General features: G+C 67.8%; 44 protein-coding genes and 1 pseudogene (1 of these 45 running past the window's edge). 28 read left to right on the forward strand and 17 right to left on the reverse strand.

The window, feature by feature from the left end:
• Nucleotides 1–404: pseudogene (locus QHF83_RS32710) on the reverse strand (hypothetical protein); the annotation flags it as partial.
• Here QHF83_RS32710 and QHF83_RS32715 point away from each other — a divergent pair.
• Nucleotides 403–1,272, forward strand: a complete 870-nt coding sequence (locus QHF83_RS32715) for a hypothetical protein (protein ID WP_282421924.1) — start codon at nucleotides 403–405, stop codon at nucleotides 1,270–1,272. The pseudogene QHF83_RS32710 and the gene QHF83_RS32715 overlap by 2 nt on opposite strands.
• A gap of 2 nt (nucleotides 1,273–1,274) precedes the next feature.
• On the opposite strand, the gene QHF83_RS32720 is transcribed toward QHF83_RS32715, so the two are convergent.
• A complete protein-coding gene (locus QHF83_RS32720; RefSeq protein ID WP_282421925.1) occupies nucleotides 1,275–1,997 on the reverse strand; it encodes a polyprenol monophosphomannose synthase in 723 nt (240 codons plus the stop codon).
• Between the two features lie 172 nt (nucleotides 1,998–2,169).
• On the opposite strand from QHF83_RS32720, the gene trxA reads away from it, so the two are divergent.
• Together trxA and QHF83_RS32730 are read left to right on the forward strand one after the other, a co-directional pair.
• Nucleotides 2,170–2,493 (forward strand): thioredoxin, encoded by a 324-nt coding sequence (trxA, locus tag QHF83_RS32725; RefSeq protein ID WP_282421926.1) that lies wholly within the window; start codon nucleotides 2,170–2,172, stop codon nucleotides 2,491–2,493.
• Between the two features lie 108 nt (nucleotides 2,494–2,601).
• Nucleotides 2,602–4,551 carry a serine/threonine-protein kinase gene (locus QHF83_RS32730; protein WP_282421927.1) on the forward strand — a complete coding sequence of 650 codons (1,950 nt, stop codon included), beginning with the start codon at nucleotides 2,602–2,604 and terminating at the stop codon, nucleotides 4,549–4,551.
• A 51-nt stretch (nucleotides 4,552–4,602) separates the two neighbouring features.
• On the opposite strand, the gene QHF83_RS32735 is transcribed toward QHF83_RS32730, so the two are convergent.
• A complete protein-coding gene (locus tag QHF83_RS32735) occupies nucleotides 4,603–6,441 on the reverse strand; it encodes an FG-GAP-like repeat-containing protein (RefSeq protein WP_282421928.1) in 1,839 nt (612 codons plus the stop codon).
• A 3-nt stretch (nucleotides 6,442–6,444) separates the two neighbouring features.
• A complete protein-coding gene (locus QHF83_RS32740) occupies nucleotides 6,445–7,218 on the reverse strand; it encodes a hypothetical protein (protein WP_282421929.1) in 774 nt (257 codons plus the stop codon).
• A 605-nt stretch (nucleotides 7,219–7,823) separates the two neighbouring features.
• Here QHF83_RS32740 and QHF83_RS32745 point away from each other — a divergent pair.
• The 7 genes from QHF83_RS32745 to QHF83_RS32775 all read left to right on the forward strand — a co-directional run bounded on the left by QHF83_RS32745 (nucleotide 7,824) and on the right by QHF83_RS32775 (nucleotide 15,685).
• Nucleotides 7,824–9,911 carry a hypothetical protein gene (locus QHF83_RS32745; RefSeq protein WP_282421930.1) on the forward strand — a complete coding sequence of 696 codons (2,088 nt, stop codon included), beginning with the start codon at nucleotides 7,824–7,826 and terminating at the stop codon, nucleotides 9,909–9,911.
• 301 nt (nucleotides 9,912–10,212) lie between these two features.
• Nucleotides 10,213–11,235, forward strand: a complete 1,023-nt coding sequence (gene gap, locus QHF83_RS32750; protein ID WP_282421931.1) for a type I glyceraldehyde-3-phosphate dehydrogenase — start codon at nucleotides 10,213–10,215, stop codon at nucleotides 11,233–11,235.
• A 4-nt stretch (nucleotides 11,236–11,239) separates the two neighbouring features.
• Nucleotides 11,240–12,472, forward strand: coding sequence for a phosphoglycerate kinase (locus QHF83_RS32755; RefSeq protein WP_282421932.1), 1,233 nt, complete (start codon nucleotides 11,240–11,242; stop codon nucleotides 12,470–12,472).
• A 2-nt stretch (nucleotides 12,473–12,474) separates the two neighbouring features.
• A complete protein-coding gene (tpiA, locus tag QHF83_RS32760) occupies nucleotides 12,475–13,260 on the forward strand; it encodes a triose-phosphate isomerase (protein WP_348980493.1) in 786 nt (261 codons plus the stop codon).
• 17 nt (nucleotides 13,261–13,277) lie between these two features.
• A complete protein-coding gene (gene secG, locus QHF83_RS32765) occupies nucleotides 13,278–13,547 on the forward strand; it encodes a preprotein translocase subunit SecG (protein ID WP_282421934.1) in 270 nt (89 codons plus the stop codon).
• Nucleotides 13,548–13,579: 32 nt separating this feature from the next.
• Nucleotides 13,580–15,040: a glycosyltransferase family 39 protein gene (locus QHF83_RS32770; protein WP_282421935.1), complete on the forward strand. Its 1,461-nt coding sequence runs from the start codon at nucleotides 13,580–13,582 to the stop codon at nucleotides 15,038–15,040.
• Nucleotides 15,041–15,043: 3 nt separating this feature from the next.
• The gene (locus QHF83_RS32775; protein ID WP_348980492.1) at nucleotides 15,044–15,685 is read left to right on the forward strand and encodes an acyltransferase; all 642 of its coding nucleotides are present in this window, start codon (nucleotides 15,044–15,046) and stop codon (nucleotides 15,683–15,685) included.
• Between the two features lie 21 nt (nucleotides 15,686–15,706).
• Here QHF83_RS32775 and QHF83_RS32780 read toward each other — a convergent pair whose 3' ends face one another.
• Together QHF83_RS32780 and QHF83_RS32785 are read right to left on the reverse strand one after the other, a co-directional pair.
• Entirely contained in the window at nucleotides 15,707–16,060 is a 354-nt protein-coding gene (locus tag QHF83_RS32780) for a hypothetical protein (protein WP_282421937.1), read from the reverse strand.
• A 126-nt stretch (nucleotides 16,061–16,186) separates the two neighbouring features.
• Nucleotides 16,187–17,617: a hypothetical protein gene (locus tag QHF83_RS32785; protein WP_282421938.1), complete on the reverse strand. Its 1,431-nt coding sequence runs from the start codon at nucleotides 17,615–17,617 to the stop codon at nucleotides 16,187–16,189.
• A gap of 180 nt (nucleotides 17,618–17,797) precedes the next feature.
• Here QHF83_RS32785 and QHF83_RS32790 point away from each other — a divergent pair, with 180 nt between their 5' ends.
• Nucleotides 17,798–20,329 carry an O-antigen ligase family protein gene (locus tag QHF83_RS32790; RefSeq protein ID WP_282421939.1) on the forward strand — a complete coding sequence of 844 codons (2,532 nt, stop codon included), beginning with the start codon at nucleotides 17,798–17,800 and terminating at the stop codon, nucleotides 20,327–20,329.
• 20 nt (nucleotides 20,330–20,349) lie between these two features.
• Here the strand turns inward: QHF83_RS32790 and QHF83_RS32795 are convergent, their stop codons facing one another.
• Nucleotides 20,350–21,072 (reverse strand): class I SAM-dependent methyltransferase, encoded by a 723-nt coding sequence (locus QHF83_RS32795; RefSeq protein ID WP_282421940.1) that lies wholly within the window; start codon nucleotides 21,070–21,072, stop codon nucleotides 20,350–20,352.
• Between the two features lie 199 nt (nucleotides 21,073–21,271).
• Nucleotides 21,272–22,018 carry a DNA-binding protein gene (locus QHF83_RS32800; RefSeq protein ID WP_282421941.1) on the reverse strand — a complete coding sequence of 249 codons (747 nt, stop codon included), beginning with the start codon at nucleotides 22,016–22,018 and terminating at the stop codon, nucleotides 21,272–21,274.
• Between the two features lie 261 nt (nucleotides 22,019–22,279).
• On the opposite strand from QHF83_RS32800, the gene QHF83_RS32805 reads away from it, so the two are divergent.
• The 6 genes from QHF83_RS32805 to QHF83_RS32830 all read left to right on the forward strand — a co-directional run bounded on the left by QHF83_RS32805 (nucleotide 22,280) and on the right by QHF83_RS32830 (nucleotide 29,423).
• Nucleotides 22,280–22,897: a hypothetical protein gene (locus QHF83_RS32805; protein WP_282421942.1), complete on the forward strand. Its 618-nt coding sequence runs from the start codon at nucleotides 22,280–22,282 to the stop codon at nucleotides 22,895–22,897.
• An 8-nt stretch (nucleotides 22,898–22,905) separates the two neighbouring features.
• Entirely contained in the window at nucleotides 22,906–24,618 is a 1,713-nt protein-coding gene (locus QHF83_RS32810; RefSeq protein WP_282421943.1) for a VCBS repeat-containing protein, read from the forward strand.
• Between the two features lie 315 nt (nucleotides 24,619–24,933).
• Nucleotides 24,934–25,167, forward strand: coding sequence for a hypothetical protein (locus QHF83_RS32815; RefSeq protein WP_282421944.1), 234 nt, complete (start codon nucleotides 24,934–24,936; stop codon nucleotides 25,165–25,167).
• A 617-nt stretch (nucleotides 25,168–25,784) separates the two neighbouring features.
• Nucleotides 25,785–27,155, forward strand: a complete 1,371-nt coding sequence (locus QHF83_RS32820) for a hypothetical protein (RefSeq protein ID WP_282421945.1) — start codon at nucleotides 25,785–25,787, stop codon at nucleotides 27,153–27,155.
• Between the two features lie 350 nt (nucleotides 27,156–27,505).
• Nucleotides 27,506–28,741 carry a hypothetical protein gene (locus tag QHF83_RS32825; RefSeq protein WP_282421946.1) on the forward strand — a complete coding sequence of 412 codons (1,236 nt, stop codon included), beginning with the start codon at nucleotides 27,506–27,508 and terminating at the stop codon, nucleotides 28,739–28,741.
• Nucleotides 28,713–29,423, forward strand: a complete 711-nt coding sequence (locus QHF83_RS32830) for a hypothetical protein (RefSeq protein ID WP_282421947.1) — start codon at nucleotides 28,713–28,715, stop codon at nucleotides 29,421–29,423. Before QHF83_RS32825 ends, QHF83_RS32830 begins: the two co-directional genes overlap by 29 nt.
• Before the next feature lie 88 nt (nucleotides 29,424–29,511).
• Here QHF83_RS32830 and ycaC read toward each other — a convergent pair whose 3' ends face one another.
• Nucleotides 29,512–30,138, reverse strand: a complete 627-nt coding sequence (gene ycaC / locus QHF83_RS32835) for an isochorismate family cysteine hydrolase YcaC (protein ID WP_282421948.1) — start codon at nucleotides 30,136–30,138, stop codon at nucleotides 29,512–29,514.
• Nucleotides 30,139–30,162: 24 nt separating this feature from the next.
• Nucleotides 30,163–30,381, reverse strand: coding sequence for a hypothetical protein (locus QHF83_RS32840; RefSeq protein ID WP_282421949.1), 219 nt, complete (start codon nucleotides 30,379–30,381; stop codon nucleotides 30,163–30,165).
• Nucleotides 30,382–30,476: 95 nt separating this feature from the next.
• Between QHF83_RS32840 and QHF83_RS32845 the strand changes: the two genes are divergently transcribed.
• The 3 genes from QHF83_RS32845 (at nucleotide 30,477) to QHF83_RS32855 (ending at nucleotide 32,473) form a co-directional block, all read left to right on the forward strand.
• Nucleotides 30,477–30,815: a DUF6209 family protein gene (locus QHF83_RS32845; protein ID WP_282421950.1), complete on the forward strand. Its 339-nt coding sequence runs from the start codon at nucleotides 30,477–30,479 to the stop codon at nucleotides 30,813–30,815.
• A gap of 499 nt (nucleotides 30,816–31,314) precedes the next feature.
• Nucleotides 31,315–31,506 carry a hypothetical protein gene (locus QHF83_RS32850; protein ID WP_282421951.1) on the forward strand — a complete coding sequence of 64 codons (192 nt, stop codon included), beginning with the start codon at nucleotides 31,315–31,317 and terminating at the stop codon, nucleotides 31,504–31,506.
• Nucleotides 31,507–31,651: 145 nt separating this feature from the next.
• Entirely contained in the window at nucleotides 31,652–32,473 is an 822-nt protein-coding gene (locus QHF83_RS32855) for an alpha/beta hydrolase (RefSeq protein WP_282421952.1), read from the forward strand.
• Nucleotides 32,474–32,495: 22 nt separating this feature from the next.
• Here QHF83_RS32855 and QHF83_RS32860 read toward each other — a convergent pair whose 3' ends face one another.
• Together QHF83_RS32860 and QHF83_RS32865 are read right to left on the reverse strand one after the other, a co-directional pair.
• On the reverse strand, nucleotides 32,496–32,945 hold the full coding sequence (locus QHF83_RS32860) for a hypothetical protein (RefSeq protein WP_282421953.1): 450 nt from the start codon (nucleotides 32,943–32,945) through the stop codon (nucleotides 32,496–32,498).
• 67 nt (nucleotides 32,946–33,012) lie between these two features.
• On the reverse strand, nucleotides 33,013–37,662 hold the full coding sequence (locus QHF83_RS32865; protein WP_282421954.1) for a protein kinase: 4,650 nt from the start codon (nucleotides 37,660–37,662) through the stop codon (nucleotides 33,013–33,015).
• Between the two features lie 534 nt (nucleotides 37,663–38,196).
• Between QHF83_RS32865 and QHF83_RS32870 the strand changes: the two genes are divergently transcribed.
• The 6 genes from QHF83_RS32870 to lanM all read left to right on the forward strand — a co-directional run bounded on the left by QHF83_RS32870 (nucleotide 38,197) and on the right by lanM (nucleotide 47,637).
• Nucleotides 38,197–38,631: an ester cyclase gene (locus tag QHF83_RS32870; protein ID WP_282421955.1), complete on the forward strand. Its 435-nt coding sequence runs from the start codon at nucleotides 38,197–38,199 to the stop codon at nucleotides 38,629–38,631.
• Nucleotides 38,632–38,724: 93 nt separating this feature from the next.
• Nucleotides 38,725–39,099 (forward strand): hypothetical protein, encoded by a 375-nt coding sequence (locus QHF83_RS32875; RefSeq protein ID WP_282421956.1) that lies wholly within the window; start codon nucleotides 38,725–38,727, stop codon nucleotides 39,097–39,099.
• Between the two features lie 64 nt (nucleotides 39,100–39,163).
• Nucleotides 39,164–41,524 carry a TOMM precursor leader peptide-binding protein gene (locus tag QHF83_RS32880; RefSeq protein ID WP_282421957.1) on the forward strand — a complete coding sequence of 787 codons (2,361 nt, stop codon included), beginning with the start codon at nucleotides 39,164–39,166 and terminating at the stop codon, nucleotides 41,522–41,524.
• A gap of 12 nt (nucleotides 41,525–41,536) precedes the next feature.
• A complete protein-coding gene (locus QHF83_RS32885; RefSeq protein ID WP_282421958.1) occupies nucleotides 41,537–43,039 on the forward strand; it encodes a SagB family peptide dehydrogenase in 1,503 nt (500 codons plus the stop codon).
• A 25-nt stretch (nucleotides 43,040–43,064) separates the two neighbouring features.
• A complete protein-coding gene (locus tag QHF83_RS32890) occupies nucleotides 43,065–44,483 on the forward strand; it encodes a radical SAM family RiPP maturation amino acid epimerase (RefSeq protein ID WP_282421959.1) in 1,419 nt (472 codons plus the stop codon).
• Nucleotide 44,484: 1 nt separating this feature from the next.
• Nucleotides 44,485–47,637: a type 2 lanthipeptide synthetase LanM gene (gene lanM / locus QHF83_RS32895; RefSeq protein WP_282421960.1), complete on the forward strand. Its 3,153-nt coding sequence runs from the start codon at nucleotides 44,485–44,487 to the stop codon at nucleotides 47,635–47,637.
• Between the two features lie 606 nt (nucleotides 47,638–48,243).
• On the opposite strand, the gene QHF83_RS32900 is transcribed toward lanM, so the two are convergent.
• A complete protein-coding gene (locus QHF83_RS32900; protein ID WP_282421961.1) occupies nucleotides 48,244–50,325 on the reverse strand; it encodes a radical SAM protein in 2,082 nt (693 codons plus the stop codon).
• A gap of 189 nt (nucleotides 50,326–50,514) precedes the next feature.
• A complete protein-coding gene (locus tag QHF83_RS32905; RefSeq protein ID WP_282421962.1) occupies nucleotides 50,515–52,299 on the reverse strand; it encodes an ABC transporter transmembrane domain-containing protein in 1,785 nt (594 codons plus the stop codon).
• Nucleotides 52,300–52,789: 490 nt separating this feature from the next.
• Between QHF83_RS32905 and QHF83_RS32910 the strand changes: the two genes are divergently transcribed.
• Nucleotides 52,790–53,059 (forward strand): hypothetical protein, encoded by a 270-nt coding sequence (locus QHF83_RS32910; RefSeq protein ID WP_282421963.1) that lies wholly within the window; start codon nucleotides 52,790–52,792, stop codon nucleotides 53,057–53,059.
• Nucleotides 53,060–53,130: 71 nt separating this feature from the next.
• Here QHF83_RS32910 and QHF83_RS32915 read toward each other — a convergent pair whose 3' ends face one another.
• Complete coding sequence (locus QHF83_RS32915; protein ID WP_282421964.1) at nucleotides 53,131–54,486, reverse strand: ADP-ribosylation family protein; 1,356 nt, start codon at nucleotides 54,484–54,486, stop codon at nucleotides 53,131–53,133.
• A gap of 314 nt (nucleotides 54,487–54,800) precedes the next feature.
• On the opposite strand from QHF83_RS32915, the gene QHF83_RS32920 reads away from it, so the two are divergent.
• On the forward strand, nucleotides 54,801–55,469 hold the full coding sequence (locus QHF83_RS32920; RefSeq protein WP_282421965.1) for a hypothetical protein: 669 nt from the start codon (nucleotides 54,801–54,803) through the stop codon (nucleotides 55,467–55,469).
• A gap of 326 nt (nucleotides 55,470–55,795) precedes the next feature.
• On the opposite strand, the gene QHF83_RS32925 is transcribed toward QHF83_RS32920, so the two are convergent.
• Together QHF83_RS32925 and QHF83_RS32930 are read right to left on the reverse strand one after the other, a co-directional pair.
• Nucleotides 55,796–56,575, reverse strand: a complete 780-nt coding sequence (locus tag QHF83_RS32925; protein WP_282421966.1) for an SIMPL domain-containing protein — start codon at nucleotides 56,573–56,575, stop codon at nucleotides 55,796–55,798.
• Nucleotides 56,576–56,823: 248 nt separating this feature from the next.
• On the reverse strand, nucleotides 56,824–57,671 hold the 3' portion of the coding sequence (locus QHF83_RS32930) for a DMT family transporter (RefSeq protein WP_282421967.1). The gene runs 22 nt beyond the window's last position; the window shows 848 of its 870 coding nt (coding positions 23–870); its start codon lies beyond the right edge, outside the window — the gene reads right to left on this strand; the stop codon is at nucleotides 56,824–56,826.

Consider the following 57,671-nt stretch of genomic DNA (forward strand, 5'->3'; position numbering starts at 1 on the left):
GCCGCCGCGCCGTCCCAGCCGCCGCCCGCGACGCCGTTCACGCCCGCCGCGCAGCCGTCCGCGCCGCCTCCGCCTCCGCCCGCGCGTGTCCCGCAGGCCGCGCCCTCGCCGAGCCCCTCACCGCTCGATAGCCCCTGGGCAAACCCGTCCGCGCGTACAGGCGGAGGCGAGAACATCTCGGCGCCGACCGTCGGCAGCATGGCCGCGGGTTTGTCTCCGCCGAGCCCGATCGCCCCCACGGCGACCGCGATGGCCGCCGCGGGCCTCGCCGGCGCGGCTGCCGTCGCTGCGTTCTCCAGCGCCTCGCAGGCCGCGCCCCCGCCGCCCGTCGCCGTCGCGAACGCCGCGACCGTCGGCGCCGCCGCGGCCTCGAACGCGGCCGCCGCCGCGGGCCAGTGGTCCATGCCGAGCGACGGCGCGTCCTCGCCCTCGCCGGCCGTCTCGCCGCGGCCTTACACGCATCGTGGCCCCTCGCGCGACGTCGTCGACCTCATCTGGTACGACCCGAAGGCCGCGCCGAAGATGCGCGAGCACCCGAGCTGGAAGCTCCTGCTCGACAAGAAACCCGAGCCGCGCGACCTCGACTTCGACGACGAGCCGCCGCCCGAGGAGCCGCCCGACGTGCGTGATCGCAAGGACGTCTTCGCCGTGCTCACGCGGGGCGTGACGACCGACGCCGAGGGCATTCAGGAGGCCATCGCCGACGCCGTCGCCGACGACGGCACCTTCACGCCGCCGCTCGTGCTCGTCTCGGCCGAGCTCACCTTCCCCTTCGACGAGCTCGAGACGCTGAAAGCCACGGTCACCGCCGTCTCGCCGCTCATCGCGGGTGACAAGAAGCTCAAGGAGACCGTCGACACGGTGAACGAGCTCTTGAAGACGCCGTGGCTGTCCTCCTCGAGCGGCGTGGCCGAGCGGCTCACGCAGCAGGTGAAGGACGCCTTCGCGCAAGGCAACCGCATGCTGCCGCCGAGCTACCTCGACTCGCACACCGAGCGGATGCTGCTCGAGCAGCGGCACTACCAGAAACGCACGGTCTTCGGCGAGCCCTGGATCCGCAGCGTCCTCGTGCCCGCGGGCTCCCCGTCGGCGATGCCCGCGTACCTGCCCGAGAACCTCACGAAGAAGCTGCCGATGTTCCAGCGCTTCAAGGCGCGCATCGTGGCCGAGGCGCACATGCAGCAGGACGAGTACGAGAACCACCCGGCCGCGCTCAAGGTCGTCGCTCTCGGCCGCGTCGTCAGCTTGCAACGACGTGGCTTCATGCGCTGACGTCAGAGCTTTCCGATCATCGCGTCGAAGCGGAGCCGCCAGACCTCCACGACGGCCTCGGCGAAGATGCTGCGGCTCATCTTGGAGTGGCCCGCGCGCCGATCGACGAACACGATCGGCACCTCGGTCACGCGCAGGTTTTTCCGCAGCGCGCGGTACGTCGTCTCGATCTGAAACGAGTAGCCGTTCGAGCGCAGCGTCTCGATGTCGATCGCGAGCAATGCGCGACGCGTAAAAGCCTTGAAACCCGTGGTCAGGTCGCGGATCGGCACGCCGAGGATGCTCCGCGCGTAGAGCGAACCGCCCTTCGAGAGCACGTGCCGCCCCGGACCCCAGCCGACGACGCCGCCGCCGGGCACGTTGCGCGAGCCGAGCACGACGTCCGCGCCCGCCTCGATCGCCTGGAGAAACGCGGGCAGGTACTTCGGATCGTGCGAGAGGTCGGCGTCCATCTCGACGACGACGTCGTAGCCGAGCTCGAGCGCGCGCCGGAATGCGTCCACATAGGCCGTCCCGAGCCCGAGCTTGCCCGGCCGATGCAGCACGGTCGTGCGAGGGTCCTCGGCGGCGAGCGTGTCGGCGACGGCGCCCGTACCATCGGGCGAGGCGTCGTCCACGACGAGAACGTGCGCATCGGGGACGACCTCGAGCACGGAGCGCACGAAGCGCGGGAGGTTGTCACGCTCGTTGTAGGTCGGCGTGACGACGAGGATCCGCGGGGCCATTCGAGCTCGTGTGCTCCCCGACGCACGGAGAGGCGTGGGGTCATGTAGCAGAAAGGGAGCGTCAGCAGGAAGCCTTGTCGGCTCCAAATCTCGAAGTTACGTTTCGTTGCCCTACCGGATCGTGCGGGCACCGGCGACAGGCGCCAACGGCCCGGCGGAGTAACGAGGCACCATGGCTAGCAAGAACGTCCTCACCTTCACTGAAGCAAATTTCGAGTCCGAGGTCCTGAAGTCCGACGTCCCGGTGCTCGTGGATTTCACCGCCACCTGGTGCGGCCCCTGCAAGGCGCTCGCCCCCATCGTCGACAAGCTCGCCGACGAGTACCAGGGCAAGGTCAAGGTCGGGAAGCTCGACATCGACGAGAACCCGAAGGTCACGGCGAACTACGGCGTCCGCAGCGTGCCCACCGTGATCGTCTTCAAAGGGGGCGCGAAGGCGGGCTCGCACGCGGGGCTGACGAGCAAGGAGAAGCTCGTCGCGCTGCTCGGCGTGTAAGACGAGCCACCGAAACCTGACGAACGTACGAGCGCGGCCCCTCGGAGCACGAGGGGTTCGCGCTCGCGTCTTTTCGCGGCTCCATTTTCCTCGTAGAGCTTGGCTCTCGTGGACGCCGAACTCCGACAAAGCCTGATCGGCCGGGTGCTTTCTGGCGCCCAGGGCGTCCGTTACGAGATCGGCGAGCTCGTCGGCGAAGGTCGAGCCGGCTGGGTCTTCAAGACCACGAGCGAGCACCTCGGCGCGCCGGCCGCCGTGAAGGTGTTTCGGCCCGAGCTCGTGGACGGAGCGGCGTCGATCACGCGGTTCGCCCGCGAGGCGACCTTCCTCCACCGCGCGCTCGCCTCGCTCTCGGATCGCCCGGGGCTCGCGCACGTGCTCGATCACGGCACGATCGACAGCCCTCGCGGCGCGCTGCCGTGTCTCATCCGCGAGTACCTGCCGGGGCAAAACCTCGCGCGCGTGATCGCCGCGCACGGCGGCTTCGGGCTGCCCGCGGCGCGCGCGCGGCGAATCATGGGGCACGTGGCCCGGGGGCTCTTCGCCTCGCACGAGGCGGGCTGCGTGCATCGGGATCTCAAGCCCTCGCACGTGCTCATCGCGCAGGAGCGCGGCCAGGAGACGGCCCGCATCACGGACGGGTTCGTCACGCATCTCGGTCCCCAGGATCCGATGGATCCGCCGAACTTCCTGTACGGCGCGCCCGAGAGCTTCGGGCAGGTGCAGGGGCCGTTCGGGCCCGAGGTGGACGTGTATTCGTTCGCGGCCGTGCTGTACGAGCTCCTCTGCGGGACCGCGGCGTTCGCGCCGAAGTCGGGCGAGCCGAAGCCGAAGGCGATCCTGCGCCTCGTGACGGGCGACCGGCCGCAGCTCGGCCGCGTGCGCGCGACGCTGCCGGCGGAGCTGCGGGACCGGCCGGATCTCGTGGTCGCGCTCGACCGGGAGATCGGCCGCGCGACGAGCACGAATCCGAACCAGCGGCATGGTTCGATCCGCGAGCTCTGGCTCGCGCTGGAGCCGCTCCTGCGAGAAGCGGTGCGGCCGACCGCGAGCGGCGGGAGCACGCCGGACGAGCCCGTGAGCTTCGACTCGGTCTTCCCGCGATCCACCGAGGGCGCGCGCCTCGCCGCCGCGATGCCCGTGCCGCCGCCCTCGGCCGTGCCCGTCGCTGCGCCGATGCCCGCGTGGGAGATGCTCGGCCCCGCGATCGCGGGCGAGCGGCTGCGCGCGGCGATGGTCGTCGAGGAGGGACGCGCGATCGTGGCGCTCGGAACGCGAGGCCTTTATCGGCTCGCGCACGGCGCGTGGTCTCTGGCGCCGCTGCCCGCGGGGATCGACGTGCGGGCCGTGCGAGGTCTGTCGCGGCTCCCCTCGGGCGAGCTTCTTCTCTTCGGAGACGCCGGGCTCGCTGCGGCCCTCTCGCCGCGCGGCGGTCTGCGGCGGATCCCGCTCCCGGAGCGCGAGATCACGCTGCTCGCGGCGCACGCGGACGAGCGGGGGATCGTGCTCGTCGGCGAGCGCGCCTCGCGGCCGGGCGGCGTGGTGATGTTCTTGCCGACCGAAGGCGCGTCGGCGACGCTCGCCGCGCCGGAGAGCGCGCGCTTCGCGGGCGTGACGCGCACGAGCAGCGGACACGTGATCGCGGTCGGCACGCAAGGCACGCTCGTGGAGATCAGCGAGCGCGGCGCGCGTGACGTGCCGTGGGGGCGAACGGGGCACCTTTACGCCGTCTCGGCGGGACCGGGCGGCGTCGCGTACGCGGTGGGCAGCGGGGGACATGCGCTCCGCGTCGAGCCGGGGCACGGCGGCGCGGTGGCGACGCTCGAGAGCGTGCAGACGACGCGGGATCTCGTGGGCGTCGCGGTCGATCCTTCGACGGGCGGCGCGTGGGCCGTGGGCGCGGACGCGCGCTTGCTCGAACGGCAGGAGGGCGGGTGGATCCGTGTCCCGCTCGATCCGTCGGTGACGAGTGGGCTTTTGCTGGTCTGGCCTCGCGCGCCGCGGATCCTCGTGGTCGCCGAGGATGGGTCGGCGTTCTGCTGCTACGCGAGGGGCTGAGCTGAGCGGAGGCGCTCGTCGGAAAGGGAGCCTCTTGTCAAGGGGCTTTCGCTATCGGCAGAGGTTCGTCGTCCAGACCGCCTTGCGGAAGTCGAACGCGACGAAGTCCGCCTTGCCGTCGCCGTCCACGTCGCCCGCGGCGCCGAAGGCCTGGTCCTGGAAGGAGGGGAACCAGATCCCCTGGCCGAGGCCGCCGGCGGCTCCGTAACCTTCCGCGAAGCTCGTCCCGGTCGAGAGGTTGACGTACCAGGCGGCGATCCACTGAAGATAACGAATCGCGTCGGCCTTGCCGTCCTTGTCGATGTCCGCGAAGATCATATCGACGTCTTTGGCCCTGCCTTGCCGTTCGAACCACAACGTGGGCGGCTCGAACGAGCTCCCGGTCGAGCGCGCCACGTGCAAGAAATAGCTCGGATTGAACTCCTCGTTGCCCGAGAAGCTGATGGCGTCGGCCTTGCCGTCGCCGTCCACGTCGGCGAGGAATTGGCCCGCCGAACCTGCGCCGAATCCTTCGATCCAGGGCACGGGCGTCGAAAAGGAGGTCCCTGTCGACAGCGCCACGGACCATCGCCCCGTCTCGTCGTCGAACGACACGGCGTCGGTTTTGCCATCGCCGTTTACATCGGCGGCGAGCGGCCGTCTGTATGGGAACCCGCCCGGGAGTTGCTCGATCCAGATCGAAGGCTCGGCGAACGACGTCCCCGTCGAGCGCGCCACGGACCAGGTGCCCTCCTCCGTGACGGCAATGGCGTCCGCTTTCCCGTCTCCATCCACGTCCCCGACCGCGCCGTCCGCGGCGACGCCGTGGTCCGCGCTCCATACCGAGCCTTCCTCGAACGAGGTGCCGTTCGAGAGCGCGACCTCCCAGGCGACGGGCGCCGCGTCGACGTAATGGAGGACGGCGTCGGCCTTCTTGTCGCCGTCCACGTCGGCGATGTGCCAGCTCTTGTAGCCGCCATCGAAGCTATAGGACCCATCCCAGTCCTTTCCGAAGCCCTCGGCCCACCGGTTTTCGCACCGCGCGCCCGGGTGCATCTTCTCGACGTCGCACCGCATGAGGACCGCCTGTCCGGCGGAGAAGTGGCTCCGGCATCCCTGAAAATAGGACATGAAGTTGCGGACGTCGGGCGTCGATCCGTCGGCGCAATCCACGGCACACGAATTCGCGTCCATCGTACACTGACCTGGAAGCGCGCCGCCCGCGCACGAGAGGAGCGAGTCGCCGACGGGCCCCGGATCGTACGGCGTGTCCGCGACGAGGTCCCCGTTGAGCTTCGGCTCTTCGGGGTAATCGGCGTTCTCATAGCACTCATGCGTGTGGCTCAGGCCGAGGACGTGGCCGATCTCGTGCGTCAGCGTCTCCGGGGCCGAGAAGTCGCCGTTGAGATCGCCGAACATCGCATAGGAGGTGTATACGGTCATCATTGCGCCGCAATGATTCCCTTTGCCGCCATACTTGTTGCCGTTCCCGAAGTCGATCGTGTTCACATAGAGGATCGGGATCGCGTCGTCGGAGAGCGAACGCAGATCGCCCCCGCAGAGGGGGCTCGCGCCATACGGGATGTCGTAGAGCGCGTCGTCCGGGGGGAGCTTCTCCACGTCCACCAGCAGGAACTGAATGTTGGCCGACGCGAAATGCGCATTGAGGATGACCATGTCGAACATGGGCCGGGACGTCGGGACGGCCAGCTCCCCCGCGGCGTTGGTGGCGATCCGCGCGCGGACGCGTAACGTCTTCGGTCCTGCGGACTGGTCCCCGAGGGCATCACGCACCGCGGGGTTCCCGCAGTCGTCGGGCAGGGGCTTCGGAGGATCGGGGAAGGCGTCGGATCCACACGCGGCGACGAGGACCAGCGCGGAACCAAAGAGAAGGAGCGTGCGTGCGAGCATGATTCAGGCCTCTTGTCCTTCCGGACCCGTCTCCTCCTCGCTCGCCGGCTCCTCCGGCTCCGCCACCCGACCCGGACGCCGCCCCGACGGACGCACCTGCCGCGCCAGCGTGTCCTCCTCCACCAGCCGCAAAAGCCCCGACAGGCAACCCGCCGATCGCGCGAACACGTCGTCGTTGTGGGCCATCGCCGTGGCTTTCGCGTCGCTCGCCGCCTGCGCCTCGCGCGCCTCGCGCGCTACGTCCGTAAGGGCTTGCTCGAGTCCCGCGATGGGCCCCGTCAGGTCGGCGATCCATGCAGCCGGGTCGAGCGTCACCCCCTTTCGCCGCGGCTTGGGCCAAGCGCTCGCGGGCCGCCCGAGTTCGTCGACGAGCCGCTTCGCCTTCGCCAGGATCGCCTTCGGCTCGACCTCGGTCTTGCCATCGAGCCCGAGCTCCCGCAGCACCGCCGGGCCGTAAGCCGCTTCGAGGGTGCCGCGAATCTCCACGATCTCGCTCGTCAACCTCGCCGCCGCCTCGTCGCGCCGTTCACGCGGGCCCGCGTCGTCCGAGAGCTCCTTGTCATACGCGTCGCTCTTCTCGACGAGCGCCGCATTCGCCGCGCCGAGCCGCCTTCCAATGAGGTTCGCGACGAGCCCGACGTCGGGCATCACCTCCCCCGGCTTCAAATGCGCCGCGAAGATGGCCTGGAACCTCTGCTGCAACCGCACCGCGTGCGTGTCCGCCGCCGACGCGACGAGCGCGACAGCGCCTTGTCGATCCGTCACCTGCTTTGCCATGCGGCCAGTCCGCACGGGAAGGAGCGCACTGTCAAGAGCGAAGCCGCCGCGCTGGGGCGTTGCCCCAGGCCCCACCAGGGGCTATCCGCCCCTGGACCCGGACCAGCCAGGGGCTGGACCCAGGGTCGATGAACTGCGCGATGCGCAGTTCATCGAACAGGTCGAGGCAAGACCAGGTACGACCCTGCCAATCGAGACCGCCATGATTGGCAACGCTGTCCCTGGTCTTGCCACCGGCCGTTGGAAGAACTGCGCATCGCGCAGTTCTTCCACCACGAGTCCAGCGCTTGCGCTGGTCCGGGTCGAGGGGCGGATAGCCCCCGCGGGGTCCGGGGCGGCGCCCCGGCGAAACGCCTCCTTCTGCCCTGGGAACACGCCCTCCGACATGCGAGAGTGCGGTTATGGTCTGCTCCGAACGACTCCATGCGCGCGCGCTTCTCGCGGGGATGCTCCTGATGGCGCCTGCCTCGTGCGCCTCTTCTCCCGGACCTGTCGTCCTATTGAGTGTCACGCATCCTGGAACGCCGCCGGAACCGTGCAAGGACAACACGGAGAACGCCTTTACGCTCCGCCCTGTCGACGGCCCGGGTATGGATACGTGGGTGATGCCACGCGTCACCCTGGGCGGGGACCACGTCAAACTCCTCGCCGTGGGCGGTGACGACCGCATCACGCCTGGCATCGGCTACTTTGCGACGCGTGACGGCAAGCGCATGTTCACCTTAGGCCACGGGCTATTCGTGTGGGATGTGGCCGACTTGACGCTCCGTCGCGTGATTGATCTCCCGCCGTATGCCGAACTGAGTCCCCTCATGATCACGCCGGACGGGCGCACGGGGATCTTCAAAATAAAGACAGGGTTTCGCCGCGTCGACCTCATGAGCGGAGAAGGAACCGACGAAGACAAAGACGCGGTGTGGACGCTGCCGCTCATTAATGATAAGCTTTCCAATTATCCGCAGCCACCGATCACCAAATTCCCTCGCCCCGCGCTCGATGGATATGTGAGTTACGAGTGGAACTTCACGAGCGTCTTCCGATTCGCCGAGGTGCACCCCAAGGCGCTGACCAAGGTCCTGAACTCTCAAAAACCTCCGGCGCCGCGAGCGTGGCTTTTCCCCGATGGGGAGCGGTGGCTCAGCCTGCAAGGATTCAACTATTCCCCCGAGGTCGAGGTCGATCGCGTTTGGGCGAAGACGACCTGGGTTGCCGACCGCTGGGAGCTCTCCGTGAATCCTCTCTCAACCGATGCTTCCACCGGACCCATCCGGCTGGTCGTGAACGGGAGATCGGCGCTCCTCGACGTGGCGCCAAGTGCGAATGGTCGCGCTCTCGCGGCCCTGACCACGGGCGTCCGCGTGTGGTCCACGGACACGGGCGAGCTTTTGGGCGAAGTCGCCGACGTGGGAGGTGCGGACAAGGTCGCGCTCTCCCCGGACGGAAGCGCCGCCGTGACATGGTTTTCCCGGCATTTCGAAGAAGCTTTGTCCCGTGGGCTGCCGAGCGACCTCAAATACAAAGCGTCCGCCGGTTTCGTTACCGTCTGGGATGTGCGCTCCGGAAAGCAGCGCTGGCGGAAGAACCAGGGCTTCTTTCGTGACATGGAATTCACGGGGTCCGGGCGTTATCTCTTCCAGACGATTGAACAGAACATTGCCATTGTCGACGCGAGCACAGGTCGCGAAAAATTCAGGCCGGATGTCCTCATCCATAGTGTTCTTCCGGGCTCGGATATTCTCGTGACGAGGGCCGACGCCAGAGAACGCCTTGGCTTGTTGTCCATCGACACGCAGTCCTACTTGACGAGCGCTCCCGGGGGCGAGGTTTTTGCCCTGCTTCCAGGGGCCACGCACTTCGTCGCGACACACAGCAAGGGCAACGGCACAAGAATGCTCGGCGATGGGAAATGCGTAAAGCTGAGGGTTCCAGAGAACGCCCCAATAACTTTCGTGAAACATTGGACGGGCAACGAATCACTCTCGGCCGAGATTAAAATCGGAGAATTTACGATGAACTCGTGGGGGAGGAAACCCAGCTCCCTCGCGGTCTGGCGGGCAAACGATGGTGTCTTGACGACCCTGCTGAGAACCGCAGGCGGAGGCAAGTTCTTCTATAACCATTCAAATGATATTCCCCCAGAATTCGAGTACCGTTCATCCCAAAAGCCGGGGGGCTACTTCCCGATGGATCCCATCACCGGAGGAGTAGGCCCCTTTCGCCATGCCGAGGAGAAAAATTACGCCGCCGAACACACGACCAAGGTAAGCGTGAAGCTCGAGGATGCAGGCCCTCCCGTGCCGATGGAAGCGTTGACGAGCTCCGTGACCAAGACGCGGAGGGGTACCCTCGCCCTGATAAGGGGATCATCCGACCAGTTCTGGGTATTGAATCAGTCCGATGGGCATGCGGTGAAACTCTCCGGGCACTGGCCTCGTTTCGGATGGTTCTGGAAGACGCAGTTTTCGCCCAGCGGCAATCTCATAGCTGTCGTGCCCACGTTTCCCTGGGAAGAGAGCCAGAGGTTGCTCATTTACGATACGCGGACAGGTGCGTTGCTCGCCGAAATGGACTTCGGCCCGCGTTTCGATCAAGCGGAGATGATCGCGTTCGCCGATCCAGCTCGCGAGCTTCTCGTTTACACGCAGCGGGGCGCTCTCTTTCGCTTTTCCCTCGACGAGTCGTTTCCGCCTTGACATCGGAGAAGCCCCTCGCCCCTCTCCTCCCCGAGAAGATCCCCCCTCGCCGCGGGAAACACCCTTCCACCTCACAGGATCCCACCCCCCGCCCGCGCCCCCTCCCTTCCCTCTCGCGCCCGACACCCCCTCGCCCCGCCCGCCTCGGCTGCCACTCGCTCTCCGAGCCCCCTTGCCCTCCTGAGCTCCCCTCCCGCCCCCTCACGTCCGACCGTAACGTTCGCCACACTACTGTCGCTTGACCCTGCGAAGCCCTCTGACTACGTATCGCGCCGTTCAACACTTTTTCCAGGAGTCTCCGATGGCGACGAGGATTGCAATCAACGGGTTCGGCCGGATCGGTCGCTGCATCGTGCGCGCGCTCGTCGAGCGCGGCGAGAAGGATCTCGAGATCGTGGCGATCAACGATCTCACGGACGCCGGCACGCTCGCGCACCTCTTGCGCTTCGACTCCATCCATCGCGAGTTCCGCGCCGCGAAGGTGAGCCATGGCGACGGCTACATCGCGCTCGACGACAAGCGCATCCAGGTCCTCGCGAAGAAGGACCCTGCGGAGCTGCCGTGGAAGGACCTCGGCGTCGACGTCGTCCTCGAGTGCACGGGCCTCTTCACCGACAAGTCGAAGGCCATCGCGCACCAGAACGCGGGCGCCAAGCGCGTCATCATCAGCGCGCCTGCCAAGGGCCACGACCTCACCGTCGTCATGGGCGTCAACGAGGACAAGTACGATCCGGCCAAGCACAGCGTCATCTCGTGCGGCTCGTGCACGACGAACTGCCTCGCGCCGGTCGCGAAGGTCATCCTCGACAACTTCGGGATCGTGCGTGGCCTCATGACCACGATCCACTCGTACACGAACGACCAGCACATCCTCGATCTCCCGCACCGCAAGGGTGATCTGCGACGCGCGCGCGCGGCGGCGGTGAACATGGTGCCCTCGTCGACGGGCGCGGCGAAGGCGCTGAGCGAGGTCATCCCGGAGCTCAAGGGCAAGTTCGACGGCCAGGCGATCCGCGTCCCGACGGTCGACGTCTCGCTCGTGGATCTCACGGTCGAGACGGAGAAGCCGCTCTCGAAGGACGCGATCCACGACGCGATGAAGCGCGCGGCCGAGGGCCCGATGAAGGGCATCCTCGAGTACACCGAGCTCCAGCTCGTCTCGGGCGACTACATCGGCAACCCGCACTCGAGCATCTTCGACGCCACGCTCACGCAGCACATCGGCGACAGGTTCGCGAAGATCTTCTCCTGGTACGACAACGAGTGGGGCTTCTCGAACCGCATGATCGACTTGGCCAAGCTCATGGCCAAGAAGGGCGTGTGAGGCCATGAAGCTCACCGGCATCCGCTCGATCGAGGACCTCGCCAAGGATTCCGGACTCGCGAACAAGCGCGTCTTCATCCGCGTCGACTTCAACGTCCCGCTCGACAAGAAGACGGGCGCGATCACCGACGACGCGCGCATCCGCGAGTCGATCCCGACGATCAAGCTCGCCGTCGACGCGGGCGCGAAGGTCATCCTCGCCTCGCACCTCGGCCGTCCGAAGCCGGGCAAGCACGAGGGCTGTTCCCTCGAGCCCGCCGGCGCGCGCCTCGCGGAGCTCACGGGGTACGAGGTGCACCTGACCGACGACTGCGTCGGCGACGGCCCGAAGAAGGTCACGCACGACCTGCGCGCCGGCCAGGTCTGCCTGCTCGAGAATCTCCGCTTCCACGAGGAAGAGGAGAAGGACGACGAGAACTTCGCGCGTCAGCTCGCCGAGCTCTGCGACGTCTACGTCGACGACGCGTTCGGCGCGGCGCACCGCGCCCACGCCTCCGTGCACGCGCTGCCTCGCATGATCCGCGATCGCGCCGCGGGCCTGCTCATGTTGAAGGAGCTGCGCTCGCTCGCTCGGCTGCTCGATCGTCCCGAGAAGCCGTACGTCGCGGTGCTCGGCGGCGCGAAGGTCTCGGACAAGATCGCCGTCGTCGAGTCGCTGCTCAACGTCGTCGACACGCTCTGCATCGGCGGCGCCATGGCGAACACGTTCCTCGCGGCGCAAGGCAAGAAGGTCGCGGCGAGCAAGATCGAGGACGACAAACTCCCGCTCGCCCGCACGATCCTGCACAAGGCGCGTGAGCGCGGCGCCACGGTGCTTTTGCCCGTCGACGTCGTCGTGGCCAAGAGCCTCGACGCGGCGAGCGGCACGGCCGTGAGCGTGGACGCGATCCCCGACGGCACCATGGCGCTCGACATCGGCCCGAAGACGGTCGAGCTCTTCGGGAACGCCATCCAGCGCGCGAAGACCGTCTTCTGGAACGGCCCGATGGGCCTCTTCGAGTCGAAGGCGTTCTCGAGCGGCACCTTCGAGCTCGCCCGCATCATGAGCCGCGCCGAGGGCTTCACCGTCGTCGGCGGCGGCGACAGCGCGGCGGCCGTTCGTGCGGCGGGCGAGGAGATCGCGAAGGGCATGGATCACATCTCGACCGGCGGCGGCGCAGCGCTCGAGCTCATCGAGGGCCGCAAGCTGCCGGGCGTCGAGGCGCTTCGTTCGGCCGTGGCGGAGGAAGCGTCGTGAACATCGCGCGCCGCCCCCTCATCGCGGGCAACTGGAAGATGAACGCCGGCGGCCAGGATGCATGCAGCCTGGCCACCGGCGTGGTCGAGGCGGCGCGTCGCTCGGCCCGCGTCGACGTCGTGATCTGCCCGCCGTTCACGGCGCTCGCCGCGGCCGCGCACGAGCTCTGGGAGGCGAAGAGCGCGGTCATGCTCGGCGCGCAGAACATGCACCCCGAGCCCGCCGGCGCCTTCACCGGCGAGATCAGCGCGCCGATGCTCAAGGACTCCGGAGCGACCTGGGTCATCCTCGGGCACAGCGAGCGCCGGCAGCTCTTCGGCGAGACGGACGAGTTCATCGCGCGAAAAATCGCCGCCGCGATCCGCGCCGAGCTCCACCCGATCGCCTGCGTGGGCGAGACCCTGGAGGAGCGCGAGGCTGGAAAGACGCTCGAGGTCGTCGAGCGCCAGACGCGCGCCTTCCTCGAGGAGCTCGGCAAGCGCCCTGGCTTCGGGGTCATCGCTTACGAGCCGGTCTGGGCGATCGGAACGGGCAAGGTCGCCCGTCCCGAGGACGCGCAGGAGGTCCACGCGAAGATCCGCGAACTCTGCGCCAGCTTCTCGGAGGAGCTCGCCACCTCCACGCGCATCCTCTACGGCGGCAGCGTGAAGGCTGACAATGCCGAGGGCCTCCTCGGCCAGGCGGACGTCGACGGTGCCCTCGTCGGCGGCGCCTCCCTCGATGCGTCTGGCTTCGGCAAGATCATCGACAGCGCCGAGCGGCTGGCGGAAGCCGCTGAACGAGGGTAGAACGTCGCCGTGCGCCGATGCTGACCACTCTGCTCAACGTCATCCACGTCATCGTCTGTATCTTCCTGATCCTCGTGGTGCTCCTGCAGCAGGGCCGCGGCGGAGGCCTCGGCTCGTCGTTCGGCGGCGGCGCGCAGGTCTTCGGCGGCCGCGGCGCGGGCAACTTCATGACGCGCCTCACCGCGATCTGCGCCGCGATCTTCATGCTCACCAGCATGTCCCTCGCGTATCTGTCCTCGGCGGGTGATCGCGAGCTCAAGCAGTTCGAGAGCACGCAGCAGAAGTAATTCCGCGCCCGAGGCGGATCCACTTGCCCGCGTTGCTAGAGAGGCGCGATCTCGGCCTCGTTGCGCTCGTCAAGGTGATCGCGGCGGCGATCGTGATCGCCACGGGCTTCCGCGCCGTCAGCGACGACGACTTCGCGCGGGTCGTCATCGCGCAAGACTTCGCCCACACGCCGAAGCTCGATCCGACCGGCACGAGCTGGCTGCCCTTCCCGTTCTGGATCACGGGCGCCGCCATGCTCGGCGCGGGACGTACGCTCCTCGTCGCGCGCGTCACGGCGTTCGTCCTCGGCGTCCTCTCGGCGGTGCTCGTCGCGCTCGCGGCCGAGCGCCTCACGAAGAACAGAACCGCCGCCCTCCTCGGCGCCGTCCTCGCGGCTGTCTTCCCGTGGAGCGCGCGCCTCGGCGTCGCCACCGTCCCCGAGCTCCCCACCGCCGCGCTCGCCCTCTTCGCGATGGCTTCCCTCGTCGGCCCACGCGAACCTCGCGCGCGCCTCTTCGGCGGCCTCGCGCTCCTCGGCGCCACCCTCTCTCGTTACGACGTCTGGCCCATCGCGGCCGCGTTTGCCGCGCTCACCGGCCTCGACGCTCTCCGTGATCGCGAACGCTCCGGCAAACACCGCGCCCTCTTCATCCTCGCGGCGGCCCTCGCGCTCCTCGGCCCTCTGCTCTGGGTCCTCTGGAACCACGTCGCCCGCGGCAGCGCCCTCGACTTCCTCGATCGCGTCGCCGCCTATCGCCGCGCCCTCGGCGGCGAGGACGACGCTCCTCTCGCGCGCCTCTTCGCCTACCCGCTCGCGATGGCCCGCCACGAGCCCGAGCTCTTCAGCGCGCTCGCCGTTCTCCTCGCCCTCGCCGCGCTCCCCTCGCTCCGCGCGCCGGCCCGCGAAGCCCTCCGCCCGTATGCGCGCCCGCTCGCCCTTGCTCTCTTCCAGCTCGTCACCCTCTCGGCGGCGCTCGTCAAGGACGGCGCCCCGACCCATCACCCCGAGCGTGCCCTCCTCGTCGGCCTCCTCCTCTGCGCGCTCCTCGTCGGTGACCTCGCGGCCACGTTGCTCCCGCGCGCCAGCCGCGACGCTCGCCTCGGCGCCGGCGCTGCGGCCATCGCGCTCCTCGTCTTCAGCCTCGTCATCGTCCGCCGCTGGTTCCGCGGCGAGGACTTCATCCCGCGCACGGACGAGGTCGCCATCGGCGCCGCCGCGCGCGCCCTCGTCCCCCCGGGCGAGCGTATCCTCGTCGAGGTCCGCGATTATGGCCATTTCGCCATCACCGCCGCCCTCGGCCGCCCCGAGGACGTCGTCCTCGATCGCGACCTCGACCCTCGCAAACCCGCCTCCGTCTCCACCTTCGACGCCCCCGACGGCCTGCCGCGCCGCCTCGCCGAAGCCCACGCGCGCTTCCTCCTCGGGCGCATGGAAAGCCCTGCGGCGGCCGTCCTCGGCCCGCCGCGCGCCGTGCACGGCCCGTTCGGGCTCTGGGAGCAAGGGAGCCGCTGATTGATGCAAGCTCCTTTCGTGCACCCCTCCTCCTATGTCGACGAGCCTTCCTCCATTGGCGAAGGCACGCGCATCTGGCATTTCTGCCACATCATGCCGGGCGCCCGGATTGGCAAGCGCTGCGTGCTCGGCCAGGGTGTCTTCGTCGCGAGCGGCGTCATCGTCGGGGACGACGTGCGGATCCAGAACAACGTCTCCCTGTACGAGGGCACGATCGTCGAGGATTCGGTCTTCCTCGGCCCCTCGTGCGTCCTGACGAACGTCACGAACCCCCGCGCCGAGATCGATCGCCGCGGCCTCTATGAAAAGACCTTGATCCGCCGCGGCGCGACGATCGGCGCGAATGCGACGATCCTGTGCGGCACCACCATCGGCCGTCATGCCTTCGTCGGCGCGGGCGCGCTCGTCACGCGCGACGTCCCCGATTATGCGCTCATGACGGGCGTCCCTGCGCGACGCACGGGGAGCATGAGCCGGCACGGGCAGAAGCTCGGGCGCCCTGGGCCCGATGGGATCATGGTTTGTCCGGAGAGCGGATATCGATACCGGATCGAGGAGGGGCTCGTCCGTTGCCTGGATCTTCCCGAGGATGCGCCGCTGCCGTCGGGCGGGCGCGACCTCGGGAAGCCTTACGTGCGATCGTGAGGGGGTGAGGGCGTCTCGGGGCTATTTGCTGCCGCCGCCGAGGCCCTTGCCGAGACCTTTGAAGAAATCGTCCACGACGTTCTGGAAGCCCTTCATGCCGGCGCCTGCGACGCAGCCCATGGCTTCGCCGCAGGTCTTGGCCTCGTCGACGCACTCGATGCCCTTGTCGACCGGCTCGTCGCCGGCGACCTTGCGCCACTGCTCCACATCCTCGACGCACCGGTCGAGGTCGTCCTTCGTCCCGTTCTTTTCGCCGCAGAGATCGGCGATACGCACGCAGGCAGCGCGCTCGGGCTTCTTCATGTAGGCGAACGCCGCCACGCCGGCGCCGCCGCAAACACCAAGTGCGAGAACGACCGCGAGAGTTTTGCTCATTTGGTTCTCCGGGAGAGCAGGGTCTTTTTGCGCACGGTCCTGGTAGACGTCAAGCGGACGGGGACCGATTTTCCTTCGATTGCGACTTCCATCTCGGCAGGAAAACTCTACCTTGACAAGACGATTTCAATTGGGCTCGAAGAACCCGAGGTACCGCAGATCCGCGCACTCCTGGGCGCCGGACGTGTTGCCGAGGACGTAGAATGGGTTGTTCGTCGGGACGGGGGGCTGCGCCGGCCCCGAGAAGGTGCCGCCCCCGGACACGCGCAGCCATTGTTCGGTCGCCGAATGAATCGCCTCGACCTCGATCACCTGCTCCCGCGTCCACGTGAGCGCCGCGGAGTCGAGCTCGATCTTGTTGATGCGAAACACGATTTTCCCGTCCGTGAGCCGGAAATACAGGCGGTTGTCGCCATTGATGTACAGCAGGTCGTGCTCGTTCTCCGCGTTCTCGGAGGTCGCATAGTTCGGGGCGAATCGAATCCGGACATGGAAGTAGCCTCCCGGCGCGACCACCGGCGGGGCGATGACCGAGAGCACATCGGCGTCCCGGGTCCGCTCCGTGGCCTGCGTCGGGATGTAACTCGACGGGTACTTCGGGCCCTTGTCGTTCCCCAGGGTCTCCTGCTGCGCGCCGTAGGCCAGGGTCTTGGTCTGCGCGCTGATCGCCGGCGGCATCCCTTCGGGGCCCACGCGCGTCTCGAGGAGGAAATACCCCGAGGATGCGCCGACCTCGTACCGCTTCCAGTTCGCGCCGTCGTCGACCGTGACCCAGTTCCACTTCGCGTCCCCCACGACGAAATTCGAGAACGGCCCCGAGTCTCCCACGCCCTTCAACCAGGCGGTCGCATACCCTGCCGGCGGGCTCGCATAATACGATTGCTGGCTCCCCGCCGAGGTGAACTCGGACGCGGCAATCCCGCCGGCAGGATCGAGTTGCGCCGGCAGGTGCGCCATCGCCGCCGCGGGGACGGACCACCCGCCGCCAACGATCGCGCTCCACGAGTCGCTGTTCCTGATCTTGTTCTTTCGCACGCTCTCCACGCTGAGCCCCCAGCCTGGCCCTACGTTCCTCGGACGCGCGGCGTCCGCAAGGTAGGGGCGCTTCAGGCTGTGCGGCCCCACCTGCGAGGTCCTGTCGCCCGTGCCGCACTGAATTTTGAGCCAATCGCTCGGCAATGTGTAAACCGGCACAATGCCCGCCGGAGGCGCCGTCGCCTCCCATTCTTTGATGGCAATCGGCCCCCCGCCGCCCATTCCACCGACGCCGCCCATTCCGCCGACGCCGCCCATTCCACCGACCTCGACGCCGCCCGTCCCACCGACGCCGCCCATTCCGCCGACGCTCCCCGTCCCACCGACGCCGCCGACGCCCCCCGTCCCGTCGCCTCCGCTCCCGCTCGTCGACGAGCTCGAGCTCGACGGCCCTTGCCCCGGCGGCAGGGACCCCAGCTGATCGAGACACCCGCCGAGCAAGGCGCCCGTCACGAGCGCAGCGATGCCGGAAATCCCAAGAGAAGCAAGGCCGCGACGCCCGCGGCAAGACGCACGTTCCATGACCCGTGATCCTCGGCGGAACACGGCCCGGCGTCAACGAACGCGCGGCGACATCTCGCGCCCCGGCTCCCGATCGTTCTGCGATACACTGGCGCCACTCCCGCACGCCCGGATCACGAACCTCGGATGCCTCCCACGTCCCGATCCAGCCCGAGCCGAGATCGCGGAGGGCCAGGCTCCGTGCGCCCCCTCGCCGCCCTCGTCGCCTTCACCGTCGCGAGCTCCGCGCTCGCGCTCGGCGGCGTCCACGTCCGCGTCGTCGCCCTCCTCGCGCCCTTCGCCTTCGTCGCCGCCGCGCTCGCGCTGCGCCGCGAGCAAGAACGCAAAGGATCGATCTCCCTCGCGTTGCCCGCGATCCTCGCGATCGCCCTCGCCGCGTACACGCTCCTGCAAGCCGTGCCCTTGCCCATGGCCGTGCTCGAGCGCATCGCGCCGGGCAACGCCGACGTCTGGTCGCGCGCGCTCCTGCCCTTCGGCGAGGCCGGCCCACGCTTCGCGAGCCTCTCGCTCGATCCGGGCAGCACGATCGTCGAGGCCCTGAAGTGGTCCTCCTACGCCGCGATCTTCACCGCCTCTGCGGCCGTCTCCGCGCGGCGCGGCGCGGCCACCGGCGTCACGACCGTCTTCGCCTCGGCCGTCGCCGTCGCGCTCGTCACGGTCGTGCACGGCCTCGCGGGCATGACCAAGGTCTACGGCTTTTATGCGCCGTCGGTCTCGCTGCCGCCGTGGCACGTCGGACCGCTCATCAACCCGAACACCCTCGCGGGTTACCTGAACCTCGGCGCGCTCGCGGGCATGGGCCTCGTCCTCATGCACGAGCCCGTTCTGCCGCGCTGGCTCGTCGCTTCGGGCGTCGCGTTCCTCGTCGCCGTCGACGTCACCTCCGCCTCGCGCGGCGGCGTGATCGCCTTGATCCTCGGCGTCCTCCTGCTCGCGCTCCTGCTCCGCGTCCGCGCCGCGCGCCGCGGCGGCAGCGCAGGCGTCACCGACCCCTCGCTTCGTTTTCTCCTCGGCGGCGCGCTCGTCGGCGGCGCTGCGCTCGCGCTGCTCGGCGGCACGCGCGACACGTGGTTCGAGCTCTACGACAAGAACATCGACAAACTCCAGATGGTGCTCTGGGCGCTGCCCGTCCTGCGCGAGCACCCGATCTTCGGCATCGGCCGCGGCGCCTTCGAGAGCGTCTTCCCCGCGTACCGCGAGAGCTCGGGCCACGTCGTCTTCGCGTACGTCGAGAACTTCCCGGCGCAGTGGCTCGTCGAGTGGGGCGCGCCCGTCGCGCTCGTCGCGCTCGCTCTGTTTGCCTGGGCGCTCGCCCCCTCGCGCCTCGGCGCCTTGCGCAGCCGGCTCGCGGCGTCCGCGTTCACGGGCGTCGTCGTGGTCCTGCTCCAGAACCTCGCCGACCTCTCGCTGGAGATCCCCGCCGTCTGCTTCGCGCTCGCGACGGTGCTCGGCTCGTTGTGGGGCGATCGCGCGCGCTCGCGCCCGTCCCGCGGCCTCGCCGCGAAGGCCCCGGGCAAGCTCGCGCGCCTCGCGCCGACCCTCACGCTCCTCGTCGGCCTCGCGCTCGCCGCAGCTTCCTTCGGGTTCGGACATCCCGACGTCGGCGCCGAGCGCGACGCGATCCGGAAGACCTACGACGCGACGAACCCCGCGGATCCGGCCGCGCACGACGCGCTGAAAGGCGCGCTCCGCGTGGCGATGCGCCGCCATCCGGCCGAGCCTTATTTCCCGCTCATCGGCGCGCTCGCGGCCTACCAGGGCAAACGCGAGAGCGCACTGCCGTGGCTGCAACGCACGCTCGAACGAGGCCACGTCAACGGCCGCGCGCACCTCTTGCTCGCGCAGGTCCTCGCGAGCCGCGGCGCGCGCCGCCAGGCGTTGCTGGAGCTTCGAATCGCCGTCACGCAAGACGGCTCGCTCGTCGGCCCCGCGGGTGTGTTCGCGGCGCGGATCTCCAAGGAGTTCGACGAACTGCTCGGCGCGGTCCCCGAGGGCAAAGCCGGCGCGCCCATGCTCGACGAGCTCGCCGTACAAACGCGCAACCTCGGCAACGCGGCGCTCAGCGCGCGCCTCGACGCCGAGGCGATCACGCGAAACCCCGGCGCAAACGGCCCTCGCGTGCGCGCCGCGAACGCCCTGCTCGACGCGCTCGCGAAGGGCACGTGTGACGACCGCGCCCGCTGCGCGCGCGAGATCGAAGCCCACGCAGCCGCGCTCGAGGCTGCGTTCCCCGGGGACTTCGTGGCCGACCGGATCCGCGCGGAGAGGCTCGTCACCGAGGGCAAGAGCGAGGACGCCGAGGCCCGGCTCGCGGCGCGCTGCGCGCGGGTCACGGATCGCGTCGGTTGCCTGCGCGCCCGCGTCGAGATCGCCTCTCGCGTCCCCGGCGTCGCGCGCATCGACGCGGCCAGCAAGGACCTGCTCGCCGCGACATGCCTCTCGGCCTCCGCGTGCGCCGAGACCGCGTCCTTCCTCGCGCGCATCCGCGAGGGCCGCGGCGACAGCGGCTCCGCGCTCACGCTTCATGCGCGCGCGGCCCGCGAGGAGCCAACCGAGGCGCGGTGGCTCGCGCTCGCGGATGCCGCGAGCCGATCGGGCGCGCACGCGCAGGCGGCGGATGCGCTGGAGCGGGCCGCGCAGAAGCGGGGAATGACGGAGGAGCTCAGGAAGCGGATTGCGGAGGAGCGAGCGAAGGCGCTGGGGGGGCCGTAGCGAGGAGTTCTCGCGTGGCGTCACGCCCCGATCGTGGATGGCTCGTAGCGCGCCACCCACACTTTGAACTGCAGCTCGCCGAAAATGAAACGAGGCGCCACGAAGCCAGCTTGGCCGAGGAGCGCGAAGACCTCGGCATCCGAGGCCGGGATCCGCATCGATGCCATTGCTCGTCGTCGGTGCTCCACCGCCTCGGCCGACCCTCCATTCGCGATGCTCCGCTGCTCCTCGACGGCCCTGAGCAGCGGCTCGTCTCCAACCCGGCAACCGATCACGAAATGCGCCCCCGGCGCGAGCCTCCCGGCGATCTCCCGCAGGAGCGCGATACGCGCGTCATCGTCCGGAAGATGGTGCAGGACGCCGATCATCTGCGCGCCGTCGAACGAAGGCCCGCGCGGGAGATCGCGGAGCTCGCAGGCATGCAAGCTCGTCCGTTCGAGGAGGCCTGCCGCCGCGAGTTTCTCCCTGGCAACGGCGATCATCTCCGGCGAGGGATCGACGCCCGTGAAATGAAAGTCGGCTCCTCCGTGGCGCGCGAACGGCTTCACCTCGCTGCCGGTCCCGATGCCGACCATCAAAAGCGACGCGGCCTTCTGGCCCGGGAGCGACGCGACGAGCACCTCCGCGGCGACCTGGTGCATGGCATCGTAGCCCTCGATCGAGTGGCGCACCTGGCTATCGTATTTCAATGCACGCTCGCGCCCGAAGATCACCGCATGGTTTCCGTGCTCGTCCGTTTTCATCACCCGCTCTCCTTCGGCCGACGGTCATCGGCCCATCTGCAAGCGAGAAAGTAGCGATCCCGGCACACGCACGACAGGGCGGGGCTTTCGCTCCGATCGGCGGATCTTTCGAGGCGGGAGCGGGCGCTGCGAGAAGACGACGAAGCTATCGGAGGGGTTGAGCTTGCGGGCCTCCGTGCGGCCAGCAGCGAGGCTGAGCCTACTTCAGCACGAGGTCGGCGGCTGCGCGCGGGGAAATCTCGTATGTCGTCTCGTATTGCATGGAAAACCCCGTCACCTCCACCGCCTGGTCCACACCGAGCTTCGACGTATCGATGAGGGGCGTCGCGTCCGCGCCGACGAGGTGGACGAAGATCTGCACCTCGCCCGAGCCGTCGTCCACGTAGACCTTCATGCCGTAAGGTCTGTCGTCCACCAGCGCCTTCGTCACCTTGCCCGCGACACGCACGAGCAGACCTTCGGTCGATTCGTTCACCTCGCCGGTCTTCACGTCCTTCGGCGCGAGCACGCTCGAGCCGCTGAGCACATCGACGCGGGTGGGGTCGGAGATCAATGTCGTCAGCTTCGACATATCTCCCAGGGTCCCCTCGACGCGCACGTGCGCTCCGACGGCCGCCTGGAGCGGCTCGTCGAGGCGCACGTAAAGCCCGGCCGTATCGTCCTGGAGCGCGAAACCTACCTCCCCGGTCGCGGAGGCGAACGTCCCCGGCTCGACCGTGACGAAGCCCTCCACCTTCGCGACCTTCCCGAGCGGCAGCGCGCGGGCTTCGGCGATGGAGGTGAGCTCCGTCGGAGGGACCTCGGTCTGCGGCTCGTCGCCGCACCCGACAAAGAAGAAGCATCCGAGGAAGAGAGGAGATAGGCGAGCGAACGAGGAGCGATTCGTTCGAATGCCATTTCGTTTCACGGACGGTTTGCGGTGGTGGATTCGTGTCTCGATGCTCATGAATATCTTCCTGTGGCCAGAACCGTGCCCGAAGACCAGCGCGGTATTGACGACGCGCGCGAACCGCGAGCTGGTCGCTATATCACATCGCGAGTGCAAGTGGGTTGTTTCACGTTATCGATGGGTGTTTACACAAGCACAAGTGGATGGGCGCCGTACTTTTGCGCGCTACATTTTGGAGTTGACTTTCGCGGATCGGCCAGTGTAGCCGTGCGGAGGGGGACAAAGGCAGGTTGCATGTTTCGAAAAGTATCTTGGTTGATGGCCAGCATTTCGACGATTGCATGCGTCACGCTCAGCGCCGGAAGCGCCCAGGCCAGCCCCATCGACAATCCAGGCCTCAACTGCACGTTCAGGTTCGAACAAAACAGCAGCATCCCGTTCCTGGATTTCTCGAACGGCAAGTCGGCGACCAACCTCTCCACGGTCAACTACTTCACGGCGGACACCGACAGCGCCGGCAACATGGGCTTCGTCGGATCGACGATGCAGGCGGTGCCAACGGACGCGTTCATTGGGGGCAATCCTATCTCCGTGCGGCTCCTCTTCACCGATGTCTCGGGCACCACCGACCTTTCGGGAGCTGACCCCGACATCAACTGGACGATGACGGCGAGGGCGCAATTCGTGGAACCCGTGAACGGCGTCACGACGCTCAACTGCCAGACGGCCACGTTCACCATCTACGTCACCGGCAACTGGGATGACACGACGTCGAGCGCCTTCACCATTCCCGCGCTGAGCGGCTCGGGCAGCGGGGCGTGCAATGGGTTGTCCTCCGTCATCAACACGGCGCTCGGCCTTGGAACGAACGGTGCCACGCTCTCGCTGTACAAATTCGCCGCGTACAACGGCGTGAATCCGTTGTCCGGCTCCTGAAAGGCGTCATGCGCGCTGCCATCCGCTCTGCGCACCTGCTCCTCGTCGCCTCGGTCATCACGTGTGCGGCGGGAGATCTGGGTCCGACGCCCATCCCTGGCGCCGGCGGTGCAGATGGCTCTGGCGGCGCGTCGTCATCCTCGTCTTCGTCCACGGGCGGCTCGACACCGCCCGTGGGCGAAGGGGGCGCGGGCGGTGCGCCGGCCGAGCTTCCGAAGAGCTGCACCGTCCGAGCGGGCGAGATCGACGCGCTGCCGTGGTGCGACGAGCCGAGCGCCCCCGCGGATGGCATCGAGCTCGTGAAGAAGTGGCACTACCACGCGACAGGCTCCGACGTCATAGCGATCCTCAATCCGCCGCTCGTGGCGAATTTGAACGACGATGACGGCGACGGAGCGATCAATCTCTGCGATACGCCCGATGTGCTCGTGCCCATCGTCTATGATGGCGCGCTTCACCATGTCCAGTTCGTCGTCCTCTCGGGAAAGGATGGCAGCGTCCAGTGGACGATCGATCCCGGCGGGTTGACCATCGCGAGCCCCGCCATCGTCGATCTCGACAGCGACGATGTGCCCGAGATCCTCGTCACGAACAACGCTGGACACGTGATGGCCCTGAGCCCGAGCGGTGCAGTGCTCTGGGAGGGCACGGCCGAGGTCTTCGACCCGGTCGGTTGGTATCAGGTCGACCCGACTCCTCCGCTCGAAAACACCCTCCGCGCGCGGTTCGTCACCTTCTCCGCCGTATCGGTCGCGGACCTCGAAGGCGACGGTTCGCCGGAGATCCTGGTGGGGATGAGCGTGCTCGACGCGCACGGCAATCTCCGCTTCCAAGATCCGACCCAGGGAGCCGAATTCGGTCTCCCCACCCATTTCGAAGCCATTCGACCCGTCGCAGCCGATCTGGACAGCGACGGGACGATGGAGGTGCTCTTCGGGCACGTAGGGTATCGCGCCGACGGCAGCGAGCTCTTCCGCCTGCCGATCACGCCGGGCTGGTCGCACGTCGGTGATTTCTTCGGCGATGGCCGGCTTTCCGTGCTCGTCGTCAGCGCGGAGGGCCTCACATTGGTGTCTCCAAAGGGTGAACGGCTCTGGGGTCCCGTACGGCCCCCGGACGATGCGCCGCCCTCCGTGCCATTTGGCTGGGCCCACCCGGCGGCCATCGTCGATATCGACGGCGACGGCCTCCCCGAAGCCCTCGTGAACACGAACGAGCGTCGCATGGTGCTCCGGATCGATACGTCGGGGCCCGTCGTCCTGCGGTCGGAGCCACTCCCGCTCAATGGCTGGAACCTCACGGATAGATCCGGCTCGACGGCCTTCGATTTCCGCGGGACGGGGCCCGACTGGCTCGCCTACCACGCGCAGGGACTCACGCTGCTCGACGGCATGGGGCCCACACGGCTCGATGAGCTGATGGTGGCTGGATTCGCCTATCCGGGCTTTCCCGTCGTCGCAGACATCGACAACGACGGCTCCGCCGACGTGCTCCTCCGCAAAAGCGATTGCAAGAACTGTTGGCCCACGGACATCATCGCCTACGAGGACGTCCAGCATCGTCCGAGCCCCGCGCGCCGGCTCTGGAACCAGTGGAACTACGTCGCCGGTGCCTTCCGCGAGGACGCGAAGCTCGCGCCGGCGGCGAAACCAAGCTCGAAAACGACATTCCGCGTGCAATCGAGGCTCGCCTGCCGGCCCCCCGAGGGCGAGCCGCACTGACGGAAGCTCCCCGGCGCGTGGTCGACCGACGCATCGACCCGCGTAGCGGCCTGCGGAAGGATGACCCCAATGCATGCAGTACGTGACTTCGTCGGTTCACGAGCCCGCGCCCGGCTTCTTCTAAGTGCGGCCCTCCTGTCACTTGCCGCGTGCGGCGGCGAGGAACCCGTCTTCACGAAGCTCTTCACGACCGAGCACTTCGTGTACTCCGCGGAAGAGGGCGTCACACCCCCGTGGGACGGTACCGTGGCTGCACCGAGGGTACGACGGTCCGCTCCATGGTTGCCGTCTATCCTCACGAGATCGTGCATGCCAATGCGGCTCTTTTGGGAGCCCCGCCGGTCCTTTTTCAAGGGCCTCGCCGAGGTCATCGGCTGCGTAGGGACCATGGACATCCGCGGGCCCGTCGATACGTCCGATCCCATCGAGGAGCTGGTGGAGACAGCAGCCTTCAATGCCTGGATCGGTGACGAGGGCTTCGGCGTTTACACCGCGAGCGCAAGCTTCGTGCGATACCTGATCGACCAATCCCGACGGAGCCAGCGATGATATCGAACGCCAGTTTTTATCGATGCACTGGCGGTAATGCCGTCGACAAGAGCGAGTACACCATCGGGTTCCAACTGGATGCGGACCTCAACGTGCACATCGATCCCGCCCAGAGCGGCGGAAGAGCCGCTCGCTCTGGACGACAAGCATGGGACGACTCTCACGAGCCGATGGATCGAACGGCCATGCCAGGGGCCGTGGTGCCCGGGGCAAAGCTGGGACGTGTCGATCGGAATGACGGGAGGAGCGCTGGAGGCGCGTGCTGTCGTCGTGAACCGCGAGGCCAATATGTCCCCAAGCGAGCTCTACATATGCTCGGAGCCGTGTCCGCTGGACACCAGCAAGTGCGAGCTCATCGCATTGGACACAGTGCACGGCCGTCCCGTCCGCTCGAAACAGACGTTCGCCCCCGGTACCGTATTGCACCTCGGTGCACCGGCCGCGCCGTTCGCAGGACACTTCGCCGTGCGGCTGCGCGTCGCTCCGGAATAGAAGCAATCCGACCTCTCGCCGGTCGCCGTCCACCAATCTTGAACAAATACATTCCCCATGAACCGGCACGGTTTCCGCGCAGGAGAGGCTTTACGTTGCCCGTTCCGACTGGTAGGCGCAAAGCCATGAAAACACGAACGATTCAGACACGCCTTCGCTTCACGACGACCGTGGGTCTCACACTCGCTGTGACGGCCCTGGCGGCAAGCTGCTCGGATGGCGACACCGGAAACGCGACCACCGCGTCATCCTCTACGGCATCGAGCAGCACCACGGGGACCGGCGGGAGCGGAGGCGTGGGCGGCGAGGGCGGCGAGGGCGGCGTTGGCGGCGTGGGTGGCGTGGGCGGCCAGGGCGGCGAGGGCGGCGTTGGCGGCGTTGGCGGCGCAGGCGGCGAGGGCGGCGTGGGCGGCATCGGCGGCGCAGGCGGCCAGGGCGGCGCCGGCGGCCAGGCTCCCGTGAAACCTGCCGACTGCGAGGAGCTTTCCTTCGCGGGCATCGAGCTCGTCAGCCAGCAGGAAAACTCCTTCGACTCGGCGGACAACGTGCCCGTGATCCGGACGGCGAGCTCGCTACCGAACATCTCGGGCGACGCCATGTTCTCCGACAGGCTCCGGCTCTTGTTCGACGGCGACCTCGGCGTCGGCAACCATGCGATCGACGGCAATCCGAACCATGCGCTGCCGGACTACGCCACCACGTTCGTCCCCACCTGCACGGCCTGCGCCCTGTTCCACGAGGACCTCAAGGATGGCGCATACCTCAAAATCTACGCGGCCAAGTCGGGTGAGCTCGAGATCGGCGAGATCCTCACGCCGCATCAGACGGCGGGGACGGCTCGCTACCTCGAGCTGCGCGAGATCGTGAAGAACGCGGACAAGACCTATAGCTGGGTCGATGGAGGCAAATGCTACTGGATCGAGGAGGCCGCCTACGACGTCCGCCGGCCGAAGGGGTGCAAGCCCTACGTGAGCGGCGCCTGCCCGGCCGACCAGTTCTGCATGCCGACCAATGCGATCGGGACCGACGGAGAGTGCGTCACCGGCGGTGACAAGGGGCTCGGCGAGACGTGCGCGAAGGTGAGCTCCACGCAGTGGGACTCGGACTGCGCGCTCGGGCTGCGGTGCATCGACAGCGGCATGGGCCCCGTCTGCATGAAGGTGTGCGACATCTACTCGTCCGCGCCGGATTGCCCGACGGGGACGCATTGCGGCGGCGGCTACAACCTGTGCATGGACGAGGCGACCCTGCAAAACAGCGGCATCGATGGCGCGAGCCTCGGAGAGGCCTGCGCCACCAATGCGAAAGCGCTCTACTGCGGCGGGGCCGGGCAGCCGGGGACGTGCTGGGACGACGACGCCGACGGCCCGATGGAGGCGATCTGCATTCCGTTCTCCTCCGCGCCGTCGCAATGCGTCGCCCCGCAGACCGCGGGATACATCGCCTACAAGAATAGCAAGGACCTCTCGACGCTGTTCTGCATCACCCCGCCCTGAGCCTCCGCTCCTGTGGAGCGCCGGCAAAAGCCGAAAAGCATCTCCCACCGTCCCCTCCTGCGAGCCGCTCGTGCTTCCCGGCGGGAGCACGGCTCGCCCGTCGCGAAGGCCCCTGCGCGCGTGTAGGAGCGCCCTTCGCGTGACCACTGCGTAGCCATCTACTCCCCGAATCGAGTCGATCCGCCTGCCGTCACGTTCCTCCCGGGGCGCCATCCTCCGCGGGCTGCGGTCCGCGCGTCTCCCTGCGACGAAGATTCGACACCGTTCGCTTCCCAAACGTCGCGCCATGTGGACCGAGCCTTGCAATGGCATCCCGCTCCTTCACCGGACCCCTATCCAGGATGGCGCTCATGCCGAAAAAGAAACACTTCGTTTGGCTCGGCTTCGCTTCGTTCGTGTTCACGACGAGCACCGTTGCCTGTACTTCCACCAATGGTTCCGCCGTCCCGACGCTCATCGACGTGGCCCCGGCGGCGCAGCTCAGCGCCGGACTTTCGCATACCTGTGCTGCACTTCGGAATGGCAACTCGGCTTGCTGGGGCAAGGCCGACCGGGGTGAGCTCGGCAAAGTCCTGGCGGACGACGCCAATTTTTCAGCGGCGCCCCAACCGGTGCCCATCCTCGACAAGGTGATCCACGTGGGGGCCGGGGCCGCTGGTTCGTGTGCCGTGCTCGAGGACCGCACGGTCCGCTGCTGGGGCAACAACGGCGACGGCCAGCTCGGTGTGACGGCGGAATGTATCCCAGGCCAAACCTTCTGCATGGCCGAACCAACGAGCGTCAAGTCGCTCGAGAACATCGTTGCCGTCGTCGCGGGAAGGTCCCTCGTCGAGGAGGGTCTCCCCGCCAAACGAAACCATGTCGCCTGCGCGCTGGACGAGGGCGGCCTGGTGCGCTGCTGGGGGGGAAGTGACCAGCAAATGCTCGGACGCGGGAGCGGTGGAACGTTGAGCACGACACCCATGGTGGTGGTGGACGCCCAGAACTTTCCTTTGCGGGACATCACGCAAGTGGCGGCGGGAGCGTATCGGATATGCGCGCTCGACATCGAAGGCGCTGTGTGGTGCTGGGGCGCTGACGACACGTATGCTCAGCCCGGTGGTCTGTCCGCCGAACGGGTCGAGTTGCCCATCCCCGCGAAGACCATCGCGACGGGCGAGGGGCATGCCTGCGCGGTCCTCGACGACGGAAGCGTCTGGTGCTGGGGCCGCAATCAAAACGGCGAGTGTGGTGTCGCCTCGGGCGGCAACGACTGCTGCAGCGGGGACGAGCAGTCCTGCCTGCCCGGTTGTCGTAACGAGCCGGTGATCGTCCCGGGTGTGGACGGCGCCGTGGGTGTCGCCGCAGGCGGATATCACACCTGCGCGTGGTTGGCCGACGGAGACGCCATCTGCTGGGGCAGCAACCAGGCTCTCCAGCTCGGCAACGACATCCGGTCCCTGGAGAGACCGCCGAGCGCCGTCACGTCGGTCCCCGGGCGTATCGTCGAAATGGTCTGCGGCAGTCTGCACACCTGCGCGCGGACCGACAAGGACGAGATTTATTGCTGGGGAAACAATGAACGCGGGGAGACGGGCAGTGAGTAGACGTATCGGCTGGGCGCTCGCGATCTTGCTGCTCTCGGCTCCGGCCGAGGCGCAAACCGAGCCGGACGAAACACAAACCGAGCCGGACGAAACGCAAACCGAGCCGGACGAAGCGCAAACCAAGCTGGGCTTCCGTTATTGGCACGGCGACATTGCCTTTGGCGTGCGGGGAGGCGGTGGAACGCTCACGGTGGATGCGCAGCTTTATGCCGGTGTCTTTCTCGCGCGCGCCGTTCGGGTCCCGGGCTGGTCGCCCTTCCTGGGCGCCGGCATGCACCTGAGCGGCGGGGAGGTGACCGTCGATGATCCTCGCGGCATCGATGGGAAAGTCGAGGTCGGGCGTTTCGCCATCGGCCCCGAGCTTCGCCTGGGCGTCGCGCGAGGCAAGAAGGTCGAGCTCTTCTCGCGCGCTTGGCCCCATGTTCAGTTCTACGTGAGCTCGGCATTGACGATGGCCTTCGCGAGCACCTTGACCGACAAATTGCCGGAGGCAGGACATGGCTGGGCCTACAAGTTCGGCGTTGGAGCGTCCTTCCCCGCGTTCTGGTCGATGCTCGACAAAGAGAATGGGCCCTCGTGGATTCTGATCCTGTGTCCCAATTCGTACGCCTTCGATATGGAAGTACCGCTGGATGAACCGTCCAGGCGCCGTTACGGGATACGTCTGGGATACGGTTTCTAGCACCACCTTGCGAGGGACACGCGCCCGCGTCGATGGGAACCGGTTGTTGAGTGGGGGGCCTGTGACGCTGACAACGGGCCGAGCCGTCCTACTTGCTCGCTTTGAGCGTGGTGTAGGAGGTGATCAGATTCCGGTAGTCCGGGATGTGGTTCGAGAACAGCGTTCCCAGGCCCTCCACGTCATTACGCCAGTCGCGGTGCAACTCACACGCAACCCCGAACCAGCTCATGAGCTGCGCGCCGGCAGCAGCCATGCGGCTCCACGCTGCGTCGCGAGTCACCTCGTTGAACGTGCCCGAGGCGTCGGTCACGACGAAGACCTGATAACCTTCCTCGAGGGCCGAGAGAGCCGGGAAGGCCACGCATACCTCGGTGACGACGCCAGCGATGATGAGCTGCTTCCTTCCCGTTGCCTTGATCGCCCTGACGAAATCCTCGTTGTCCCAGGCGTTGATCTGCCCCGGGCGCGGAATGAACGGTGCGTCGGGGAACGTCTGCTTCAGCTCGGGCACGAGCGGACCGTTCGGGCCGTCTTCGAAGCTGGTGGTCAGGATCGTCGGCAGGTTGAAATACTTCGCGAGGTCGGCCAGAGCGAGCACGTTGTTTTTGAACTTGTCGGGATCGAAGTCACGGACCAGCGACAGCAATCCGGCCTGGTGGTCGACGAGCAGGACCGCGGCGTGGTTCTTGTCGAGACGGATATAGGGCGTGCTCATGATGGATATTTCTCCTCGGTGGGTTCAGGGGATGCCAATCCTGGGGCCCTCGTGCTCATGGACGGGCTCGCCGGTCGAGACGAGCAACTGCGCTTCGGAGCGGGCTTCGATGACGACGCCTTCTCCGATGTTCGTGAACACGACGAAGTTGTACGGCCGTGGGGTGAACCGGAGCAGCTCCCAGCCGCCCGCCGTGAAACCTTGGTCCCATGGGTGAGCACCGGTGTAGGACTTTGGTCCCATGGCGCCCGTGCCCTGGTAAGGTGTGTCTGCTGCGACACGGAGCGGCCCTGGAGCAGCCCTGAGCGGGCCGCATTGTCCCTGAAAGGAGAGATACAATGGCGACAGTGAGCTTCTCGTCGGACTGGTCACAGCAGCAGAGCGGCGACATTCGAGCTGGGGAAACCTTGCGGATCGAATACGCCACGGATAGGTTGTGTCAGTGCCGCGCGACGCGTTATGGACAGAAGGCCTGGAGCATCCGCGTCAACCTCAAATTTCACCCGAGCGGGCAGGAGCAAGCCGGCGATGTCTCCTCAGGAAACTGCGAGGTGAACGTGCCAGCGAACACCAGCCGGATCGAGCTATGGTTCAACAATACGGATCACACGGGCTGCTCGACCTGGGATAGCCGCTACGGCCAGAACTATTGGCTGGACGTGAAGGCTGCTGGGTAAGGGCCGCAGCAAAACCCGGGTCTGCCAACCGTTGACGCTCCACGCTTCGGCGGACACCGACACCCGCTTCTTGCCCCCGCAGCCGCGTGCCGAGCCCCCGAGGGTTGCGCTGTCGAGCAAGACTGCGGGCGCATGCCCCTCCGATCCTCCTCCCGCCCTCGCCATCCGCTCTCCTGCCTCGCCTTGGGGCTCCCCATTCTCTTGCGGTTCCCGCGCGGGCCTGGCGTTTGGCTGCGTGGAGCACGTATCCTGGGCGGGCGGATCACCCAACCGTCATTCCACAGGAGTCGACATGAATGAGCGAGAGAGAGAAGTCAAACTGCTCCGAGGGGTGTCCTCGCTCCTGGGACTTGGCAACAGCGAGAGGACGTTTCGGCTTTGGTTCGATCTTCTCAACGGACGAAAGGTCGTTCGCCTGTGGCCATCCGGTCTGATCCACCTGCGTTGCTCGCGCGATTGGGCGGATTGCCAAGATGAAGACCTCTCAGAGATCGTTGACGTGGACGTTCGACGCGGCAAGCTGACCCATGAGGAGGGAAAGCAATACGGCTACAAGGTCGATCCGGCAGATCTCCCGGAGTCGTGGTTCATCCATTTCGAAGGCCAAATGGTGCTCACGATCGTGTGCTTGGACATCGAGGTGGAGGAGCTCGACCTCGGGTCCCGGTATCCCCATCTCGCGCAATGGTGATGTCCCGGATGTGCCCGGACCCCTCCCTGAAGTGCCGTGGCCGAGCTCCGCTGATGGCGCTCCACGACGCCTGCCGGGTCTCCCCCTCCCCAACCCCCTCTCCGCGGCCTGGCCGGAGGCGCCGTTTGCGCTCACGATTGCCGACATGGCCGACCTCTTTTTTACCCCGTCGGGCGTCCGGCTGCGTCGTCACTCGAGCCGCCCCGGAGACCTCAACTGGCTGCTCCTGCCGGGAGGACCCGGCATCGGCTCGGAGAGCCTCGAAGGACTCGCCGACATCCTGGATGTGCCGGGGGCCATCTGGCTCGTCGATCTGCCTGGAGACGGCTCGAACCGCGACCCTCCTGGGAGCCTCGCGACTCCTTTTGATGCCTGGCCCGCGGTCGTGGCCGAGGCTGCCAGGGCGCTCCCGAACGTCGTGTTCGCCGGACATTCGACCGGCGGCATGTATCTGCTTTCGACGCCCGAGCTTGCGCCGCACCTCGAGGCCCTGGCGCTTCTGGACACCGCTCCGGACGCCCTCTGGCATCCGCGCTTCGTGGAGATGACCCAGGCGAATCCGTTGCCCGATGTCGAGGCGGCGACAGCGATCTACGAAGCGGATCCGCGCGACGAGAACATCGCCGCGATTGCGGTGGCGTCCGCGGAATGGAACTTCACCCCGGCCGGGCTTTCGGCGGGACGCGAGCTCCTCGCGAGGATGCCTTACAACAGCGCGGCGGTCGCGTGGTCGGAGGCGAATTTCGACCACGTCTACCGGGCCTCGTGGTGGCCGACTCGAATCCCGGTCCTTCGACTGGCCGGCTCGGACGATCGGATCGTCTGGCAAGGCGGTTGGCACGACCCGAGGTTCCAGACGCCCAACGTCATCGAGCGCGTCATCGAGGGCGCTGGGCACTTCCCCTGGATCGAGAATCCCCAGGCTGTGCGAGCGGCCTTCGCCGAACTGGCGCTCCGCATCGCCTGAGCCTCCTCCGACGGCAGGGCCTTCAGATGACGCAACTGAGCTCGATCATCGTGTCGTAGCAGCAGAGGCCGCTGCCGCTCGGATCCGGCTTCGGCCCGTCGTTCACCGAGTCGAGGCAAAAGCACATGTCCGTGTGTTCGCACGTGCACCCGAAATCGTAAGCCACCGCGATCGGACCTGCCGCGTTCTCCTTGCTCGGGCACCCGCTCGCTCCAGGCTGGAAGCACGCGAGGAACGGCTGGGCCTGCCCATTCCCCGCGCACGTCATCGTGCCTGACGACGACGTGGGCCCGGGCCCCGTCGTCCCATTCGACGCCGTTTGTCCACCCGCGCCCGTGCCGCCCGCCCCCTCCTGATCGACGACGACCTTGGCGCCGCAACCCGCGAGCGCCCCCGTGATGACGAACGTGACGCCCACGCCGGCCGCGATGCGATGCGCGACGCTCCTCCAGATATGAGCCGAGTCATTCATGCCCCGATCATACGCGACGAGGCCCCGCGGGAAAGCGGTGCGCGCGGGACACCTCGGCGTCGAGGTATCAAGGGTGCGCCGCTCGGCGGTCGTTCGCCTCGGCGACGCGGCGCTGGCAGCTCGCGAGCTGCTCGGCGGCGACGTCCTCGGACACGCCGAGCAGCTCCTTTCGTAGCTCGATGGGCGGGCAGTAGCGGGTGGCCGTCCAGAGCGCCGGGTCATCCAGGCTGGTGAAGCGCTGGAGGCGGGGCCATACGGTGGCCCAGGACTTCATCTTGCCGGTGGCTGGGTCGATCCCGCTATGCGAGGCGGTGACGATACGCGTGCCGTCCGGGCTCCACGCCGCCGAATGGGCCTCGAACTCGGGGATGCGGAGGATCGCCGGCTCGCCCGTGCCATCCGCGTTCCACACGCGCACGGTCTTGTCATCCGAGAAGGTGACGATCTGGGCGCCATCGGGGCTGAACGTCCCCACTCCCCTTGCTCCGCCACCAACGGGTGCGCCGTGCCCCTCGAGCCGCAGGGGCTTGCCCGTCCCATCGGCGTTCCAGACCCAGGCGGTCTTGTCCCAGGAAGCGGTGACGATGCGTGTGCCGTCGGGGCTAAACGCCGCCGAAGAGACGCCATCCTGGTGCCCCTCGAGCCGCAGGGGCTTGCCCGTCCCATCGGCGTTCCACACCCGGGCGGTCTTGTCTGCCGAAGCGGTGACGATGCGCGTGCCATCGGGGCTAAACGCCGCCGAATAGACGCGATCCTGGTGCCCCTCGAGCCGCAGGGGCTTGCCCGTCCCATCGGCGTTCCACACCCGGGCGGTCTTGTCCCAGGAAGCCGTGACGATGCGCCTGCCGTCGGGGCTAAACGCCGCCGAAGCGACGCGATCCTCGTGCCCCTCGAGCAGCAGGGGCTTGCCCGTCCCATCGGCGTTCCACACCCGGGCGGTCTTGTCCCAGGAAGCGGTGACGATGCGCCTGCCGTCGGAGCTCCACGCCGCCGAAGAGACGCGATCCTGGTGCCCCTCGAGCCGCAGGGGCTTGCTCGTGTCATCGGCGTTCCACACCCGGGCGGTCTTGTCCCCTGAAGCCGTGACGATGCGCGTGCCGTCGGGGCCAAACGCCGCCGAATAGACGCGCTCCTGGTGCCCCTCGAGCAGCAAGGGCTTGCCCGTCCCATCGGCGTTCCACACCCGGGCGGTCTTGTCCCCTGAAGCCGTGACGATGCGCGTGCCGTCGGGGCTAAACGCCGCCGAATAGACGCGAGCCTGGTGCCCCTCGAGCCGCAGGGGCTTGCCCGTGCCGTCGGCGTTCCACACCCGGGCGGTCTTGTCCCAGGAAGCGGTGACGATGCGCCTGCCGTCGGGGCTGAACACCGCCGAATAGACGCGATCCTGGTGCCCCTCGAGCCGCAGGGGCTTGCCCGTCCCATCGGCGTTCCACACCCGGGCGGTCTTGTCCCAGGAAGCGGTGACGATGCGCGTGCCGTCGGGGCCAAACGCCGCCGCATGGACGCTCGCCTGGTGCCCCTCGAGCCGCAGAGGCTCGCCCGTGCCATCGGCGTTCCACACCCGGGCGGTCTTGTCTGCCGAAGCGGTGACGATGCGCGTGCCGTCGGGGCTCCACGCCGCCGAATAGACGCGATCCTGGTGCCCCTCGAGCCGCAGGGGCTTGCCCGTCCCATCGGCGTTCCACACCCGGGCGGTCTTGTCCAAAGAAGCCGTGACGATGCGCGTGCCGTCGGGGCTGAATGCCGCTGAATAGACGACATCCTGGTGCCCCTCGAGCCGCAGGGGCTTGCCCGTCCCATCGGCGTTCCAGACCCAGGCGGTCTTGTCCCCTGAAACGGTGACGATGCGCGTGCCGTCGGGGCTGAATGCCGCCGAATAGACGACATCCTGGTGGGAGAGAACCACGCGCGCGATTCCCTGATGCTTGGCCCAGAGGGCCAGCTCGCGCCACCGCGGCGGAAGCTCGCCCGCAGGCTCCATCTCGCGTAGGAGGGCGAGGACCAGGGTCGGGTCGGACTGATGCTCGCGGGCGCTCGCCATACGGCTGGCATTACGCGCCTCGGCCGCCCGCTTGTCCGCCTGGGCGGCGCTCTTCCGGGCGTCGTCGGCGCTCTTCTGCGCCTCCGCGGCGCTCTCTTGGGCCTCTACGGCCTTGTCATCGGCCCGCCTCGCCTGGCTTTTGGCCTGCACGCCGAGGAGCGAGACCACGAATGCAAAGAACGCGAGAAACGCAATGACCCCGCCGGTCACCTGGCGGCGCCGCCGCCGCGACAGCGATGCGAGCCGAACGACAGCTTCGAGATACCCCCGATCCCGCTTCCCGAGCCCGAGCGTCCCCTCCGCGTCGCCTTCGGCCCTCTTCCGCGCGAGCCATTGCTCCGCCTTGCTCGCCGCCTCGTCGCGCCACAAAAACCCCTCCGCCTTGCCGTTCTTCTCCCATTGCGAAGCCGCGCTCCGCAGCTCGACCAGGAACTCCGCGTCCTTCTCGTTCTCGTCGAGCCATTGCTCGAGCTTCGCCCACCGCTCGATGAGCGATTCATGCGTCAGCTCGACGGTCTTGCCCTCGCGCTCGCCGCCCGCCTCGATGGAGAGCAGCCGCGCATCCGCCAGATGGTGCACCACCTGCTCGGCCATGGACGCCTCCTCCGAGAGCACGCAGAGCTCCTCCAAGCGCACCACCGCGCGCGTCCGCTCCGGCGTCACCAGGCGCAAGAAGATGGCCCGCGCGAGCCGCTGCTCGGACACGCTCATCCCCGAGAGCACCGCGTCCGCGTGCGCCGAGAGCGCGCCCGAGGCGCCGCCCAGCGCGCGGTACGCCTTCCGCGTCAAGAGCCGCTCTTCGCGGTCGCGCGCCTCCCATAACTTCGTCGCCGTGAACTGCAAGAGCGGCAGTGGGCTCTTCATCCCCCCGAGATCGCCGAGCATCTCGTCGCAGAGCCCCTCGTCCTCGAACCGATAACGCGCCGCCGTGAGCGGCCTTTGGAGCGCGCTCCGCATCCCCTCGGCCGTCATGGGCGGCAGGAACACGAGCCCCCGGGTCATCGCCGAGAGAAACCGCCGGTCCTCCGACACGCGATCGAGAAAATCCGCGCGGATGGTCACGATCACCCGCAGCGGCGACGACGCGTCGTCGGCCACGCCCTCGAGGCACGCGCAAAACGCGGCCCGCTCCGACGCCTCGCTCCCCAGCGTATACAGCTCCTCGAGCTGATCCACGACGAGCAGAATGCGGTGCTCGCCGCCGCGCTTTCTGCATCGCGCGCGCAGCCTCTCGCCGAGCGCTCCCGGCTGGGCCCGCAAGAGCTCGGCGATCGCCGCCGGATTGGCTCCGCCTTCGGCCGCGTTGCCCGAGCTGTCCACGAAAAACGCGAGCACGTCGGCGAGCGCGGCGAGAGGACGCCGCCCCGGGCGAAGGACGAACGCCTCCATCTCGCGGCCCGCGCGCCGGAGCGCCGGGATGACGCCCGCTCGCACGAACGAGGATTTCCCCGCGCCCGAAGCGCCCGCGATCGCGACGAGCTGCTGATGGCGGAGCTTGCCGAGCACCGCGGCGATATCGTCGTCACGCCCGAAGAACCGCGCCGCGTCCGATTCTTGAAATGCGGACAGGCCCGCGAAGGGGCTCTCGTCCTCGGCGAGCGCCGCGGGCTTCTTCGTCTCTGCGCCGAGCCGCTCGAGCAGCCCCACGAGCTCCTTCGCCGAGCCGATTCGCTCGCTCTTGCGCTTCTTCAAGCACCGATCGATCACCTCCGCGAGCGCATGGCCCGCGCCGAGCTTGTCACGGGCGCTCGGCATGGGCGTATCGAGATTGGAAACCCCCACGAGATCCGGTAGGTCGAGCGGCGCGAGCGGATGCGCGCCGGTCGCGAGCTCGAACAGGACGAGCCCCGCGGCCCAGATATCGCTGCGCCCGTCGAGCGGCTCGCCGAGCCATTGCTCCGGCGACATGTACGGCATCGTCCCCACGAGCGCGCCATCCTGCGTCAGCTCGGTCAATTGGGGCTTCGAGCCGACCGCGGCGGGCCATGTTTGCATGAGGTCGAGGGAGACTTGCTTGGCGATGCCGAAGTCGACCACCTTCACCTGGCCGCCGTCGGCCAGCAGGATATTTTCGGGCTTCAGATCCCGGTGGACGATGCCCATGGCGTGCGCGCAGGCGAGGGCGCGCGCGACGGGGAGCATCAGCTCCACGACCACGGCCGTGGTGTCATGCCCCCTCTCCGTCATTGCCTCGCGCAGCGTGCGACCCTCGATATACTCGAGGACCATGTACGGAGAGCCCTGCGCGTCGTCGACATCGTAGATGACGACGATATTCTCGTGCTTGCATTGCGCCGTCGCGCGCGCCTCGGCGAGGAAACGTGTTGCCGCTTGCCCCGTATGCTCGAGCAGGAACTTGATGGCGACGAGCCGGCCCAGGCGAACGTCACGGGCCAGAAAGACCATCCCCATCCCGCCCGCGCCGAGCTTGCGAATGAGCTCGTAATGTTTCAGGACCGTGCCAGGCTGCAAGTGGAGATGGGCGCCGGAGGCTCCCTCGGGCATCGCCCAATCGCGTGGAGCGACGGCAGGCGTGACGCTCGACGACGCGGCGAGCGTGTCCATCAGCGCATCCGCGGGCTCATGAGGTGTGGAGGCGCCTGCTCGAGCGGCGGAGGATGAATCGTCGGAAGGGGCCATGACGGTGCGCCTTATACAGGAGTGGACGTGGGGCACATGTTCTTCCGACAGCGCTTCCGTGTCAAAGGGCAACCCTCGCGCAGCCGCTCGGGTCCTTCCCCTCGGGACAAGCTGCTGCCGCTGCTGCGTCTGGTCTGGGTAGAATCGCGCAAACATCCCCCCTCGACCACGACAGCAGCATCACGAAGCACGCGAGCTTGCGCGTCGCATTTCGGATCTGGATCGCACCGAAGCTCGCCCTATTCCTCCCGCGGGGCCGAGAGACAGACCGGAAGCCAAGCCGGAGAAGCGGAGCCGAAGAGGCGGGCGATTCAGATTTCCGCGATTGTGGGGGACTGGTGACACATGGGCGGGTTCGCCCCACGATGCTTGACGGGTCCCGGGTCGAGACCCATCAGCATCGTGGTTGAGGTTGCCAGCTCGGAGTGCAAACCCACGGAGACGTCCATGGGCGGTCATTCGATCACGTATCGAACGCCGATCGATGGATTCGCCGGCTTCCCGACGAGCCGTGGCGGCTACCGGCAAGAGAAACCGACCTTCGTGACGTTGCAACGGAGAGGGAAAACCATGGCCAGCGAAAAGACGAACACCCGAGAGCCCAAGGAGAACGAAGCGCTCGTACGGCGGTACATCGAGGCCATATGCAGGGGCGACCACGCTACCATCGGTGAGCTGCTCTCGGAGGACATCGCGCACGACTTCAGCCGCGATGGGATACACCTCGACCTTGGGCGGAATAACGCCGTCGCGTGGGCGAAGCGCGCCGGACGCGTGGACGTCGAGGTGCTCGATCTCTTCGCGAGCGACGACAAGGTGGTGGGGCGCTACCGCTTCCGGATACCGGGGGACGTGGTGCTGGGAGGGAAAAAAGGGGTCTCCGCCGCAATGACCGGGATCATGATTGCGCGCATCCAGGCCGGCAAGATCGTCGAGGTATGGCACGAGCAAGACACGCTCGGCATGCTCCTCGCGCTCGGCCTCGCGATCGTCCCCATGGCTTGACGTGCATCGGCACGCGCTTGTGCGGTCCGGCCCGGACGTGGCGACGGGCCAGACCGCATCCTGGAAAAACGCCACACGGAGGGGAAGCAGATCATGAATATCAAAGAGCAATCGCAGTTGCACGAAGATCCTCGCAAGATCATCGGCCAGGTCTCGGCCAAGGCCATGGTCGACGAGGAGTTCAAGAACCGCCTGATGATGGAGCCGGAGCCCGTCCTCGCCGAGCACGGCCTCGATATCCCGGCGGGCATGAAGATCGAGATCATGAAGGCGTTCGAGGACGTCCCGGCCGAGCGCAGCCCGAACACGCTGTACCTCGTCATCCCGGAGGTGGAGGCGATGTCGCACGAGGAGCTCTCCACGGCGATGCTCGCCGCGGCGAGCTGCCAGACCACGGCCAGCACCGCGTGCACGACCCCGTCGTGCGTCTCCAGCGCTTCTTCGGCTTCGTCGAATAGCTGCAGTTAGAATATCGTGCACACGGCGCGCGACCTGCGCGCCGCGGGGCCATCGCCCGGGGCAGTTCGGCGCCGTGGGCACGACATTACGCTGCGGTGTGCGCGCGCTCGGCGCGCTCGCGCGAAAGCAGCGCTCTGCCGCGACCCCGGAGGACAGGGCCACGAAGATCAGGATCGGTGTCGTCATGCTGCAAATGCCCAAGCTGAAGAGCCACCTCCACGCCGAGATCCTCGGTGATCGCGTCCTGTTCATCGGCGAGGGTCGGTATTTCGTGGTATCGGGGCAGGTCTACGCGCGTGTCGTACCCATGCTCGACGGCCGGCGCTCGACGGACGAGATCATCGAGCTCTTGCTGGGCGATATTTCGCCGGCCGAGATCTACCACGCGCTCCTGGTCCTCGCGCAGAACGGCCATATCGAAGAGGCGTGCCACGCCCTTCCGGAGGGCGCCGCGGCCTTCTGGAATACGCTGGGCCTCGACACGCTGGCCGCGGCCGAGCACCTCGCCGCGAAAACCGTGTGCGTGATGGCCTGCGGAGACGTCCCGGAGGCCGACCTGCGCGCCCGGCTGGGTGTGCTCGGCGTCCGGGAGGCGCACGAGGAGGAAGCCCACCTCGCCGTGGTGCTGGTCGACGATTACCTGCAAAATGGCCTGGAGGAGATCAACCGGCGCGCCCTCGCGACCCGCAAGCCGTGGCTCCTCGCCAAACCGAACGGCATTTTCTCCTGGGTCGGACCGATCTTTCGGCCCGGCCACACGGGCTGCTGGGCCTGCCTCGCGCAGCGACTTCGGGCCAACCGTGACGTCGAGGAGTTCGCCAGGCGGGCCCGGGAACGGGCAGCGCCCTATCCAACGCGCGGAGCCTTGCCCTCGACCCTCGACGTGGGGCTCGGCCTCGTCGCGACCGAGATCGCGAAATGGCTCGTCCTCGGCGGAAGCCCTGCGCTCGACGGCCAGCTCGTGACGTTCGACGCCATGTCGCTCCAGACGCAGCGCCACGTCCTCGTCCGCCGCCCCCAGTGCCCGGCGTGCGGCGCCCCCGAGCGCCGCGCCGTCGAGGCCCCCGAAGGCCTGCACCTGCGCAGCGTCCCCAAGACCTTCGTCGCCGACGGCGGCCACCGCGCCGTATCGCCCGAGGAGACGCTGCGAAAGTACGAGCACCACATCAGCCCGATCACGGGCATCGCGAAATCGCTCGCGCGCATCACGGATCAGGACGGCTCGCCGCTGCACGTCTACATCGCCGGCAACAACCTGGCTGCGTACCACGATTCGTTCCAGCGGCTGCGCCGCAACTTGCGGAGCGCCTGCTGCGGCAAGGGGACCACCGACGCGCAGGCACGCGCAAGCGGCCTGTGCGAGGCCATCGAGCGCTATTCCGGCGTCTTTCGCGGCGAGGAGATCATGCGCCGGGCCACGGCCCGCGCCCTCGGCGAGCAGGCCATCGATCCCACGAGCTGCACGCTCTACAGCGAGGCACAGTACCGCGATCGCGCGCTGTGGAACGCGCGCGACCGGCGCCTCGACACGATCCCGCTGCCCTTCGACCCGGGCGCGGAGCTCGACTGGACGCCGCTGTGGTCGCTCACGCGGCGGGAGACACGCTACCTGCCGACGAGCTATTGCTATTACAGCTACCCGTCCTCGCCCGAGCGTTTCTTCTGCTTCGCGGACTCCAATGGATGCGCCGCCGGCAACACCGTCGAGGAGGCCATCTTGCAAGGGTTCATGGAGCTCTGCGAGCGGGACAGCGTGGCCGCGTGGTGGTATAACCGCGTGCGCCGCCCGGCGGTCGATCTCGACAGCTTCGCCGAGCCCTTCATCCAGCGGATGAAGGACCATTACCAGAGCCTCGGGCGCGAGCTCTGGGTCCTCGATTTGACGGGCGATCTCGGTGTCCCGGCGTTCGTCGCCGTCTCGCGGCGCCTCGGCTGCGCCGTCGAGGACATCGTCTTCGCGCCAGCTGCCCATTTCGACGCCAGGCTGGGCGTCCTGCGGGCGCTGACCGAGCTGAATCAGATGATCCCCGGCGTCTCGCGCGGAAAGCCCGACGGCACCGGCTACGCCTACGATGATCCGGAAGCCATCCACTGGTGGCGTACCGCGCGTATCGCCGATCAGCCACACCTGTCGCCGGACGAGGGCGCCCCGCCCCTGCGGCAGAGCGATTACCCGTCGTTCCACACGGACGACATCCGCGACGACGTCCTGCGCTGCCAATCGATCGTCGAGCGCATCGGCCTCGAAATGCTCGTCCTCGACCAGACGAGGCCGGACATCGGGCTGCCCGTCGTCAAGGTCGTCGTGCCTGGCCTGCGCCATTTCTGGGCCCGCTTCGCGCCCGGCCGCCTCTTCGACGTCCCCGTGCGAATGGGGTGGCTACCCCGACCGCTCGCCGAGAGCGAGCTCAATCCGGTGGCGATCTTCATCTAGGGAGGCCCGACGATGCGCGACGACGATCTGCACGAAGCGCGGCCCTCCGCCGCGAGGTACGCTTCCCCAGGGCGATCGCTCTGCGTCCGGCTGAGGGACGGCGCGACCCTCACGGAGCGGCCGGACGGCGATCTCGCCGTGCATTCGGCCTTCGGCATGTTCGCGTGCAAGCGCATGACCCCCGGCTTGCGCGCCGCGTTCGACGCCCTCGCCGGGTCTTTCGTCACGGTCGACGCACTGGCCGATCGGGTCCTCGGGACCGACGGCGAAGGCGCGCTGCCGCGGCTCTACCTTCACCTCGAACAGCTTCGGCTCTCGGGGCTGCTCCAGCACGCCGCGGTGCAGGAAGGCGCGATCGTCGCCGAGATCATGGGCCTCGACCCGCGTTATCGGTTCACGATCCGCGCGCTCTCCTCCGCGCAGCCGTACCTCTTGTCGCGCTTCGCCCATTGCCGTCGCGAGGGCGGCCGGCTGGTCCTGGAGTCTCCGGTCGGGCACGCGCGGGTCGTCCTCCGGGATCCCCGCGCGGCGATGCTCGTCGCCCTGCTGGCCGAGCCGCACACGCTGCCCAGCCTCGCCGAGCGCCTGCCGGGGACCCCGGAGGAGGTCGTCGCCGATTGCCTCCAGCTCCTGCTCAACGCGGACACGCTCACGACGGCCGGCGAGGGCGCGTCCGCGGCCGAGGACGAGGATCCGGCGCTCGCGCAATGGGGTTTCCACGACCTGCTCTTCCACGCCCGCAGCCGTTTCGGGCGGCATTCCACCCCCTTCGGCGCCACGTTCCGCCACGCCGACCGGATCGCGCCCTTGCCGGCGGTCAAGCCGCCGCCCGGCGACGTGACGATCGTGCTCGAACGGCCCGACCTCGAGCGAATCCAGGCCGAAGACCCCCCGCTCGCGCGCGTCATGGAAGCGCGGCGCTCGATATACACGTACGGCGAGCACCCCATCACGCTGGAGCAGCTCGGCGAGTTTCTCTATCGGGTCGGGCGCGTCCGCTCCTCCGGCGAATTCCGGGTGATGAGCGAGGGCGGCCATACGCGGGCGCGCATGGAGGTGACGAGCCGCCCGTATCCGTCGGGCGGCAAATGCTACGAGATCGAGCTGTACCCGATCGTGCGCCGGTGCGAGGGTCTGCCGGGCGGCATGTACCATTACGACCCGCTGCACCACCGGCTGAGCCGCGTGCGCGAGCGCGACGGGTACGTCGAGGCGCTCCTGCGGTATGCCTCCGTGGCGGCGCCGAATGGCGACCCGCAGGTGCTCATCGCCCTCGCGGCACGGTTTCAGCGCGTATCCTGGAAATACGACGCGATCGCCTACGCGACCACGCTGAAGCACGTGGGCGTGCTTTATCAGACCATGTACTTGGTGGCGACGGCCATGGGCCTCTCGCCATGCGCCCTCGGCAGCGGAGACGCCGACCTCTTCGCCGCGGCCTCGGGGACCAGCTATTTCGCGGAGACCTCCGTCGGCGAATTCATGCTCGGCAGCGGGCCGGGGGGCGGCCGCTGACCGCCATCGAAATGGAGCGTGCAACATGTCCATGACCCTCTTTCACCGTGCCCTCGAGGCAAACGCCGTCTACAAGCGTTTCAACGAGCGGTGGGTCGCCGATCCCAGCTTCCGCGAGGCGCTCTCGCGGGACCCGAAAGGAACGCTCGAACGCCACGGAATCGCGTGCAGCCCGGAGGACGTCCGCGCGCCGAGCGAGGGCGGCTACTCGGCAGCCACGCGCGCGATGTGGCAGATCGTCCAGACGAAATCGCGCTGGGTGAAAGCCTTCTACCGGGGGGAGGGCGCGCCCGTCGATCCGCGCATCCGCGCCTTCCGCGAGCGACAAATCGCGCGCCAGTGGCTCGATCTCGGTCCGTTCCACACGCGCTCCAACATTCACGCCTCGCTGAGCATCGAGCTGACGAAGGGCTGCTCCGTGGGCTGCTGGTTCTGCGCGCTGAGCCCCGGCCGCCTGAGCGCCGTCTTCCGTCACGACGAGCAAAACCAGGCGCTCTTCCGGGGCGTGCTCCACGCGTTGCAGGATAGCCTGGGACCCGCCGCGAAGACGGGCTTTCTCTACTGGGCCACCGATCCGCTGGACAACCCGGATTACGAGCGGTTCTGCCTCGATTTCCACGAAACGATCGGCGTCTTCCCGCCCACGACGACGGCCCTGCCCCTGCGGGATCCCGCGCGGACGCGAGCCCTGCTTGCGATGTCCGAGGCGCGCGGATGCTGGCTCAACCGATTCTCGATTCTCAGCCTCAAGCAGCTCGACGCCGTGCACGCGGAATTCACGGCCGAGGAGCTTTCGCGGGTCGAGTGCTTGCCCCTCAACCGCGACTCGGCCTTCGCGTTCAGCAACGCCGGTCGGTTCCGGGAGCGGGCGAAGAAGGATCCGGGGCTCATGGACAAGCAGCGCAAGACCCTGCGCTGGGCGCCGTGGTACACGGGCGACCCGTCCTACGCGGGCGTCGATGCCTACCCGCTCGCGAGCATCGGCTGCGTGACCGGCTTCTTGCTCAACATGTGCGACCGCAGCGTGCAGCTCATCAGCCCCTGCACCGCGGACGAGCGCCGGCCCCTCGGCTACATCGTCCACGACGAGGCCACGTTCGAGGACGAAACCACGCTCGCGGCCGAGCTCTGCCGCATGATCGACGAGGCCATGTCCCCGGTCGTCCGGCCGGACGACCGCCCCCGCTTCCACGACTGGCTGCGTTACGAGGAGCTGCCGGACGGCTTCCAGTTGGTGGGACGATTCAAAGGCCACGCGACCTTCGAGGGCGGCGAGCGCGCCGCAGCGTGGCGGGCGCTCGGGGATCTCGTGCGGGGCGCCGGGAAGACGGCCGCGGAGATCACGCACATCGTGGCGGGGATCGACGGCGTCGGTCCGGCCGCCGCGCAGGAGATGCTCGACGACCTTCTGCGCGCGGGCGTGCTCGACGAGGTGGACGGCTGACATGGAACCCACAGCGACGGAGCGGCGGCGCGCGGCGCTGCTACGGATCATCGCGCGGGCGGCGCCCCCCCACGAGCGCGCCCACAGCGGTTTTTTCTCACCCACCCCCGGCCAGGATCGGGCGCGGCGCGAGAAGCTCTCGTACGCCTTTCGTCAGGCCATCGGCGCTGGCGAACCGGGCGGCTTCGATGCGTACCTGCGCGCCCAGGGATCCAATGCCGCCGCTTTCGAGGAGGGGCTCGCCGAGGTGACCCTCCGGGATCCACGGGTGCTCCCTGCGTGGGCCCATTCGCTCGAGGCCATGCTGGGGCTCGGCCCGACCGAGCCCGGGGGCGAGGCGCCGTGGGCCGCGGCCCTGCCACGCTCCGCTCCCTACCCGGAGATCCTCGCGCCTCTGCTGCGGGAGCCGGCGTTGCGCCTGGACGAGCACATCGCGGCGGCAAAGCTCGACGTCGCGGCGCCGGCGCGGCAAGGGATGCTGTCCGTGCTCGCCTACAGGTTGTGGCGGGTCCTCGAGCCGGCCCTCGATTACGAGCAGCGCGTGGCTGCAACGAACGCGGGCCTTTTGGGCATGCGCGAGGCGGCGACACCCCCGCCGGGCGCGGACCTGGACGCATGGCTCGACAGGCTGGAGCGGTTCCCCGTCCTGGCCTACCTGATCGGGCTCTCATACGCGTACTGGCGCGGCTCCATGGCCGAGATCTGCGAGCGCCTCGCCGCGGATCGCGCGCTGCTCGTCGAGCGCCTGTTCGACGGCGCCGAGCCGGGGCGTCTGCAGAGCTTCCGGGGCGACGCCGGGGATGTGCACGGGCACGGGCGGGCCGTCGCGCTCCTCGGCTTCGAGGGCGGGCGCGCGCTCGTCTACAAGCCCAAGGACCTGCGCTGCGCGGCCGCATTCATGGATCTCGTCGCCTTCCTCGACGGCGCCGGTCTTTCGCCGGAGCTGCACGTGCGCCGCATCCTCGTTCGGGGGAGTCATACCTGGGAGGAGTTCATCGAGCACCGGCCGTGCGAGAATGCCGGGGAGGTCGAGCGCTTCTACACCCGCATGGGCATGCTGATCCGCCTCCTGCAACTGCTGGAGGGGCGCGACTTCTGGCTGGACAACTTGATCGCGCACGGCGAGCACCCGGCCTTCATCGACCTGGAGATGCTGGTCCAGCCACGGGTGGCGACGGGGCACCTCTTGCCCTCCGAGCAGGAGGCCCGGCGGCAGCTCTCCGAATCCGCGGTCGAGACCTGCGCCATCGTCATGCCGACGCCCATCGATGTCGGCGTGGGGACCGAGGATCTCGGCGCGCTGGCTGCGCCCCGCCCGTTCCTCAGCCCCTTCAAGCGTTCTCCCTCGGCGGCGCCGCGGCCCGGCCCGCCGAGCGAACGCGATTACGTCACCTGGACGCACCCGGAGCACGCGCCGGTCCTCGACGGGCAGCCGGCCGTCGCGGCGCGATACCTGGACCGGATCCTGGAGGGATACGGGAGGATGCAGGCGTGCCTGCGCGAAAACCGGACGGCGCTGCTCGACCCCCGCGGGCCCTTGCGGGGCTTGCGCGGCGCCCCGGTCCGGTTCATCCACCGCGACACCTGGAGCTACCACAAGCTCATTCGCCGGAGCCTCGCGCCGCGGCTGCTCGCCGATCCCTTCCAGCGGGAGCTCTTCCTCCAGCAGCTCTTCCAGCCCGCCCTCGCGGCCACGGACGATGGCCGCGGCGCGTCGCACCCCGTGATCGCCCATGGCGAGATCACCGCGCTGCGGGAGCTCGATGTTCCGCTCTTCACCTCCCGCCCGAGCAGCGACGTGGTCTGCACGCCCGCGGGCGACTGCATCACCGGCTATTTCGACGGCCACGCCTGGGATCGCCTCGTCGAGCGGCTACGCACCCTCGATGCATTTCCCCTCGAGCAGCAGCTCGATATCGTCCGCTCGTGCTTCTCGACGGGCCACGAGGCGGCCGCCGCGCCGCCGATCGGCCCACCGCCCGCGAGGGCAGAGGCGGCCGGCTGGGTCGAGGAGGCGCAGCAGATCGCCGGCGCCGTGCTGGAGGACGCCATCACCGCATCCACCCCCGATAGGGCCTGGTTGGGGCTCGTCTACCATCCCTACATCGGCCATCTCTCGCTCGGGGTCCTGGAAGCCGATCAGCTCACGGGGACCGGCGGGCTGGCCATCCTGTTCGCGGACCTCTACGCCCTCACAGGCCAGGAGCGCTGGCGAACCGCCGCGCGGGGGGCCCTGTTCGCCACGCGCAAGGCCGCGGACGGGACCCGCGCCGCCTTCGTCGACCTCGAGCGCTCCGGGCATGCCCGTACGATTCCACCGTATTGCGGGGGCTTCATGGGCACGGGCGCGCATCTCTTCTGCCTCCGCTATTGTGCCAGGGCGCTCGGCGATCCGGAGCTCGACCGCGCCGCCGACGATTGCATGTCCGCGCTCCAGATCGAGGCGCTCCTGCCGCGCGCGTGCGCCGACGTCGCCTGCGGCATGACGGGGCTCTTGCTCGCGATGCTGGCGGCGGAGCAGCCAGGCCCCGCGCACGCCCTCGCGCCTGCGCTCGCGTCACGTCTCCTCGCCATGTGCGGCGCGAGCGGGGAGCTGCCGCAGCCGCCCTATCCAGCGCGGGATTCATCGATGGCCCGCCTACCCGACCCCACGGCCGGGCTCTGCATGGGCCTCGCCAGGCTCCACGAGCGCGGGTACGAGGGGACAGACGCGCAGCTCCTCGGCGCGCTGGACGGGCTGCACGCGGCGTGGCGGAGGCAGGATCGCGCGCCCGGCTCCCCTGGGCGGCTGCTCGCCGGGCTGGAGCTCGCGAGGTTCGGGCTGGGCCTCGACCAAGCGCTCACAGAGGTCGACGACGCGCTCGCCCAGGAGCCGCCGGCGGCAGACACGATCGCGCTGCTCGACGCGCTCGAGATAACCTCGACGGCCTTCGAGCTCACGGGCGCGACGCATCACCGAGCGCGGGCCTTCGCGCTGGCCGAGCAGCTCCGCGCGCTACGGACCTCGACCGGCGCCTTCTTCCCGGCGTCGCTGGCCGCCGACCGGCACCACCTGTCCATTCTCTGGGGCCTGCCCGCCATCGCGCGCGCCTTCCTCCGGCTGCAGTTCCCCTCCCGGGTGCCCTCGCTCCGGCTGCTCAGGCTGCCGCGCTGACCTGGGTCATCACGAAGCCGTTTCGCTGGGGCTTCGCCCCAGGCCCGACCAGGGGTTGTCCACCCCTGGACCCGGACCAGCGCAAGCGCTGGACCTGGGGTCGATGAACTGCGCGATGCGCAGTTCATCGAACAGGCCGAGGCAAGACCGGCGAGCGACGCTGCCAACCAAAACGGCTTCGATCGGTAAGCGTGTGGGCACGTCTCCGAGGCGCGTGGGCGCAGGAAAATCACGCGTGGGCGGGGAGCAAAGGCGCGCGTGGGGGGCGGCGAGGCGCGCGCGCGTGAGGTCGAGATGCGCGTGCATGACGTGGAGATCGTTCGGGAATGTCATGAAGGCGCGTGCCCGCGACGCGAAGACGCGTGGGCACGAGGGGAAGGCGCGCACGCGTGACTTGGCGACGCGCGCACGCGACCTGGAGACGCGCGCACGCGACTTGGAGACGCGTGCACACCACCTCTGGGTCGCCACCGGCCTGTGGGAAGAACTGCGCATCGCGCAGTTCTTCCCCCTGAGGTCCAGGGCTTGCCCTGGTCCGGGTCGAGGGGCGGATAGCCCCCGCGGGGCCCGGGGCAGCGCCCCGGCGCGGCGCGACGGCTTGCGATCTCAGCGCGTGATCGGCAGACGCCGGGGACTGGGCGTACCTGGCGCTGCGGGGCCGGTCGTGATGGCGCCGGACGACAGACGCCGGAGCTCTTGGAAGTTGTTTTTGCGGATCGAGTTGCGCCCGGTCACCGTGGCGTGAATCCACCGGGACCATCGCTCCTCCTCGCTGCTTGCGGTCCAGTCGAGCGGGCGCGTCATCCGCTCGTCAGACCAGGTCTGGTCCCCGACGGCGATCACGGCGCCTGGTGTGGACGCGGGCTCGGGCAGCTGCGCTGGAACGAGGCGCCGCTGCGTCTCGGCGAAATACGCCGGCCAGTCATGATCCGTGACGAAGACCTTCCCGCGTTGCCTGTCGTAGCTCGGCAGAACGATCAGGTTTTTCTGGTACGCGACGAGGCTCTCCAGGCTCGCGGCGACGGCCGGGTAGCGCCTGACCAGATGCTCCCGCAGGGCCTCGAAGAATGCGTCGATCGCGAAGCAGATCTGGACGAAGAGCCAGCGGCACGGATCGATGTGGTAGGGAAAGCCCGGGAGCTGGGGGATGGCCATGAAATCGATGGCGTCCTCCTCGTCGAGGTAGCGCTGATGATGGGCCAGCACGGCCTGATAAAAGCCTCTCGAGGGCTCTGCGTTGGCGAAGAAGCCCTCGATCAGATCCTCGTAGAATTGGGCGTAGGGCACGTCGTGCGTGAAGCGCATGTACACGGCGATCGACTGGGTCACGGCGCAGTTGTGAAGCGCCTTGATGCAAGCGGCGTAGGCGCTCATCTTCACCCAGTCGGCGCGCGAGAACGTGCTCGTCTCGACGATCAGCCGGCTCTTGGCCTCCAGGACGGGGTCCATGGGGCCCAGCATGCGCAGGCCATGGTTCAACAGGACGTAGCGGTCGAGCGTCTGGATCTTCCACCGCTCGCGGTATTGCGCCTCGGCGGCCGGCGCGTTGGGGAGTAGGTTGTACGGGAAAACCCAGTAATGGGCGTGGATCCCCCATTCCATCAGGTCGGTGAAGCACGACTTCCAGGTCTCGTACTTGTCCCCGGGCATCCCCATGATGAGCTGGACGTAGATGGGGACGTCGTCCTCCATCAGCTCACGGACGACCTTGATCTGCTTTTGGGTGGAGATATTGGCGCGCTCCGTCGCGGCCAGGACGTCCTGGTTCGTGTGCTGGATGGAGAGCACGTGGGCCGACGACAGGCCGGAGCCGATGAGCTTCTTGGCGATGGCGACCGTACGCTCGGGATTGTTCTTCGCCGTGTTGTACGAGAAATACGTCGGGTAGCCGAACGTCTGGTTGGCCGCGACGACGCGGTCGAGGAGCGCCAGATCCCTGGGCAGGATGCCGAAGTTCGCGTCGGCCAGCATGATGAAGCCGATCTTCGTGCGTCCGAACCACTCGATCTCGGCTTCGAGCCGCGCCATGTCGAAGAGACGCAGCTTCGACATGGTGGCCGAGCCCCAGTCGCAGAAGCTGCATTTGTAGGGACAGCCGCGGTTCGTCTCCCAGACGGCGATGACATTGCTGGAGAGCGTGCGGCGTAGCTCCTCGTAATAAGCGCTCTGCGCGATGTACGAGCTGTGCTCGAATCCCGAAGGCACCTCCGCGGGCCCGGTGCAGATGTGGGCGCTCCCGTCCGGTCCGGGCAGGTACAAGCCCGGGACATCGAGGAAAAGGGCGCCGTCCTGCGGGAGCCCGCGGGCGTCGCCTCGCGCGAGGACACGCTCGAGGATCCTGTTGAACGTGATCTCGCCGTCCTTGACGGCGATCATGTCGATGTACGGGTATTTGGCGAAGAATGCCGGATCCTTGTAGTCCGGCTCGGGCCCACCGGCGACGATCAGACAATCCGGATGACGCGATTTGACCTGCTGCGCGATATGGAGCTGGAGCCGCCAGTTCCAGGTATAACAACTCAGCCCCAGCACGTGGATCGGGGTATCCCCATAGGCCGAAAGGAGGGAGGTGGCGTCCCCCATCCGGTGGATCGGGGGCAGCCAATGCACGTCTTCTCCGCCGGGCCCGAGCCGTTCCCAGGAGGTCTTCAGGATACCCCACATGACGGGCAGGTAAGGAATACCCATTTCCATCAGTTGGGGTTCGCTGATCAGGACGTTCTTGCGACATGCTGACGACATTCGTGGTCCTCCGCGTCGAGACGCGTCGCATACGCCGGAGCCCACGCGCAGCGTCAGGCGCGTCGCCGGGCCGAACGTGGCCGCCCCGGCACGCTCGTATGGCATCTGGTCATCGCCCCCCTCCGCGTCCAGACGTCACTCGGCCGGGCGCACTCGTTGCAACAGGGCGAGATCGCGGTAAAGCCCTTCCTTTTGGAAGAGCTCCGCGTGTGTACCGATCTGGACGATGGCGCCGCCGGACATGACGACCACACGATGCGCGGCCTGGACCATCGATAACCGGTGCGCGATGATCAGCGTCGTGCGCCCCTTCATGAGCCGCTCGAGGGCCTCACGGACGAGCGTCTCGCTCCCCGCGTCGAGGGCGCTCGTCGCCTCGTCGAGGATCAAGATCGGCGGCGCCTGGAGGATGGCGCGGGCAATGGCGATGCGCTGCCGCTGCCCGCCGGAGAGCTGCACGCCGCGCTCGCCGACGAGCGTCCCGTACCCCTGCGGCAGCTCGCCGATGAATGCGTGCGCGTTGGCCGTCCGCGCCGCGGCCTCGACCTCGGCGTCGGACGCGCCTTCGCGCCCATAACGGATGTTATCGGCGACGCTGCCCGAAAACAGCGGCGTGTCCTGCGAGACGAGGCCGATCTGGCGGCGCAGCCACCGGGGCGAGAGGTCGCGCAGGTCCACGCCGTCGAGGACGATGCTCCCGCCGTCGGGGTCGTAGAGGCGCAGCAAGAGCGCGACGATCGTCGATTTGCCCGCCCCCGAGGGCCCCACCAGCGCGACCACCTCGCCCGCGTGGAGGGTGAGGCTGAATCCGCACAGCACGGAGGCACGCTTTCGCGTCGGGTAGCAGAAATCGACCTGCCGGAGCTCGATCGTCCCCGTGACCGAGGGCGGCGCGAGGCCGCTTGCGTGCTGAATCGTAGGCGTACGCTCGAGCAGCTCGACGACGCGCTCCAGGGCGCCCCCGGTCCGTGCCAGCTCCGCCCACACGTCGCTCAGGGAGCTGCACGAAAAGGCGACCATGAGCGCATACACGAGGAAGGAGAGCATTTCCCCCGCGCTCAGCGCGCCTTGCGTCATGAGGTGCCCACCATACCAGAGCACGAGGGCCACCACTCCACACACGACGAACGAAGCTGCGCCGAGGAACGTCCCGACGATGCGGCTGCGTCGCTGCCCCAAATGGTGTCCCCGGAGGATGGACGTGGAATACCTCTCCGCTTCGCCCTGCTCCTCGGCGAACGCGTGGACCGTCCTGATCCCGGCGAGCGCCTCGGCGGCGATCTGCCCGGCGCGCGCCATCGCATCGTGAAAATCCCGGGAGATGCGCCGGACCCGACGCCCGTACAGGACGGCACCGAGCGTCGCTGGCGGGAAGATCGAGAGCATGAGGAGGGCGAGCCGCGGCGACGCCTGGAAAAGACAACCGGCGCCCCCGATTATGGATACGAGCGCGCGCAGCAACGTGGGGACGCTGGTGGTGACGACGTTTTGCAGCGCGGCCGTATCCAGGGCGAGGCGGCTCGTGAGCTCGCCGGTCGTATGTTGATCGAAGAATGCGGTATCTTGTGCCAGAAGGCGCTCGAAAAGCCGCGCGCGCAGCCGGGCGACGACGCGCTCCCCGGAAACATTGAAGAGCGTGAAGCGCAGCGCGAGCGCCGCGGCTTGCACGAAGGTGGCGGCGATGAGCGCTGCCACGACGCCGCTCATGGGCGCGGCGTTCCCGCCACGGGCGGATGCGCCGTCGACGATTGCGCGGAGCATCTGGGGAAAAAGAAGCGCCGCTGCGCTCTCGACGGCGAGAAAGAGCGTGGCCCAGAGGATTCTCCCGCGCTCGGGCCGGACGAGCGCGGAGAAGTGCCTCCAGGCCCTCGCTTCGAAAGAGCGGGGCTCCGCAATCGTCGATTTCGCCGTGTTCCCCATGGCTGACGCCCTTGGCCCAGCGGGCCGAGGGCTTCGACCGCAGTATGACCGCGCGCACAGCGAGACGCCCGACCGGATGCGTCGGATTCGCGGTACTTCTCGACAAAGCAGGCTCAATCCTGTGCCAGCCTAGATCTTCCTCTCATTCACGCGGCCGCGCCACGCACCCCGATGGATCTTGGTTCTTCCAAGACGAACCCTATCCCCCACTTTCCCATTGCCTTCCCCAACAAACCATGAAACACAAAAAAGCGACGCCAGCCGGCGCTGACACACCGACCGGCGTCTGACCCGAAACCCGTCCAAGCCGGAGTTCCAGGCTATACCCAACGTAGACGTCGTCCTGCATCCTCAGCGACGGCCGGTCGATGCCGGAGATCGCTCGGACGTTGCGGATTCCCCTCGACACCGCGTATGCCCGGCTCGGGCTGGCACGTCGGCGGTTTTCGCGGATGGGGATGCGACTCCTTTTGATGCCTGGCCCGAGGTCGTGGCCGAGGCTGCCAGGGCGCTCCCGAACGTCGTGTTCGCCGGACATTCGACCGGCGGCATGTATCTGCTTTCGACGCCCGACCTGGAACCGCACCTCGAGGCCCTGGCGCTTCTGGACACCGCTCCGGACGCCCTCTGGCATCCTCGCTTCGTGGAGATGACCCGAGCGAATCCGTTGCCCGATGTCGAGGCGGCGACAGCGATTTATGAAGCGGATCCGCGCGACGAGAACATCGCCGCAACCCTCCCTACAGGAAACTCGCGCTGACGGACCTCTCGCCGCTCGAGAGCCTGCCGGACCTGCAATGGGTGGACACCGATGCTTGGGCCATTCGCCCCTCAACGCTCTGTCGATCCTGGATCCGGAGAGGGGGTTACTTCGGTACCGTCTTCGTCTGGGAGGAACACGGCGACCCTCGCGAGATCGCGGTGCGCGTAATGAACCTTCGCAATCTCGGCGAGCGCGTGCCGGCCGAGTCTTTCATAAGCGCACACGAGGAGCTCGAGCGCGTCCTCGTGATACTCTTTGGCATCCAGCCAATGCAGGTCGTGGCCGAACGTGAGCGCGGCGCCAGGTTTGCCCTCCGCGCATTCACGCTTGGCGGATTCAATCCATTGTCGCGCGCGTTCGGGCTGGCTGCGCCAGACTCTCCTGCGAGCCTCAGGGCTGCCCACGCGAACGGTGCCTGCGCCGGGCGGCAGCGCGGGGCCGAACGTGCCTAGGGTGGGAATCCGATCGGCCTCGAGCCAGCGCTTCGCGGGGGGATCCTCCGCGAGGGCGGCGCGGTCCTCTTCGGCAAACCATTCGAGCGCAGCGAGCACGGCGTGGACCGTGAGGGGCGCAGGTTGTTCGGGGTAGGTTGGATCCGCGATCCGCTCGCGAGCCCGGGTGGTAAGGACGGCGAGCGGAGTGGGCTCCTCGTCGCGCCAGGTTTCCGCGGTATCATGCGCATAATTATGGGCGATGTACGTGGGCGGGTCCGCGGGGTCGTCGTACCAGAGACCATGATGCAGGGCGTCGGTGTCGCCCCACATCACGCGGACGAACTCGGGCGGATCCGAGCGGTAACGGCATTCGAGCCGCGGGTCGAGGCCGTCGCGTGTCCTCCGCGAAAGACCGCGGTCCTCGAACCACACCATGATGCAATCAGGCGCTCGACCGAGGTCGTCCATGCCCCTCCATTCGGCCTCATCGAGGCTTCGCCAGAACGCCGCGAAGGTCGCGAGGTAGCGCGGCAGGCGCAGGCCGTAAACCTCTTGCATGCGCTGCGCAACGGCGGGGAAGCGCTCGTACATGAGCGCGAGCGCTTCGCGTCGGCGGCGCACCGTGGCCTCATCGGGGGTGAACGTGGCCTCGGTAACGGTGGCCCGCGCGAGCCCGAGCGTTTCCTCGAGGGGAACCCCGAGCGCGGATGAGACGCCGCGGGCGGCGAGCGCCGTGAGCGTGGCGGCGAGCTCGTCGAGCGCCGCCCGGGGCTCGTGCATTCGTGCGAGAGGCACGACAACGAAATCGGCGCTCGGCCCCCCAAAGCTCCCGGTCTCGGAGATGTGCATGCTCGCGACGAGACCGATGTTTCGCACGAAATAAGGTGGATACCACGAAGTGAGCTCGGCGCGCTCGTCCTTGACGGGAAAGAGGGTCCTCCAGCGCTCGCGCGCGAGCGCGAGCGCTGCCTCGATCTCTGGGTCATTCATGGTGTTGCCTGCATGGGATGCGACACGTAGGGGGGCGGCCCGCGCTGGAACCGTGCTCATGACAATCATCAGGAGCACGACTTCGATGAACTTCATCCGACACTCCTTCATCACATACGGCCCCTGGACCAACGAAACAGCGGGCAGCTCCTCCCAATGCAGGGCAAACGGCGTTCCTGGTTCGGCGCGCATTCGAATTGAAGAAGCGTGAGCCACCAGCTCACTTCCCTGCGGGCCGGGCGGGGCGGAGACGCGCCTTGTCGTTCGGATTTCGCGACGACGGATTGCACGCCGCTCCTGGAACATCGATCGGTATGATGACCGATCGATGTTCCAGGCTTCTTGTCTACTCGGGGGCAAAGTGGAGGGAGGTTGAGAGCGCCGTGGCGCCTGCCTGTCGAGCGGAAGCGCTAAACCTTTCTGATGAATCGGCATGGGAATTGATATGCCGAGGGGACATGTACAGATACGGAACGTGGGGGGCCGGGCTGTCGGTCGTCGCCCTGCTCGTTTCTCATAGGATGGAGGGGGCTCTGGCGGAGTCGCCCTCCGACGCGAAGAGGATGGTCGAATACCATACCGGAACCCTCGACATCCGGTTCGACAATCCCGCCTCGATTCCCGGAGGTCAGAATCCCCATCATATCGAGCTCTTCCTCGATGGCAGACCCTGCATGGAAATCACCCCCTCGGGCGAGACCTGCGTGTTGCGGGCGCCGCCGGAGGCGGTGTGTGATTTGTGGCCGCCGCTCGCGATGGGGGTCAATCGGTGCCTCATGGGGACCGATGGCTCGTGGAACGCCTATTTCCGGCTGCCTTCGGACCGTGTCATCGCAGACGATAGGCCCCACACGCTCACCGCGCTCATCTCGACGCCCGAGGGGGTCTCGGTGCGCGAGGCGCCCGTCGTGGTGAGGCGCGCACATGCCGATCCTTCGGCCAAGTTCGACATCCATTTTGTGGGGGACGTGAAGCTTCTGTGAGTGGTGGAAGGAATGCGACCTCCGAGGCCGCGCCGCACCCATCGGGGTCGCGCTGGACTTGGGCCTCGAACGCTGCCCGGCACGCCTGCGCCGCCCGCACCGTCCTGCGGTGCATGCGCGAATGGCGCACCCGAGGGTTGCATTCTCGATTTCGTCTGGCGTGAGATTGAACCAGAACCTCTGCGGTGCGCTGGGACGATGCCAGGGCTCGTCGGGGCGGCGCCCGTGGATGCGTCGGTGCCCTCGCTCGGCAGGCCCTCGCGATGGTCTACGCTGGCGCCCGGGGAACGACCGAAGCGGCTCGCCGGGAGCCGTGATGCCGCCGCTCAGCGCGTCGGCAGGAGCTGGAACGAAACGGTGATCTTCGCGCGCACGGCGATCTGCCCCGGCGCGAGCGTGCTCTCGGGCGAGGATTCCAGCCCACCGCCGGCAACGACGGCTACGTTCTGCGCAAGCTGCGGCGCTTCGTCCCACCACGCGTTATAGGCCGACGACCACCCGCTCCCCCCATCGTCGATGAGGAGCGGAAGGCCGACGGTCTGATCGAGCTCCTTCGCCAGCGCGATGGCCTTCTCCCTCGCAGCCTGGATTGCCATGGCTCTCGCCCTGTCGCGATGTTCGCGGAGCTTGGTCGTCCGAAATTCGATCCCGTGGACTCGATTGACATCACTCTGGATGGCGCTCATCAGAAACTGTTCGAACTTGTCGACCTGGTCCAGGGTGACGGCCATCGTGTTCTTCACGGCATATCCGACGAACACATTGCTATCATCTTGCCACTCGTACTTGGGCGCGATGCTGATGTAATCGGTATCAACGTCTGTGTCGTCGATTCCCATCCCTCGAGCGAGCGCCAGCACCGCCCGGACCGCATTGTCATTCTCGGTCTTCGCCTTGACGAGATCCATATCCACCGTCTCGATGCCGATCCTCAGCACCACCTCGTCGGGAACGACGTGGACCTCGGCATCTCCTGTGACGATGATCCTGGGGCGGGTGTCTGGGGTGGTCACCGTGGAGTCCGTCTCGTCCTGTGCCTGTGCGAGCTCGGGGAAGAGCAGGGCAGCGCCGATGGCCAGGGGCGCTAGAATGGAAAGACGCTTCATCGAATCCTCCTCTCGATCGGCCTCCGACGCTGCCAGGGCCGTCCGCCATGGAAGTGAGCAGTCCTCGTGCCACGTCGTGGCGCGTCCATTGCGCACATGAGAGGCTCCGCTCCCAGGATCTCGGTCTCTCCTTGCAGGCCCATCGTTGGAGATGCACGCCCGGGGGCATGTCCGCGCAGGGAGGAGGTCTCTCCTGAAAGCGCGTGCCGCGCAGGCGCCACAAGGAGACAGGACTTACCCAACCTGGCTTAGCTCCGCATGAAGGCGGCTGCGCACACCGAGAAGACGATGAGCGTGGTCCCGCAGACGAGCTGTGGGCTCACCTGGATGGGAAACAAGAAGGCCGAAAAGAGCAGGACGAAGACAGGCTCGGCGGCTTTCATCAGGTTGGCCGTGCCGAAGGTGGTGATGGCCATGGCGCGATAGAACAGGGCCAATCCGAGGAACGTGGCGAGGAAGGTCGAGCACAGGAGGATGGCGACGCCCTCGGGCGCGTAGCGCAGGCTGGAGACCCCTTCCCTGGCGATCGCATAGAGGACGAGCGGCGTGAGCGCGTACAGCTTGGTATTCAGCAGGATGGTGAGCGGCCCCTCCCGCTCGAGCGTGGACTTGACGACCGCATTCTGGATGGCGAACGCGGCCGGATACAGCGCGGCCAGCAGGAAGCCGACCATGCTCCCCATCGGGCCCACCGTGCCCTGGAAGGAGACGAGGAAGACCCCGATGAGCGCCGCGACGACCAAGAGCAACTCGAGCTTGCTCGGCCGCTCCTGGAAATAGACGTAGGCGATCATCATCGCGTAGACGAAGTAGAGCCTCCCGACGAGCCCCACGATGCCGGGGTGGATCCGCGAGAGGCTCTCGAAGAGGAAGATCAGGCCGATCGCGTTCAGCAGGCCCGAGGCCAGCAGGCCCCCGGACATCACCACCCGGGCTCGCGGTCCGAGCAGCCGCGCTCCCACCAGGCAGAACAAGAGGGTGAACCCCGCCTCGTAGATGGCCGCGAGCGGAGCGGTAACGTAGTCCAGGCTCAGTCGGATCAACGGAAACTGGGTCGCGAAGAGGAGCGTGGAGAGCAGCGACAACAACGCCCCTT

The organism is Polyangium sp. 15x6, from assembly GCF_029960785.1.
Lineage (GTDB): Bacteria > Myxococcota_A > Polyangia > Polyangiales > Polyangiaceae > Polyangium.

What these genes read in the sequence shown, in the direction of transcription:
- QHF83_RS32925 (WP_282421966.1), bottom strand. Translation starts at nt 56,575, where the DNA reads ATGAAGCGTCTTTCCATTCTAGCGCCCCTGGCCATCGGCGCTGCCCTG.
- QHF83_RS32890 (WP_282421959.1), top strand. Translation starts at nt 43,065, where the DNA reads ATGTCCATGACCCTCTTTCACCGTGCCCTCGAGGCAAACGCCGTCTAC.
- QHF83_RS32805 (WP_282421942.1), top strand. Translation starts at nt 22,280, where the DNA reads ATGGCCAGCATTTCGACGATTGCATGCGTCACGCTCAGCGCCGGAAGC.
- QHF83_RS32855 (WP_282421952.1), top strand. Translation starts at nt 31,652, where the DNA reads ATGGCCGACCTCTTTTTTACCCCGTCGGGCGTCCGGCTGCGTCGTCAC.
- QHF83_RS32920 (WP_282421965.1), top strand. Translation starts at nt 54,801, where the DNA reads ATGATGACCGATCGATGTTCCAGGCTTCTTGTCTACTCGGGGGCAAAG.
- QHF83_RS32800 (WP_282421941.1), bottom strand. Translation starts at nt 22,018, where the DNA reads ATGAGCATCGAGACACGAATCCACCACCGCAAACCGTCCGTGAAACGA.
- QHF83_RS32860 (WP_282421953.1), bottom strand. Translation starts at nt 32,945, where the DNA reads ATGAATGACTCGGCTCATATCTGGAGGAGCGTCGCGCATCGCATCGCG.
- QHF83_RS32715 (WP_282421924.1), top strand. Translation starts at nt 403, where the DNA reads ATGCCGAGCGACGGCGCGTCCTCGCCCTCGCCGGCCGTCTCGCCGCGG.
- QHF83_RS32720 (WP_282421925.1), bottom strand. Translation starts at nt 1,997, where the DNA reads ATGGCCCCGCGGATCCTCGTCGTCACGCCGACCTACAACGAGCGTGAC.
- lanM (WP_282421960.1), top strand. Translation starts at nt 44,485, where the DNA reads ATGGAACCCACAGCGACGGAGCGGCGGCGCGCGGCGCTGCTACGGATC.
- QHF83_RS32740 (WP_282421929.1), bottom strand. Translation starts at nt 7,218, where the DNA reads ATGGCAAAGCAGGTGACGGATCGACAAGGCGCTGTCGCGCTCGTCGCG.
- QHF83_RS32820 (WP_282421945.1), top strand. Translation starts at nt 25,785, where the DNA reads ATGAAAACACGAACGATTCAGACACGCCTTCGCTTCACGACGACCGTG.
- QHF83_RS32830 (WP_282421947.1), top strand. Translation starts at nt 28,713, where the DNA reads ATGAACGCGGGGAGACGGGCAGTGAGTAGACGTATCGGCTGGGCGCTC.
- QHF83_RS32885 (WP_282421958.1), top strand. Translation starts at nt 41,537, where the DNA reads ATGCGCGACGACGATCTGCACGAAGCGCGGCCCTCCGCCGCGAGGTAC.
- QHF83_RS32915 (WP_282421964.1), bottom strand. Translation starts at nt 54,486, where the DNA reads ATGAATGACCCAGAGATCGAGGCAGCGCTCGCGCTCGCGCGCGAGCGC.
- ycaC (WP_282421948.1), bottom strand. Translation starts at nt 30,138, where the DNA reads ATGAGCACGCCCTATATCCGTCTCGACAAGAACCACGCCGCGGTCCTG.
- QHF83_RS32905 (WP_282421962.1), bottom strand. Translation starts at nt 52,299, where the DNA reads ATGGGGAACACGGCGAAATCGACGATTGCGGAGCCCCGCTCTTTCGAA.
- QHF83_RS32845 (WP_282421950.1), top strand. Translation starts at nt 30,477, where the DNA reads ATGGCGACAGTGAGCTTCTCGTCGGACTGGTCACAGCAGCAGAGCGGC.
- QHF83_RS32795 (WP_282421940.1), bottom strand. Translation starts at nt 21,072, where the DNA reads ATGAAAACGGACGAGCACGGAAACCATGCGGTGATCTTCGGGCGCGAG.
- QHF83_RS32810 (WP_282421943.1), top strand. Translation starts at nt 22,906, where the DNA reads ATGCGCGCTGCCATCCGCTCTGCGCACCTGCTCCTCGTCGCCTCGGTC.
- QHF83_RS32775 (WP_348980492.1), top strand. Translation starts at nt 15,044, where the DNA reads ATGCAAGCTCCTTTCGTGCACCCCTCCTCCTATGTCGACGAGCCTTCC.
- QHF83_RS32900 (WP_282421961.1), bottom strand. Translation starts at nt 50,325, where the DNA reads ATGGGTATTCCTTACCTGCCCGTCATGTGGGGTATCCTGAAGACCTCC.
- QHF83_RS32815 (WP_282421944.1), top strand. Translation starts at nt 24,934, where the DNA reads ATGCGGCTCTTTTGGGAGCCCCGCCGGTCCTTTTTCAAGGGCCTCGCC.
- trxA (WP_282421926.1), top strand. Translation starts at nt 2,170, where the DNA reads ATGGCTAGCAAGAACGTCCTCACCTTCACTGAAGCAAATTTCGAGTCC.
- QHF83_RS32780 (WP_282421937.1), bottom strand. Translation starts at nt 16,060, where the DNA reads ATGAGCAAAACTCTCGCGGTCGTTCTCGCACTTGGTGTTTGCGGCGGC.
- QHF83_RS32745 (WP_282421930.1), top strand. Translation starts at nt 7,824, where the DNA reads ATGCCACGCGTCACCCTGGGCGGGGACCACGTCAAACTCCTCGCCGTG.
- QHF83_RS32735 (WP_282421928.1), bottom strand. Translation starts at nt 6,441, where the DNA reads ATGCTCGCACGCACGCTCCTTCTCTTTGGTTCCGCGCTGGTCCTCGTC.
- QHF83_RS32875 (WP_282421956.1), top strand. Translation starts at nt 38,725, where the DNA reads ATGAATATCAAAGAGCAATCGCAGTTGCACGAAGATCCTCGCAAGATC.
- QHF83_RS32755 (WP_282421932.1), top strand. Translation starts at nt 11,240, where the DNA reads ATGAAGCTCACCGGCATCCGCTCGATCGAGGACCTCGCCAAGGATTCC.
- secG (WP_282421934.1), top strand. Translation starts at nt 13,278, where the DNA reads ATGCTGACCACTCTGCTCAACGTCATCCACGTCATCGTCTGTATCTTC.
- QHF83_RS32785 (WP_282421938.1), bottom strand. Translation starts at nt 17,617, where the DNA reads ATGGAACGTGCGTCTTGCCGCGGGCGTCGCGGCCTTGCTTCTCTTGGG.
- QHF83_RS32870 (WP_282421955.1), top strand. Translation starts at nt 38,197, where the DNA reads ATGGCCAGCGAAAAGACGAACACCCGAGAGCCCAAGGAGAACGAAGCG.
- QHF83_RS32825 (WP_282421946.1), top strand. Translation starts at nt 27,506, where the DNA reads ATGCCGAAAAAGAAACACTTCGTTTGGCTCGGCTTCGCTTCGTTCGTG.
- gap (WP_282421931.1), top strand. Translation starts at nt 10,213, where the DNA reads ATGGCGACGAGGATTGCAATCAACGGGTTCGGCCGGATCGGTCGCTGC.
- QHF83_RS32840 (WP_282421949.1), bottom strand. Translation starts at nt 30,381, where the DNA reads ATGGGACCAAAGTCCTACACCGGTGCTCACCCATGGGACCAAGGTTTC.